This window comes from Acinetobacter sp. SWBY1, assembly GCF_002946595.1.
Classification (GTDB): Bacteria; Pseudomonadota; Gammaproteobacteria; order Pseudomonadales; family Moraxellaceae; genus Acinetobacter; species Acinetobacter towneri.
In genome coordinates, this window is sequence record NZ_CP026616.1 from 2,478,600 (window position 1) to 2,535,891 (window position 57,292).

Annotated in this window: 58 protein-coding genes and 1 pseudogene (2 of these 59 only partly in view); 33 read left to right on the forward strand and 26 right to left on the reverse strand. The window is 42.3% G+C overall.

Annotated features, from left to right (window positions below; genetic code table 11):
- Window positions 1-185 carry the 3' portion of a DUF2789 family protein gene (locus tag C3Y93_RS11880; protein ID WP_004976087.1) on the forward strand. It extends 61 nt beyond the left edge of the window, so the window shows 185 of its 246 coding nt (coding positions 62-246); the start codon falls outside the window, past its left edge; the stop codon is at window positions 183-185.
- A gap of 93 nt (window positions 186-278) precedes the next feature.
- On the opposite strand, the gene C3Y93_RS11885 is transcribed toward C3Y93_RS11880, so the two are convergent.
- Window positions 279-1,139 (reverse strand): LysR family transcriptional regulator, encoded by an 861-nt coding sequence (locus tag C3Y93_RS11885; RefSeq protein WP_004976089.1) that lies wholly within the window; start codon window positions 1,137-1,139, stop codon window positions 279-281.
- 235 nt (window positions 1,140-1,374) lie between these two features.
- Window positions 1,375-1,611, reverse strand: coding sequence for a DUF2061 domain-containing protein (locus tag C3Y93_RS11890; protein ID WP_104853015.1), 237 nt, complete (start codon window positions 1,609-1,611; stop codon window positions 1,375-1,377).
- Window positions 1,612-1,936: 325 nt separating this feature from the next.
- Here C3Y93_RS11890 and leuC point away from each other — a divergent pair, with 325 nt between their 5' ends.
- The 4 genes from leuC to leuB all read left to right on the forward strand — a co-directional run bounded on the left by leuC (window position 1,937) and on the right by leuB (window position 5,919).
- Window positions 1,937-3,385, forward strand: a complete 1,449-nt coding sequence (gene leuC, locus C3Y93_RS11895) for a 3-isopropylmalate dehydratase large subunit (protein ID WP_104853016.1) — start codon at window positions 1,937-1,939, stop codon at window positions 3,383-3,385.
- 97 nt (window positions 3,386-3,482) lie between these two features.
- Window positions 3,483-4,133, forward strand: coding sequence for a 3-isopropylmalate dehydratase small subunit (leuD, locus tag C3Y93_RS11900; protein ID WP_104853017.1), 651 nt, complete (start codon window positions 3,483-3,485; stop codon window positions 4,131-4,133).
- Window positions 4,134-4,235: 102 nt separating this feature from the next.
- Window positions 4,236-4,799: a hypothetical protein gene (locus C3Y93_RS11905; RefSeq protein WP_104853018.1), complete on the forward strand. Its 564-nt coding sequence runs from the start codon at window positions 4,236-4,238 to the stop codon at window positions 4,797-4,799.
- Window positions 4,800-4,839: 40 nt separating this feature from the next.
- Complete coding sequence (gene leuB / locus C3Y93_RS11910; RefSeq protein WP_104853019.1) at window positions 4,840-5,919, forward strand: 3-isopropylmalate dehydrogenase; 1,080 nt, start codon at window positions 4,840-4,842, stop codon at window positions 5,917-5,919.
- A gap of 129 nt (window positions 5,920-6,048) precedes the next feature.
- Here leuB and C3Y93_RS11915 read toward each other — a convergent pair whose 3' ends face one another.
- The gene (locus tag C3Y93_RS11915) at window positions 6,049-6,459 is read right to left on the reverse strand and encodes a hypothetical protein (protein WP_104853020.1); all 411 of its coding nucleotides are present in this window, start codon (window positions 6,457-6,459) and stop codon (window positions 6,049-6,051) included.
- Between the two features lie 158 nt (window positions 6,460-6,617).
- Window positions 6,618-6,839 (reverse strand): translation initiation factor IF-1, encoded by a 222-nt coding sequence (infA, locus tag C3Y93_RS11920; RefSeq protein WP_001284370.1) that lies wholly within the window; start codon window positions 6,837-6,839, stop codon window positions 6,618-6,620.
- 230 nt (window positions 6,840-7,069) lie between these two features.
- Between infA and C3Y93_RS11925 the strand changes: the two genes are divergently transcribed.
- On the forward strand, window positions 7,070-8,077 hold the full coding sequence (locus C3Y93_RS11925; RefSeq protein WP_004976104.1) for an AraC family transcriptional regulator: 1,008 nt from the start codon (window positions 7,070-7,072) through the stop codon (window positions 8,075-8,077).
- 130 nt (window positions 8,078-8,207) lie between these two features.
- Here C3Y93_RS11925 and truA read toward each other — a convergent pair whose 3' ends face one another.
- From truA to asd, 5 genes are all read right to left on the reverse strand, one after another.
- Entirely contained in the window at window positions 8,208-9,005 is a 798-nt protein-coding gene (gene truA, locus C3Y93_RS11930) for a tRNA pseudouridine(38-40) synthase TruA (protein WP_004976106.1), read from the reverse strand.
- Between the two features lie 12 nt (window positions 9,006-9,017).
- Complete coding sequence (locus tag C3Y93_RS11935) at window positions 9,018-9,998, reverse strand: asparaginase (protein ID WP_104853291.1); 981 nt, start codon at window positions 9,996-9,998, stop codon at window positions 9,018-9,020.
- 46 nt (window positions 9,999-10,044) lie between these two features.
- Window positions 10,045-11,346: a fimbrial protein FimV gene (locus C3Y93_RS11940; protein ID WP_104853021.1), complete on the reverse strand. Its 1,302-nt coding sequence runs from the start codon at window positions 11,344-11,346 to the stop codon at window positions 10,045-10,047.
- Window positions 11,347-11,412: 66 nt separating this feature from the next.
- Window positions 11,413-12,831 carry a FimV family protein gene (locus C3Y93_RS11945; protein WP_228153767.1) on the reverse strand — a complete coding sequence of 473 codons (1,419 nt, stop codon included), beginning with the start codon at window positions 12,829-12,831 and terminating at the stop codon, window positions 11,413-11,415.
- A 169-nt stretch (window positions 12,832-13,000) separates the two neighbouring features.
- A complete protein-coding gene (gene asd / locus C3Y93_RS11950; RefSeq protein ID WP_104853023.1) occupies window positions 13,001-14,119 on the reverse strand; it encodes an aspartate-semialdehyde dehydrogenase in 1,119 nt (372 codons plus the stop codon).
- 189 nt (window positions 14,120-14,308) lie between these two features.
- Between asd and C3Y93_RS11955 the strand changes: the two genes are divergently transcribed.
- The gene (locus tag C3Y93_RS11955) at window positions 14,309-15,436 is read left to right on the forward strand and encodes an endonuclease/exonuclease/phosphatase family protein (protein ID WP_104853024.1); all 1,128 of its coding nucleotides are present in this window, start codon (window positions 14,309-14,311) and stop codon (window positions 15,434-15,436) included.
- Between the two features lie 337 nt (window positions 15,437-15,773).
- On the opposite strand, the gene C3Y93_RS11960 is transcribed toward C3Y93_RS11955, so the two are convergent.
- From C3Y93_RS11960 to C3Y93_RS11970, 3 genes are all read right to left on the reverse strand, one after another.
- Window positions 15,774-16,886, reverse strand: a complete 1,113-nt coding sequence (locus C3Y93_RS11960) for a glycosyltransferase family 4 protein (protein ID WP_004976117.1) — start codon at window positions 16,884-16,886, stop codon at window positions 15,774-15,776.
- Window positions 16,887-16,910: 24 nt separating this feature from the next.
- The gene (locus tag C3Y93_RS11965; RefSeq protein ID WP_104853025.1) at window positions 16,911-17,846 is read right to left on the reverse strand and encodes a lauroyl acyltransferase; all 936 of its coding nucleotides are present in this window, start codon (window positions 17,844-17,846) and stop codon (window positions 16,911-16,913) included.
- 141 nt (window positions 17,847-17,987) lie between these two features.
- Window positions 17,988-19,895, reverse strand: a complete 1,908-nt coding sequence (locus C3Y93_RS11970; RefSeq protein ID WP_104853026.1) for an ATP-binding cassette domain-containing protein — start codon at window positions 19,893-19,895, stop codon at window positions 17,988-17,990.
- 35 nt (window positions 19,896-19,930) lie between these two features.
- Between C3Y93_RS11970 and C3Y93_RS11975 the strand changes: the two genes are divergently transcribed.
- The 10 genes from C3Y93_RS11975 to C3Y93_RS12020 all read left to right on the forward strand — a co-directional run bounded on the left by C3Y93_RS11975 (window position 19,931) and on the right by C3Y93_RS12020 (window position 29,974).
- A complete protein-coding gene (locus tag C3Y93_RS11975; RefSeq protein WP_004976120.1) occupies window positions 19,931-20,173 on the forward strand; it encodes a SlyX family protein in 243 nt (80 codons plus the stop codon).
- A 127-nt stretch (window positions 20,174-20,300) separates the two neighbouring features.
- Window positions 20,301-21,266, forward strand: a complete 966-nt coding sequence (locus C3Y93_RS11980) for a hypothetical protein (protein ID WP_104853027.1) — start codon at window positions 20,301-20,303, stop codon at window positions 21,264-21,266.
- 16 nt (window positions 21,267-21,282) lie between these two features.
- Entirely contained in the window at window positions 21,283-22,290 is a 1,008-nt protein-coding gene (locus C3Y93_RS11985; protein ID WP_096901707.1) for a PIN domain-containing protein, read from the forward strand.
- 101 nt (window positions 22,291-22,391) lie between these two features.
- Window positions 22,392-22,841 carry an ammonium transporter gene (locus tag C3Y93_RS11990; protein WP_004976129.1) on the forward strand — a complete coding sequence of 150 codons (450 nt, stop codon included), beginning with the start codon at window positions 22,392-22,394 and terminating at the stop codon, window positions 22,839-22,841.
- A 34-nt stretch (window positions 22,842-22,875) separates the two neighbouring features.
- Complete coding sequence (topA, locus tag C3Y93_RS11995) at window positions 22,876-25,515, forward strand: type I DNA topoisomerase (protein ID WP_104853028.1); 2,640 nt, start codon at window positions 22,876-22,878, stop codon at window positions 25,513-25,515.
- Between the two features lie 172 nt (window positions 25,516-25,687).
- Window positions 25,688-26,443 carry a hypothetical protein gene (locus C3Y93_RS12000; protein WP_104853029.1) on the forward strand — a complete coding sequence of 252 codons (756 nt, stop codon included), beginning with the start codon at window positions 25,688-25,690 and terminating at the stop codon, window positions 26,441-26,443.
- A gap of 147 nt (window positions 26,444-26,590) precedes the next feature.
- Entirely contained in the window at window positions 26,591-28,579 is a 1,989-nt protein-coding gene (locus C3Y93_RS12005) for an ATP-dependent helicase (RefSeq protein ID WP_104853030.1), read from the forward strand.
- 79 nt (window positions 28,580-28,658) lie between these two features.
- Window positions 28,659-28,913, forward strand: coding sequence for an RNA recognition motif domain-containing protein (locus tag C3Y93_RS12010; RefSeq protein ID WP_004976139.1), 255 nt, complete (start codon window positions 28,659-28,661; stop codon window positions 28,911-28,913).
- Window positions 28,914-29,088: 175 nt separating this feature from the next.
- Window positions 29,089-29,592 (forward strand): DUF6586 family protein, encoded by a 504-nt coding sequence (locus tag C3Y93_RS12015; RefSeq protein ID WP_104853031.1) that lies wholly within the window; start codon window positions 29,089-29,091, stop codon window positions 29,590-29,592.
- Window positions 29,593-29,695: 103 nt separating this feature from the next.
- Window positions 29,696-29,974, forward strand: a complete 279-nt coding sequence (locus C3Y93_RS12020) for a hypothetical protein (RefSeq protein WP_104853032.1) — start codon at window positions 29,696-29,698, stop codon at window positions 29,972-29,974.
- Between the two features lie 190 nt (window positions 29,975-30,164).
- Here C3Y93_RS12020 and C3Y93_RS12025 read toward each other — a convergent pair whose 3' ends face one another.
- From C3Y93_RS12025 to C3Y93_RS12040, 4 genes are all read right to left on the reverse strand, one after another.
- Window positions 30,165-31,880 (reverse strand): cation:proton antiporter, encoded by a 1,716-nt coding sequence (locus C3Y93_RS12025; protein WP_104853033.1) that lies wholly within the window; start codon window positions 31,878-31,880, stop codon window positions 30,165-30,167.
- Window positions 31,881-32,038: 158 nt separating this feature from the next.
- A complete protein-coding gene (rpmG, locus tag C3Y93_RS12030; RefSeq protein WP_004976146.1) occupies window positions 32,039-32,194 on the reverse strand; it encodes a 50S ribosomal protein L33 in 156 nt (51 codons plus the stop codon).
- Between the two features lie 16 nt (window positions 32,195-32,210).
- Window positions 32,211-32,447 carry a 50S ribosomal protein L28 gene (rpmB, locus tag C3Y93_RS12035; RefSeq protein WP_004976147.1) on the reverse strand — a complete coding sequence of 79 codons (237 nt, stop codon included), beginning with the start codon at window positions 32,445-32,447 and terminating at the stop codon, window positions 32,211-32,213.
- 163 nt (window positions 32,448-32,610) lie between these two features.
- Complete coding sequence (locus tag C3Y93_RS12040) at window positions 32,611-34,059, reverse strand: coniferyl aldehyde dehydrogenase (protein ID WP_104853034.1); 1,449 nt, start codon at window positions 34,057-34,059, stop codon at window positions 32,611-32,613.
- 117 nt (window positions 34,060-34,176) lie between these two features.
- Between C3Y93_RS12040 and C3Y93_RS12045 the strand changes: the two genes are divergently transcribed.
- From C3Y93_RS12045 to C3Y93_RS12070, 6 genes and pseudogenes are all read left to right on the forward strand, one after another.
- A complete protein-coding gene (locus tag C3Y93_RS12045) occupies window positions 34,177-34,878 on the forward strand; it encodes a TetR/AcrR family transcriptional regulator (protein WP_004976150.1) in 702 nt (233 codons plus the stop codon).
- A 91-nt stretch (window positions 34,879-34,969) separates the two neighbouring features.
- Window positions 34,970-35,836, forward strand: a complete 867-nt coding sequence (gene purU / locus C3Y93_RS12050) for a formyltetrahydrofolate deformylase (RefSeq protein ID WP_004976151.1) — start codon at window positions 34,970-34,972, stop codon at window positions 35,834-35,836.
- A 261-nt stretch (window positions 35,837-36,097) separates the two neighbouring features.
- Entirely contained in the window at window positions 36,098-36,889 is a 792-nt protein-coding gene (locus tag C3Y93_RS12055; protein WP_104853035.1) for an energy transducer TonB family protein, read from the forward strand.
- Window positions 36,890-36,909: 20 nt separating this feature from the next.
- The gene (locus C3Y93_RS12060; RefSeq protein WP_096901723.1) at window positions 36,910-37,533 is read left to right on the forward strand and encodes a MotA/TolQ/ExbB proton channel family protein; all 624 of its coding nucleotides are present in this window, start codon (window positions 36,910-36,912) and stop codon (window positions 37,531-37,533) included.
- On the forward strand, window positions 37,533-37,937 hold the full coding sequence (locus C3Y93_RS12065; protein WP_104853036.1) for an ExbD/TolR family protein: 405 nt from the start codon (window positions 37,533-37,535) through the stop codon (window positions 37,935-37,937). Before C3Y93_RS12060 ends, C3Y93_RS12065 begins: the two co-directional genes overlap by 1 nt.
- Window positions 37,938-38,099: 162 nt before the next feature.
- Window positions 38,100-39,021, forward strand: a pseudogene (locus tag C3Y93_RS12070) (DMT family transporter).
- A gap of 163 nt (window positions 39,022-39,184) precedes the next feature.
- On the opposite strand, the gene C3Y93_RS12075 reads toward C3Y93_RS12070, so the two are convergent.
- A complete protein-coding gene (locus C3Y93_RS12075; RefSeq protein WP_104853037.1) occupies window positions 39,185-40,432 on the reverse strand; it encodes a YihY family inner membrane protein in 1,248 nt (415 codons plus the stop codon).
- 114 nt (window positions 40,433-40,546) lie between these two features.
- Between C3Y93_RS12075 and wrbA the strand changes: the two genes are divergently transcribed.
- Together wrbA and C3Y93_RS12085 are read left to right on the forward strand one after the other, a co-directional pair.
- A complete protein-coding gene (wrbA, locus tag C3Y93_RS12080; protein WP_104853038.1) occupies window positions 40,547-41,143 on the forward strand; it encodes an NAD(P)H:quinone oxidoreductase in 597 nt (198 codons plus the stop codon).
- A gap of 289 nt (window positions 41,144-41,432) precedes the next feature.
- Window positions 41,433-41,624 carry a hypothetical protein gene (locus tag C3Y93_RS12085; RefSeq protein WP_019836921.1) on the forward strand — a complete coding sequence of 64 codons (192 nt, stop codon included), beginning with the start codon at window positions 41,433-41,435 and terminating at the stop codon, window positions 41,622-41,624.
- Between the two features lie 66 nt (window positions 41,625-41,690).
- Here the strand turns inward: C3Y93_RS12085 and C3Y93_RS12090 are convergent, their stop codons facing one another.
- The 4 genes from C3Y93_RS12090 to C3Y93_RS12110 all read right to left on the reverse strand — a co-directional run bounded on the left by C3Y93_RS12090 (window position 41,691) and on the right by C3Y93_RS12110 (window position 44,589).
- Entirely contained in the window at window positions 41,691-42,089 is a 399-nt protein-coding gene (locus C3Y93_RS12090; RefSeq protein ID WP_104853039.1) for a hypothetical protein, read from the reverse strand.
- 262 nt (window positions 42,090-42,351) lie between these two features.
- Complete coding sequence (locus C3Y93_RS12100; protein WP_104853040.1) at window positions 42,352-42,927, reverse strand: xanthine phosphoribosyltransferase; 576 nt, start codon at window positions 42,925-42,927, stop codon at window positions 42,352-42,354.
- 128 nt (window positions 42,928-43,055) lie between these two features.
- Window positions 43,056-43,769 carry a DUF3108 domain-containing protein gene (locus C3Y93_RS12105; RefSeq protein ID WP_019836925.1) on the reverse strand — a complete coding sequence of 238 codons (714 nt, stop codon included), beginning with the start codon at window positions 43,767-43,769 and terminating at the stop codon, window positions 43,056-43,058.
- A 145-nt stretch (window positions 43,770-43,914) separates the two neighbouring features.
- Window positions 43,915-44,589 carry a hypothetical protein gene (locus tag C3Y93_RS12110; protein ID WP_104853292.1) on the reverse strand — a complete coding sequence of 225 codons (675 nt, stop codon included), beginning with the start codon at window positions 44,587-44,589 and terminating at the stop codon, window positions 43,915-43,917.
- 274 nt (window positions 44,590-44,863) lie between these two features.
- Here C3Y93_RS12110 and C3Y93_RS12115 point away from each other — a divergent pair, with 274 nt between their 5' ends.
- Window positions 44,864-45,721 (forward strand): energy transducer TonB, encoded by an 858-nt coding sequence (locus C3Y93_RS12115; protein ID WP_213064886.1) that lies wholly within the window; start codon window positions 44,864-44,866, stop codon window positions 45,719-45,721.
- Between the two features lie 212 nt (window positions 45,722-45,933).
- On the opposite strand, the gene ybeY is transcribed toward C3Y93_RS12115, so the two are convergent.
- Genes ybeY through miaB form a run of 3 tightly spaced genes read right to left on the reverse strand, consistent with a single transcriptional unit; the run spans window position 45,934 to window position 49,027 of the window.
- The gene (gene ybeY / locus C3Y93_RS12120; protein ID WP_104853042.1) at window positions 45,934-46,416 is read right to left on the reverse strand and encodes an rRNA maturation RNase YbeY; all 483 of its coding nucleotides are present in this window, start codon (window positions 46,414-46,416) and stop codon (window positions 45,934-45,936) included.
- Window positions 46,417-46,459: 43 nt separating this feature from the next.
- Complete coding sequence (locus C3Y93_RS12125; protein ID WP_004976193.1) at window positions 46,460-47,533, reverse strand: PhoH family protein; 1,074 nt, start codon at window positions 47,531-47,533, stop codon at window positions 46,460-46,462.
- A gap of 39 nt (window positions 47,534-47,572) precedes the next feature.
- Entirely contained in the window at window positions 47,573-49,027 is a 1,455-nt protein-coding gene (gene miaB, locus C3Y93_RS12130) for a tRNA (N6-isopentenyl adenosine(37)-C2)-methylthiotransferase MiaB (protein WP_004976194.1), read from the reverse strand.
- Between the two features lie 358 nt (window positions 49,028-49,385).
- On the opposite strand from miaB, the gene C3Y93_RS12135 reads away from it, so the two are divergent.
- The 6 genes from C3Y93_RS12135 to C3Y93_RS12160 all read left to right on the forward strand — a co-directional run bounded on the left by C3Y93_RS12135 (window position 49,386) and on the right by C3Y93_RS12160 (window position 55,556).
- Window positions 49,386-51,272 carry a lytic transglycosylase domain-containing protein gene (locus tag C3Y93_RS12135; protein WP_171287426.1) on the forward strand — a complete coding sequence of 629 codons (1,887 nt, stop codon included), beginning with the start codon at window positions 49,386-49,388 and terminating at the stop codon, window positions 51,270-51,272.
- 102 nt (window positions 51,273-51,374) lie between these two features.
- On the forward strand, window positions 51,375-52,022 hold the full coding sequence (locus C3Y93_RS12140; protein ID WP_104853044.1) for a ribonuclease T2 family protein: 648 nt from the start codon (window positions 51,375-51,377) through the stop codon (window positions 52,020-52,022).
- Between the two features lie 204 nt (window positions 52,023-52,226).
- On the forward strand, window positions 52,227-53,213 hold the full coding sequence (locus C3Y93_RS12145; protein WP_104853045.1) for a malate dehydrogenase: 987 nt from the start codon (window positions 52,227-52,229) through the stop codon (window positions 53,211-53,213).
- 240 nt (window positions 53,214-53,453) lie between these two features.
- Complete coding sequence (locus C3Y93_RS12150) at window positions 53,454-54,665, forward strand: YeeE/YedE family protein (RefSeq protein WP_104853046.1); 1,212 nt, start codon at window positions 53,454-53,456, stop codon at window positions 54,663-54,665.
- Window positions 54,666-54,870: 205 nt separating this feature from the next.
- Complete coding sequence (locus tag C3Y93_RS12155) at window positions 54,871-55,119, forward strand: DUF2789 family protein (RefSeq protein WP_096901745.1); 249 nt, start codon at window positions 54,871-54,873, stop codon at window positions 55,117-55,119.
- Window positions 55,120-55,298: 179 nt separating this feature from the next.
- On the forward strand, window positions 55,299-55,556 hold the full coding sequence (locus C3Y93_RS12160; protein WP_026438086.1) for a DUF2789 family protein: 258 nt from the start codon (window positions 55,299-55,301) through the stop codon (window positions 55,554-55,556).
- Between the two features lie 62 nt (window positions 55,557-55,618).
- Here the strand turns inward: C3Y93_RS12160 and C3Y93_RS12165 are convergent, their stop codons facing one another.
- Together C3Y93_RS12165 and C3Y93_RS12170 are read right to left on the reverse strand one after the other, a co-directional pair.
- A complete protein-coding gene (locus C3Y93_RS12165; protein WP_019836939.1) occupies window positions 55,619-56,146 on the reverse strand; it encodes a hypothetical protein in 528 nt (175 codons plus the stop codon).
- Between the two features lie 86 nt (window positions 56,147-56,232).
- Window positions 56,233-56,835 (reverse strand): 2OG-Fe(II) oxygenase, encoded by a 603-nt coding sequence (locus tag C3Y93_RS12170; protein WP_104853047.1) that lies wholly within the window; start codon window positions 56,833-56,835, stop codon window positions 56,233-56,235.
- Window positions 56,836-56,951: 116 nt separating this feature from the next.
- Between C3Y93_RS12170 and C3Y93_RS12175 the strand changes: the two genes are divergently transcribed.
- Window positions 56,952-57,292, forward strand: the start of a protein-coding gene (locus C3Y93_RS12175) for a 23S rRNA (adenine(2030)-N(6))-methyltransferase RlmJ (RefSeq protein ID WP_026438537.1). The gene runs 517 nt beyond the window's last position; the window shows 341 of its 858 coding nt (coding positions 1-341); it begins with the start codon at window positions 56,952-56,954; its stop codon lies off the right edge, out of view.

Consider the following 57,292-nt stretch of genomic DNA (forward strand, 5'->3'; position numbering starts at 1 on the left):
AAGCTGCGATTCAGCAATTTATTGAAACGCATCAATTGAATGCAGAAACAACAATTGCCGAGGCAGAATTTTGGACGGAAGCACAGCGTCAGTTTATCGTCGAAAAAATGAAATCGGATGGTTCATGGGCAATTGTGGTAGACCAATTGAATGAATCTTTGCATGAAGATTCGGTGAGTCGTTAAGACTTCACTTGTGTCCAAGTTGAGCCAATAAAAAAACACCCTCAGTACAATCGTGTTTGAGGGTGTTTTCATTCAAAAGAAACGATTAATCTTTTAGTGTTTCATCATCTCAATCAATTCTAAAACAGCGCGTGATTGCGTTCGTCCCGGATGCCATACCATGCCTAATTGACGGTTCATTTCTAAGTCAATATCTAACTGTTGTAAGTCTTGATTGACCAAAGTTTTAGGTAAAACAGACCATCCCAAACCAATTGACACCAACATCCGAATAGATTCTAGCGGATTATTGCTCATGGTGACTTTAGGTTTAACACCTTGCTTTTCAAACTCTGCCAAAGTGATTTGACTGGTATAGGTTTGCGCGGCAGGCAACAAACTAGGGTAGGCGAGTAAATCGGTCAATTGCAGGTTTTTCTGATGTGCAAGCGGATGAAAAGATGCGACCACAAACACCAATGGATCATTCCAAATGGTGACATAAGACAGACGTTCATCTAATTTGGGCGGTAAGGTCAGAAAAGCCAGTTCTAAATCGCCTGCCAAAACTTGTTCATGTGCCTGTTCTGAGTCGACAAAATGCACATCTAACGTGACGTTGGGAAATTCCTGTACATATTCACGTAAATGATTGGGTAAATGGTGCAAACCAATATGGTGACTGGTGCCAATTTTCAGTTTGCCTTGAACCTGTCCTTGCTCATGACTGAGGGTGTGGTGAATATCGCCCAGTTCATTCAGCCAGTTTTTGACTTTGGGCAATAGTGAGTGTGCTGCATGTGTAGCCTGTACGCCACGTCCTGCCGATTCAAACAGTTTTACACCAAAATAATCTTCCAAACTGTGAATGCGTTTAGTCACTGCAGGCTGGGTAATAAACAGTTGATCTGCGGCCAAAGAAATAGAACCCGTTTCCATGACTTTTACAAAAGCTTCGAAGGCTGCAAGATTCATCTGAACTACCTATAAGTATTTTTTATCACTGTGTTTATTATTTAGAAAAAATTAGAATTAATCAAAACAAATTCTACATATTTTGAAACTGTAGGCAGAAACATCCTCAAGGGAGCGGATTGAAAAGGGCATAAAAAAAGATCATCGTCGCTTGCGCTACGATGATCTAAGAGGAAGAAATAGAACAGCAGTATTCACTTGAGAAGAGGGTAACTAGAGCATAACGATATGTTAACTACGCGATAATGTTGGACTCTTCAGCTTGTGTTTTCTTTTCCCAAATACGTTCGTGAATAAAATAAGCCACCGCTTGAACTGTTGGTTCGACCAAACTTAAGGTAATGGCCATCCAAATATTACCCGTGACCACATAACCAACCACCATTGCCACGGTGATGTGCATAATGTAGTAGCTCAAGGTCTTTTTGAACATGCGTTGATTGTTAGCAACAAATTTTTGAATATGACTCATGTGAATACTCCTGTGCTGCTTTGACATTTCTCTGTGTGATAGCTAAAGGATAATTATTCTTATTTAATTTGTAAAAACGAATATTTTTGTGTTTTTGATTGGGAAATTAGATTTTAGTCTTGATTATTTTTTAGATGAAACGATGTTGATTGAACTTAACCTGAAAACAAAACAGGTTAAACCAATAAAAAATATTTTGCTTGGATGTAAATATTAATTCCCAAAAGTTTTTAAATTAATAAAAATGATAAATTAGATTTATACAAATTCGCGGTTATAATCGAAAGAATGAAAAAATTACCCAGTCCAGTGGAGTAGATCTGACATGGCAGGCGAAAACCAACAATCACAAAATCCAACAGCAAAAACTTTGTATGACAAATTGTGGGATGATCACTTGGTCACCCAACGTGATGATGGCTCAGCTTTATTGTATATCGACCGTCATTTATTACATGAAGTGACTTCTCCACAAGCGTTTGAGGGCTTACAACTTGCAGGTCGTCAACCGTGGCGTTTAAGTGCCAACGTGGCAACGCCTGACCATAACGTACCAACGTCTAAGAAAGAACGTGCAGACGGTATTGCAGGTATTGAAGATGATACCTCACGTATTCAGGTACAAACTTTAGATGACAACTGTAAAACCTTTAACGTGGTGCAGTTTGACATCAACGACATCCGTCAGGGGATTGCGCACGTGGTTGGGCCTGAGCAGGGCTTAACTTTGCCAGGTATGACCGTAGTGTGTGGTGACTCACATACAGCGACTCACGGTGCATTTGGGTGTTTAGCGCATGGTATTGGGACGTCTGAAGTTGAACACGTATTAGCAACCCAATGCTTAGTTCAAAAGAAAATGAAAAACATGCTAGTGCGTGTAGATGGCAAATTAGGTCAAGGTGTTACACCGAAAGATGTCGTTTTAGCGATCATTGGTAAAATTGGTACTGCAGGCGGTACAGGTCACGCGATTGAGTTTGGTGGTCAAGTATTCCGTGATATGTCGATTGAAGGACGTATGACAGTATGTAATATGGCGATTGAAGCAGGCGCGCGCGTAGGTATGGTCGCTGTGGATGACAAAACCATTGAATACGTGAAAGGTCGTAACTATGCACCAAAAGGCGAGCAATGGGATGCAGCAGTTGCTTACTGGAATACTTTACACTCAGATGAAGGCGCGCACTTTGACACCGTAGTGGTATTACAAGGCGAAGAAATTGAGCCGCAAGTGTCTTGGGGAACTTCACCTGAAATGGTGATTCCAGTGTCACAAGCCGTACCAACTTTAGAACAGGCGAAAGATGACGTACAGCGCAATGACTGGACGCGTGCTTATCAATATATGGGCTTAACTGCAGGTCAGTCTTTGGCAGATATTCAATTAGACCGCGTATTTATTGGCTCATGCACCAACTCGCGTATTGAAGATATTCGTGCAGCCGCTGAAGTGATTAAAGGTCGTAAAGTTGCAGCAAGCATTAAACAGGCGATGGTGGTTCCGGGTTCTGGTTTAGTTAAGCAACAAGCGGAACAAGAAGGCTTAGACAAAGTGTTTGTAGAAGCAGGCTTTGAATGGCGTGAACCAGGTTGTTCAATGTGCTTGGCAATGAACGCAGACAAATTGCAACCGGGTGAACACTGTGCATCGACTTCAAACCGTAACTTTGAAGGTCGTCAAGGTAACGGTGGTCGTACCCATTTGGTGAGTCCAGCAATGGCAGCTGCGGCAGCAATCGCAGGTCATTTTGTAGACGTACGTTCATTCTAAGTTATGCCCTCATCCCAGCCTTCTCTCAGAGAGATGGCGTTCCCTCTCGCTATAGCAGAGGGTAAGGGAGAGGTTACGGATTCAGTGAGAATTAAACATGAAAAAATATACCGTTGAACAAGGTATCGTTGCACCATTAGACCGTGCCAATGTCGATACAGACTTAATCATTCCAAAACAGTTTTTGAAATCTATCAAACGCACAGGTTTTGGCGATAACTTATTTGATGAATTGCGTTATTTAGATGAAGGTTATCCGGGGCAGGACAATTCAAAACGTCCGATTAATACTGAGTTTGTATTGAATCAGCCATGTTATCAGGGTGCTTCAATCTTAATTTCACGTGCCAACTTTGGTTGTGGTTCAAGCCGTGAGCATGCGCCTTGGGCGTTGAATGAATATGGTTTCCGTACCGTTATTGCGCCAAGTTTTGCCGACATTTTCTTCAATAACTGCTTTAAAAACGGCATGTTGCCTGTGATCTTGTCTGAAGAGCAGGTCGAGCAATTATTTAAAGAATGTGCGGCGACTGAAGGCTATCAATTAACCATCGACTTAGACGCGCAAGAAGTACGCACACCAAGCGGTACGGCATTTAAATTTGAAGTAGATCCATTCCGTAAGCACTGTTTATTGAATGGTTTGGATGATATTGGCTTAACATTACAAGCAGCCGATGACATTCGTGCTTATGAAGAGAAAACTAAGCAGACGCGTCCATGGGTTTTTGCCGAAATTCAGGCATAAATTCGCTGAAATTTGTCATAGCATCGCTGCCTAACTCTTGCTAACATCGGCACATAATAATTTTTATATTTTGTATCTAACAGGTGAGGTTGGGCGCGAACAATGACTAAAATTTTCGGTCGGCTTGCTGTCATTGGATTATGTATCACCACACTAAGCGCATGCCAAACGTGGAATACAGCACGCATTAAACAGGTGAAAGAAACTGAACAAAGCAAATCCAATGCACTGATTTACTGTGCGGGTACAGATGATTGTGAGTTTGAGCGTTTAAATACGGTCACAATTGTCGATGCAGAAAAACATCGTGTTACACGTGCTGCCATTCAGGAGGGTTTAGTGCGTTTACAGGAATCATCCTTAAATAAATCCAATGCCTTGTATTTGTCTGTGCCTCCTGCGCAGCATGAGTTGGTGATACGTTTTTATCCGATTTCTAAAGATCGTGCAGAAAAATTGCATGTCATTCATAAGTTTAATGCCAAGCAAAAATACACCTTTAGAATGTATCGAGACCGCATTCGTACTAAAGGTAGCTTGTTAAATGTATCTGCACCCGATCCACTCTGCGTGGAACTGATGCAAAACAACAAACCCATTCGTCGTTTTTGCAAACCCTACAATGTCCTGAATGGCTTGGGCGAGTTTGTGGAACAAAAAATTTAGTCTCTACAGTCGTTGACTGTTATTAACAATGGAAATTTTCATGTCAAAACATATTTTGATTTTAGCTGGTGACGGCATTGGTCCAGAAATTGTGAAAGCTGCTGAACAAGTGCTGACACGTATCAATGAAAAATTCAATTTGGGTTTGACTTGGGAACAAGGTTTATTGGGTGGTTCTGCAATTGATGCACATGGCGAACCGTACCCTGCAGTAACATCTGAACAGGCTAAAAAAGCCGATGCAATTTTATTAGGCGCTGTCGGTGGTCCAAAGTGGGACAACATTGAGCGCTCAATCCGTCCAGAGCGTGGTTTGTTAAAATTGCGTTCAGAACTCAATTTATTTGCGAACTTACGTCCTGCAATTTTGTATCCACAATTGGCAGATGCTTCAAGCTTAAAACCTGAAATCGTATCAGGCTTAGATATCTTAATCGTGCGTGAATTGACGGGTGGTATCTATTTCGGTCAGCCACGTGGTATTCGTGAATTAGAAAACGGTGAAAAACAAGGTTTTAACACCGACGTATATGCTGAGTCAGAAATCAAACGCATTGCAAAAGTAGCGTTTGAAATGGCGAAATTGCGTGGTGGTAAAGTATGTTCGGTAGATAAAGCCAACGTACTGGAAGTGACTGAATTGTGGAAGCAAACTGTGACTCAGTTACATGCAGAACAGTACCCAGAAATCAACTTGTCGCACATGTATGTCGATAACGCAGCGATGCAATTGGTACGCGCGCCAAAACAATTTGACGTATTGGTGACAGGTAACTTGTTTGGTGACATCTTGTCTGATGAAGCGGCGATGTTGACAGGTTCTATTGGTATGTTGCCATCTGCATCTTTAGACGAAAACGGTAAGGGTATGTATGAGCCTTGTCATGGTTCAGCGCCAGATATCGCAGGTCAGAACTTGGCAAACCCATTGGCAACCATTCTTTCTGTGGCAATGATGCTACGTTACACCTTCCGTGAAGAAGCGGCAGCTAAAGCCATTGAAGATGCGGTAGGCATTGTATTGGACCAAAACTTGCGTACTGCCGACATTATGTCTGAAGGCATGAACAAAGTCGGTACAGTAGAAATGGGTCAGGCTGTGGTTGCGGCATTGAACTAATTTCAACACCTCAGATACTTAAGCTAAATCGTATATCTAAATGCGATTGGCTTAAAGCAAACGCAGTCTACGGGCTGCGTTTTTTTGTGCAAAAAATTTAGTGCTGCTGTTTAATAGCGTGGTGTCTATTTAACAGTGTCGCCCACTATAAGACACAGATGTCGCAATGTTGTGTTCTAAGTGAAAAATAATATAGCAGGACAGCGCCACATCATAACTTTCATGACTGGGGATGCCCATGTTTAGCGGAACTGCGCCAATTCCTGTTGTTGGATGCTGTGCCATTGGAATAGGAATCCGTACGGGGCGAATGACCTGATAACGTAAGGCTCGCTTGGTTTGTTCGACTGTACCCACTTGTTGATAGTCTATTTGGCTTAACTGCAAGTGTGACAAAATATAAGTGCTAGATTGACCAACAAATTGTTGTAAATAGACGTCACGGCTTATGACTGATTGAGATGGATGGCTACTACAGGCAACTAAAGTAATGCCTAGAAACGAAGTAATAACCAAAGCAACGCAGGATCGAAATAACATGCTTTTTCTCCCTTGCTCAAAAGTTTATTGTAGAAGGCAATGCAAGAAAAGAATGTGGTGATTCGATAAGCGGCGGGGACGAATTAAAGGCTAAACAGAATTTTTTTAAGTGAACGTAAAAAAGCCACTCCGAAAGTGGCTTTAGCTTACTCTAAAACTTAGCGTGCGCGGTAAGTGATGCGACCCTTGGTTAAGTCGTAAGGTGTCATTTCAACTTTCACACTGTCGCCTGTTAAAATACGAATATAGTGTTTACGCATTTTACCAGAAATGTGAGCAATCACTTCATGACCGTTTTCTAAACGTACACGAAACATAGTATTAGGAAGCGTTTCGGTGACAACGCCTTCGAACTCGATGAGTTCCTCTTTATTGGCCATAGCCTACCTGAGTATCAAATTGGAAAGGCGCAAATTATAGGCAATTTTTCTGAAAAAAACAAGATGCTTTACCCTATACACAGCGCATCTGTTAGTAAAATAAGCGAATCATCGGTTTATACTTTTTCTGTAAAAATGGGCTTGGGTAGGTTGTCAGTTCGGTCAATCGCAGTTAATCTAATTTCAATCTTTTTAAGTATAAATGAAGTACATACAAGGAAGGTTTTTGCGTGGGTCAGCTAACTGATGCATCGGTTGTATTGCGTTTAGGCTACCAAGCGATTCGTCGTGCGGGGTTGCCAACCGAAGATATTTTAACAAAAGCAGGTGTGGCCTTAAATCAGGTCGAAGCCAATGAGCGTACGCCTTTAAATGCACAATATGCGTTTTGGGTTGCGGCTGAGGAAGTCAGTAAAGACCCTGATATTGGTTTACATCTGGGGGAACATTTGCCACTTTATCGCGGGCAGGTGATTGAACATTTGTTTATTTCTTCAGAAAACTTTGGTGAAGGCCTAAAACGCGCTTTGGCTTATCAACGCCTGATTAGTGATGCTTTTGATGCCAAATTGGTGGTGGAAGATGGACGCTGCTATTTAACCAATGGCGTGCAGCCGTGGTCGGAAAATATCGTCAATCGTCATTTTTCTGAATGTGCCATGTCGGGTGTTTTACGCTTCTTTAAATTTATTACTGAAGGTCGTTTTCAGCCTATTTATATCGACTTTAACTTCAGTGATGGCGCTGCAGATGATGAATATTTTCGGGTCTTTGAATGTCCTGTGAGTTTGGGGCAGAAAGAAACGCGTTTGTATTTTGATCCGAGTATTTTGGATTATCCACTATGGCAGGCAGAACCTGAGTTATTGCAATTACACGAACAGTTGGCATTGGAAAAGCTGCAGGAGCTGGCGCGTTATGACTTGGTTGGTGAAGTACGCCGTGCCATTGGTTCAACTTTAGAAAGCGGTGAAACGACATTGGAAACAGTAGCGGCGCAATTGAATATCACGCCACGCCGTTTGCGTACCCAATTGAGCGAAGCCAATACCAGTTTTCAGCAAATTCTGTCCGATTATCGATGTCGTTTGGCTAAACGATTATTATCGAATACCAATGAAAGCGTGGAGCGGATTGTGTACTTAACGGGTTTTTCAGAGCCAAGTACGTTCTATCGTGCCTTTAAACGCTGGACCAATGAAACTCCAGTGGAATATAGAAAGCGCAAGCAGCGTTAAGTTTGAAAATTTAAAACCTTTCCTAAACAGAATCCCCCTAAATCCCCCTTTTTCAAAGGGGGGACTTTCGTTTTTAACGCCTCGAAATGGAGCTCCTCTCTTTGGAAAAGGGAGGTCGGAAGGGATTAAATTATTCCGGCATATTTAACCAATGTGGCCCTAAGGGAACTTTCGGTAAATCAAACTGTTCAGGATAGTGTGCCTGAATAAAATACAAGCCATCGGGTGGGGCGGTAATTCCTGCTGCTTTACGGTCTTGAGCTGCAAAAATTTGGTCAATATGCGCAATGTCATATAAACCTTGTCCAATCTCCAATAGACAACCCATGATATTGCGAACCATGTGATGCAAAAAACCATCGGCTTGAATATCTAACACTAAATAATTGCCGTGACGAATTAAGCGGCAATGGCTGACATGACGGACAGGCTGATTGGACTGACACGCTGCGGCACGAAAGCTTTCAAAATTATGTGTCCCTTCAAATTTCTGCGCAGCCGCAATCATTTTATCGACATCTAAGGGATAATAAGCGTGAGTGACTTGTTTGTGCAGCAAGGCAGGGCGTTGTGGATTGTTATACACGACATAGCGATAACGCCGTGCCTGAGCCTTAAAACGAGCATGGAAGTCCATATCCATCGTTTTAATCCATTGAATTGCAATGTCTTTGGGTAGTTGGCTGTTGGCACCCATCAACCAACCGCGTTCAGGGCGAATGGCATGCGTATCAAAATGTGCCACCATATTGGTTGCATGCACGCCTGCATCGGTACGTCCTGCACCATGTAAAATAATGGGTTCATCGGCAATTTTGCTCAGAACTTTTTCAATGGTTTCCTGCACACTAGGTACGCCTGCTTGCTGGGTCTGCCAACCCCGATACCGAATGCCACAAAACTCAATTCCGATTGCAAAACGCTGCATAATCACCTCAAATCACACTGAAGACTGCCAATGCGCATACCACTGTGCAAGGCTGTCGTATTGTAAATACATTTTTAAGGCTTTGGCATAAAGATCTGCGTGACTTTGGCAATCACTGATTAAAATTTTGCTGTCCTGTAACCACTGGCTGATCGCATAGCGTTGTTGCATGCCACCAAAAGTGACTTGTGTGGTGAGAATGACGGCACATTGTTGAGCTTGCAAGGCCTGAATTAACTCAATCACTTCGGTATTGACTGCCATATTGCCTGTGCCATAACTCTGTAAAATCAGGCAGTGTGGGGGATGTTGCTGTAAGGCTTTTAAATTATCGACCAAAGCGGAAATGGCAATTGGCTGTAACATCCAGTTCAGGCAGTTAAAGTGCTGGGCTTTTTCAATATGTTGAGTGCTAATGTTGAATGCTGGCTCATTCTGCGATTTGTTCTCCGTGTAAACCAAAGCAGACTGACCTGTAAATGCATTTAACTCGGTGGTGTGTTGTTTCAGTGCCGTTGCGGCATGAATCAGTTGCTGATGGAAGGCCAGATATACTCCCTGAGTCACTTGATGAATCTGTTGTAAAGCAAAATTTAGGTTGTCCAAGGCATCACTAAATTCACGGGTATCTGTGCCTTGTGCATTGAGTAAGGGATATTGGCTACCCGTGAGAATGACATGGGTACTTTGCGCTAAAAAACGTGCCAAGACTGCGCTGGCATAGCTGAGGGTGTCGGTGCCATGTAAAATAACGAAATGTTGAAAATCATCGTGTTGTAATTTTTGAATATATTGAATGAGCTGTAACCAGTCTGCTGCTGTGCAGGCACTACTGTCTTTAATGACAGGGGCAACAAAACATTCAATCTCTAAATTTAGGGGCAAGACCTGTGCCAAGCGTGGCAGGAATTGCTCGGCAGGCATTGGGCTTAGTGGTTCACCGACACAGCCAAAAGTGCCGCCCATATAGATTAACGCAATTTTTTTCATCATAAAAAAAGCAGTCAAGAATGACTGCTTTATCTTAATCTGATTTGAATTAAGAAGCGATTTGATTCAGTAACTGATCGGCACGTTGGCGTTGTTCAGCAGAGTAATTTGCATCTTGTTCGCCAAGTAAAGCTTTCGCAGCATCATAAGCGCCCAACTCTACATATTGGCTCGCTAAGTCTAAGTTCAACTGAATTTCATCCACTTGATATAAGTCTGGGAATGATTTCACCAATGGATCATTCAGATCAACATCTGTACTGACAACGGTTGCAGCAGGTTCATGTGCAATACTTGGTGCAGCAATGATTTCTGGTTCAGTTGTAGGTTGAAGATTGGTTTCCGCAGCAGGCGTACTGTCAAATGTGAAATTAAAATCAGGCGTTGCAGGTTCAGCTTTTGCTTCAACTGCAGGTGCACTTTCTGGTGTAGAAAAATTGAAGTCTAGACTTGGGGCTTCGACTGCAGCAGCTTCACTTATTGTTGATTCTGGGGCTGCTGTTTCTGGTGCTACTGTGGTTTCAGCTGGGCTTGGTGTTAAATCAAACGTGAAGTCGAGCGGTTTAACTTTCTCTGCAGGGCTTGCACTTGGTTCAGCTGTAATCGCAGGCGCTTCAGTTTTTACTTCTGTTGGTGCAGAATCGAGTGAGAAATTAAAATCCAGTGCCGTAGGTTCTGCTTTGACTTCAGGTTCGGCAGCAGGGCTGAAATTTAAGGATGAGGTGTCAAATTTCAAAGCTGCTTCAGGTTCTGCAGTTTTATTTGAAGTCAGTTCGTGCTGTAACTGGTCAAAAGAAGCCGTTTGATTTGGCGTACTCACAGGTGCAGTAAAATCTAAGCTGCTTGGAGCTGCAGTCGGCGCTTCATTTGCTGATTTTTCAGCAATATCTTCATGTGCATGACTGGCTTTTTTTGCTTCAGCTTGTGACAGAATATCGTCAAGCTCTAAAGAGCGTAAATGATTCAGCAATTGATCAATTGCAAATTCATCTTTTTGTTGTAAATGAATATCAAGCAATAACAAATACAAACCATGCAATGAGTTATCATGTTTTAATGCTTGGTTAATTTGCGCTTCCGCAGCAAAGAAATTGCGCTCCTTAATCAGATTTTCAATATTTGTCTGAATTTTAACAGGTACAGGGGTAGAGTGTTGTGGAGTTGGAACAACCTCTTCAACCACCACCGATTTCTGGGCAACTTTTTTGGTAGTTGTGGTTTTCTTGCCACTGGTTTTGGCTGGCGCTGCTGTTTTCTTGTTGCTTGGTTCGGCTTCTTTACTTGCTTCACGCTTTTTCAAGAAAATTGCGATCACCAGTAATAAAATAAACGGAATCACATAAATCAGCATGTTTATACCCCTTGAGGATGTGGTCCCTGTTTGACCTTATCCCAAAAAAATCATTGTGTGTAACATTTAGTGTTTTGGCTTATTTGCGGCTTGTTGTTTTTGCAATTGTTGTTGCAGTTCGGCAAGGCGCGCGTTGAGTAATTGAATTCTGTGATCCTTCTGACGTAATGCCAATTCTAATTCTGTTACGTTTCTCTGTAATTTAACGGTTTTCTCGCGGGATGTCATAACTTTTAATGACAAGTCACCCGAAGTTTGTGTGGATTGTGTGTTCTTCTTGGCAGAACCGTGGGTGGAGTCCTGTTGATTCTCTGCCACGAGGCTCATTTCTGCTTGATTTAAACGATATTTGGCTTTGCCTGATTGTGGTGTACTGGCCGTTTCTGGTTTTGGAATTGCGGCTTTTTTCTCTGTTTTAGAGTTCGCTTGTGCATGTAAATTTAAGGTCGCACCACGACGCAAACGATTGGCATCGCCTTGAATAAAAGCATGCTCATTATTGGCTTTAATTTGCTGCATCACTTCAGCAACAGGGCGGTTATTTTCACCCGCAATGCGTGAGGCAATTGCCCATAATGATTCATTCGATTGCACCACGTGTTGGGTATTGACTGCAGGCATGGCTGTGGCAGGGCTTGGTTTAGCCTGTGCAGCCGCTGTTTGTGCAGGCTTTTTCACGGCAGCAGCAGGCTGAGTTTGTGCCAGTTGCTTCGTGCGTTGCTGTTCAGCAAATTTTTGTACCAATGGATCAGCCGATTGTTGTGCAGTGACTGACGTAGTCGCTGTAGATGCTGTCGGTGTTGGGTTGTTATTTGTTTTTGCTGGCGCTGCTTTTGGAGCAGCAACAGTCGTATTTTCACTCGCTGCGCTACGGCTTGGCGCAGTTTGAATCACTGTTACTGCTTGATGGTTTAACGCAGGCGGTGTATTGCGTTTAATGGTTAGCGGTGCTTCAAAAGCCTGTTGTTCAATTGCTTTGGGTGTTTCAACCTGATAGGCCGTACTTACAGGTAAATTTAAAGCAATATCTTGCTCATTGACAATCATAACAGGCATTAAAGCTTGTTCATTGCTACGTTGCATAGCGGCCAATGGCGCAGGTGCACTGCGTTTTAATGGGGTGCGAATATGTTGCAGGCGGGTTGCATTGCCTTCTTTAATTTTGACCACAATATTCAACTCAGACTCGGTTAACGGTCGAGATGAGGTAATGGTGATAACCCCTGTACCATTGCTGTTACGACGTGTAAAAAAGTTAAGATGACCAGGCGGACGGTGACTCGCACCAATCGACATCAGATCTTCTGCCGTAGCTAAACTGACATCAATCGCTTCATTCACATTCGATTGACGAAAGTTGATTTCGGCATAGAGCAATTCCCCAGTTGTTGACTGAATTTGAATCGGGTCAACATTCATTGCATACATTTGCTGTGAAGCCAAAATAGATAAAATGGCGATCTTTAATTTGTTATATACAGTCATCTTAATTGTTAGCTCGGTCATTTATCGCAAGGCGAAAAGGATAGAGTAGCGAGTTGTATGTCGATTGTAAAATATTAACACGTTGATTACATAAAAAAGCCAGTCAAATTTGACTGGCTTGTTGAGTTTGATCACAGAATCCAAAATGATTCAGTGCTCAAGACGAGGCTTAAGCATTTTTGTAATCAATTAAGATGCGTAACATACGACGTAATGGCTCTGCTGCGCCCCAAAGTAATTGGTCACCTACAGTGAATGCACCAAGGTATTCTTTACCCATGTTCATTTTGCGTAAACGACCAACAGGTACTGTTAAAGTCCCTGTAACTGCAACTGGGGTAAGATCGGTCATTGATGCTTCGCGTGTATTTGGTACCACTTTTGCCCATTGGCTTGATTGACGAATCATATCTTCAATTTCGTTCAGTGGAACGTCTTTTTTCAGCTTCAATGTGATTGCCTGAGAGTGACAACGCATTGCGCCAATACGCACACAGTGACCATCAATTGGAACGATCTGCTGATTGCCTAAAATCTTGTTGGTTTCAACCTGACCTTTCCATTCTTCTTTTGACTGACCGCTTTCAAGCTGTTTGTCGATATATGGAATGAGAGAACCCGCTAAAGGCACACCAAAGTTTGCCGATGGGAAACCTTCGCCACGTTGTAATTCGGCAATTTTAGAGTCGATGTCTAAAATTGGTGAACGTGGGTCATCCAACAAGTCTTTGGTGTTGTTATACAAGTAGCCCATGCCTGTGATCAGCTCACGCATGTTTTGCGCACCTGCACCAGAAGCTGCTTGATAGGTCATTGAAGTTGCCCATTCCACCAAATTGTTTTGGAATAATGAACCCAAGCCCATCAACATGAGTGAAACAGTACAGTTACCGCCCACAAATGTTTTGGTGCCATTCACCAAGCCATCTTTAATGACATTCATGTTGACTGGATCAAGTACGATAATCGCTTCATCATCCATACGCAGGGTAGATGCAGCATCAATCCAGTAACCATTCCAACCTTCAGCTTTAAGCTTCGGGAAAACGGCAGAAGTGTAATCACCACCTTGACAGGTAATAATGACATCCATTTGCTTCAGACTTTCAATATCTGTTGCATCCATAAGTGCTGGGGCAGTCTTACCACCAAACGCTGGTGCTTCACCGCCAGCATTACTGGTAGAGAAATAGAATGGCTCAAAATGAGCAAAATCATTTTCTTGAACCATACGTTGCATAAGGACGGAACCCACCATCCCGCGCCAACCGACCAGACCTACTTTCATGTCACTTTGCCTCGGTGCGTTAAAAAACAATAAAGGAATATAAGTCTATCAAAAGGGGACGCAACTGCAAGCATTACATGAACAAAACATGAGTATTATTGAGTGAAATCTCTTGTTTGTGTTACATACAAAATTGATAACTTTGGTTTTCATGTAAAAACGACAAAAAATACAAAAGAGTAAAGCAAGATGATTTGGGTAGAAGGGCTTGCAATATTAGTCATTTGGTTAAGTTTTTGGTCACTGATTCCGCGTGATGAATGGTGGATTCGGGGCGCAGATTTTCCACGTTTACAGATCTTGGTTTTGGGCATCATTGCCTTTGTTTTGCTACTGATTTGGGAGCAGACGTGGGATGTGTCTAGCCAAGTGATTTTAATTGGGCTGATTGCAGCTTTGGCTTATCAGTTAAAAATGGTCTTGCCCTACACCTTGCTGTGGAAAAAACAGGTCAAACAAGTTCGTCCAGAACAGCTAAATCCTGAAAAACAAATTTCATTAATCGTGTCCAATGTTCTGACACCAAATCAAAAATATCATCTTTTAATTGAACATATTCAAGCCTTAAAACCAGATTTGGTGTTGACCCTAGAATCTGATTTGGCTTGGCAGAAAGCCTTGTCTGTGATTGAAGCCGATTATCCTTATCGGGTCGCTGCACCTTTAGATAATTTATATGGCATGCATTTGTATAGCCGTTTGCCATTAAAAGACAGTGAGATCAAATTTATTCTCAGCGATGAAATTCCATCCATTCATACCAGTGTGATTTTGCCTTCGGGGCAGCCTGTACAGTTGTATTGTTTGCATCCTAAACCACCAAGTCCTACCGAAGCCAAAGATTCAGTTTTAAGAGATGCCGAATTGTTGATTGTAGGCGATCAAATCAAAGATTTAGATGAAAGCTGTATCGTAATGGGTGATTTAAACGATGTGGCGTGGTCGCGGACTACGCGCTTGTTTCAAAGAATCAGTGGCTTGCTCGACCCGCGCGTAGGGCGGCACTATATCAATACCTTTCATGCCGATTATCCTTTACTGCGTTGGTCATTAGACCATGTATTTCATAGTACAGATTTTGCATTGGTAGATATGCAGCGTTTAGCACATATTGGTTCAGATCATTTTCCTGTGTATGTGGTATTGCAAACTGGGCGGGTGTTTGATCGAATTCAGGAAGAACTGCCGCAAACCGATGCCGATGAGCAGGAAGCACAACAGGCGATTCAGGATGGGATTGAAAAAGCAGAGCAAGAAGAAAAACTGGTGACCGATGAAATTGCACAACCGTATAAAGCACAGGATAAATCGGTTTAGAAATTAAACGAAAAGTGTACGAAATGGCTTACACGGATTTAGGCACATGACGCATGGTTTATTCTGACTGATCTGGTTAAGATTAATTCATCAGCACAAGGACTCGGGAACGGAATATCCCATTAAGGAAGACGACGCTGAGGGATAAACATCAAGGATATGATGTAGGTAAGGAACGCCATACAATAAAATAACAATAAGTTTTGAAAGCACAACCTCATGAGCCCGAGTTTTACAGGATGTAGAACTCGGGCGATGATTTTTTAGGGCTTATTTTTTCATTCTCATTGTTTTTAAACAAATTAAATTTCAATCAGCTCGATTCAGTTTTAAGGCTTTAGGTGTGTTTTGACTGCAAAACTTGCTGATATAAATCTAAGGTTTGATGACACATATCTGCCAAGCTGAACAATTCAACAGGGGTGACACTTTGCGGTATTTCCAGATGCAATTGCACTGCATTGAATAAAGCCACTTGGTCATCTGCTGCGATGAGCCCTTGCGGATACAGTTGTGACAAAATTTCAGCCACACCACCACGGTTCCAGCCAATCACAGGTGTTCCTACAGATAAAGCCTCAAGTGCAGTGCGTCCAAAGGTTTCCGCCTGATTAGAAAGTGAAAGTACAATATCGCTAAACGCAAGCCACTCGCGAATGTCAGAACGGTGTCCAACAAAGGTTATCGCTTCGGTCAGATGTTTATCCCGAATATTGCGTTCCAGTTCCTGTAAATAAGCTGCTTTTTTAACATCTGCACCGCCTACAACAACAGCATGAATCTGTGGATACTGGGTTTTTAATTTCGCAATTAGATCAATCAATGTTTCATGACCTTTTAAGCGGGTGATACGTCCCGGCAAACAAATTAAAAACTTATGTTCAAGTTCTGGGAAATCTTGATAGGTTTGTTGCATCCATTGTGCCGAAGGTTGATACCCGTGCGGAAATGCAGCAGGGTCAATTCCACGATAAATACGGACAATATCTTCAGGTGGACAGTTTTGATAATGATCACGAATGTATTTGACTACACTGTCAGAAACTGCGATCACTTTTTCCGCTTGGGTCATAATTTGGCTGTAACGGTTAACTGAATAAAAACCATGTACAGTTGAAATTAAGTGTGGACGTTTTTCGGCTGGAATACCTTTTAGGGAAAAATGAGTTAGCCATGCAGGTACGCGGGAACGTACATGCACAATATCAGGTTGATGTTGCATAATCAGTTGGCGTAAAGGACGGATTTGCCACAAGCTTGATAATGATTTTTTGTGGATGGCTAACTTTAAATGAGTGGAACCTTCAGCTTCGAGTTGGTTAACCATCCGTCCGCCATTCGACACCACCAATGACGTATGTCCTTGAGCGACCAAGGCTCGGGCGATTTCGAGCGTACCGCGTTCTACACCGCCACTGTTTAATTCGGGTAATAACTGCATGACTTTCATGAATCTTTCCTTCTGCCGTACAGATTAGTAAATACTGTCATAACCTTCGGGGCGGCTCTTAAACCGACGATGAAACCACATATATTGGGTAGGAGCGATCCGTAATTGCTGCTCAATAATGAAATTGGTGCGCGTTGCATCTGCAACTTCATCTGCGCTTGGGAAATCCAGCAGTTCAGGTTCAATCAAGACTTTATATTGAGGGTTGGAAAGCTCACCTGTACGGTAAAAATATAACGGAATTGCTGCGGCTTTGGTCATTTTAAGTAAACGACGATGCGCTGTAACTGTCGCAGCAGGCACGCCAAAAAATGGCGCCATAACACCTTGTTTTAAACCAAAGTCCTGATCTGGGCTATACCAAATGGCACGACCATTTTTTAAGTGGCGGATTAAACCACGCATGTCATCGTGGTCAATTTGATGACCGTAAATGGTGGCGCGACAACGGTAAATCAGCATGTCCAGTAAGGGATTGTTTTGTGGACGATAGACCACATCGGGGTCAAAATATTGTGCACAGACATAGCCACCTGCATCTAGCAGAGTAGAATGTGTGCCTAACAATAAAACCCCGCGACCATCTGCTTGGGCTTGCTGAATATGTTCCAAACCTTCAACCTGAGTGCGTCCTTTAAACCACTGTGGACAGTACCATGCATTTAAGGTTTCAAATACGCCCAGCATTTGATCAACAAAGACTTGGCGAGCATTTTCATGTACTTCAGCCTCGCTCCATTCAGGAAAACACACTTCCAAATTGCGTAACGTAGTTACGCGACGTGACTTCATGCTGTTAAAGGCAAGATTGCCTAAAAGCTGCGCCAAACGATACTGAATCGCCCACGGCAAAATGGCTAAAATCATCAGGCAGACAATGCCAATCCAGATGCCCCAATATTTTGGCAACAGGAAAGACCATTGAAATTCGCCTGGTTGATATTCAGTGTGTTGACTCATAATGACCGTGTAAAGTGTTGTATCGTTGCAGTTTAGCACGAACCGATTTTAAAATTTAAAAGCATCCGTCCAATGGGAAAGATGCTTAAAACGGTTTTGCGAAGTCTTTCAGGACAAGCGTAGACGAAGTGTCAATAGACCCTAGTTACCATTCGCCAAGTTTTCCAGTTCGTCCCAACGCTCCAGTTTTTCCAGCAGTTCTTCATCAATTTCAGCCAAACGCTGTGAGGCTTTGGTGGCTGCATTGGCATCTGTTACAAACCAAGAACCATCCGCCAGTTTTTCAGCCAATTCGGTTTGTTCCTGTTCCAGTGCTTCAATTTCACCTGGCAACTGCTCTAAAGCACGTTGATCTTTGTAGCTCAATTTTACTTTTTTAGCCGTTGGTGCTGCTGCAGCCGCTTCGGCTTTGGCAACGGCTTTTTTAACATCACTTTTTTGATCAACCACAGTTTGGTCTGGGCGTTGCTGCAAATAGTCCTGATAGCCGCCAATATATTCATCAATATTGCCTTTGCCATCAAATACCCAAGTTGAAGTCACCACGTTGTCCATAAAGGCACGGTCGTGTGAAATCAGCAATAAGGTGCCTTTATAGTCGCTGAGCATTTCCTCAAGCAATTCTAAAGTGACCATATCCAAGTCGTTGGTCGGCTCATCCATCACTATCAGGTTAGATGGTTTGAGTAATAATTTTGCCAGTAAAATACGGTTGCGTTCACCGCCAGACAAGGCTTTAACAGGCGTGCGCGCACGTTCTGGTGAGAATAAAAAGTCTTGTAAATAACTATAGATATGACGACGTTGTCCGTTCACATCAACAAAATCTGAACCTTCAGACACGTTATCTTTGACCGACTTTTCCAAATCCAAGACGTTACGCAATTGGTCAAAATAGGCAATTTCCAGTTGTGTTCCTGTTTTGACAGAGTCGCCATGCTCAATTTCACCTAAAATGGCTTTAATCAGCGTGGTTTTACCGACACCGTTATCACCAACTAAACCAATACGGTCGCCACGTAATACCAATGTTGAAAAGTCTTTGATAATTGGAGCTTGATTGCCAAAGGCCACTTGTAAATGTTCAATATCAAAGACCAGTTTACCTGAGCGATTGGCTTCCTGCGCTGCCATATTGACTTTGCCTTGTTGGAAGCGACGTGCTTTGGATTCTTCACGTAAGGCTTTTAAAGCACGCACACGTCCTTCGTTGCGGGTACGACGTGCTTTAATGCCTTGACGAATCCATGCTTCTTCTTCGGCCAGTTTTTTATCAAACAGCGCATTTTGTTTTTCTTCAGCTTCAAGTTGCTGCGCTTTTAAATCTAAATAACGCGAATAGTTTCCTTCGTAGCTGCGTAATACACCACGATCTAACTCGACAATGCGGGTGGCGATACTATCGACAAAAGCACGGTCATGCGAAATAAACAGTAGAGTTAAATTATTTTGATCGAGTAAAAATTTTTCTAGCCATTCAATACTTTCCACATCTAAGTGGTTGGTCGGCTCATCTAGCAACAATACGTCAGGTTGGGTGAGCAGGGCACGTGCCAACAACACACGACGTTTACGTCCCCCGGATAAATCGACCAAGTCGGCATTTGGATCAAGTCCCATTTTACTTAAAATGGCATTGACCTTATTTTCTAGCGCCCAGCCATCAAGCTGATCTAGCTTGTGTTGCAAGTTCCCCATACGGTCACAGGCATCCATATCGCCCAATACACAGGCATCACTGGCTTCGTGATAGGCTTTTAATACTGCAGCAGCTTCGCCTGCACCATCAGCAACAATATCGGCGACTTTGCCTGAATCCATGGGCACATCTTGCGCCAACATGGCAATGGTGATGCCATTTTGAATAGACACTTCACCTGCATCGGGCAGTAAACTTCCTTCAATCAGTTTAAGTAGAGTAGACTTACCTTCTCCATTACGGCCAATCAAACACACTCGTTCGCCACGTTCTAGGTTAAAATTCGCGCCGTCGAGCAAGGCAGGTCCACCAAATGCGAGTTGGACATCCCTTAAAGTAATATAGGCCATAGTGTTTCCTAAAAAATCTCAAATGAGGATTTGAAATGACTAAACAAAGTATAGATGATCAGGCGTCATTTTCCGCACCCATTGAAGATTTGCAAGTGCGAATTGCATTTTTGGACGATTTAGTTGAGCAATTGAATGAACAAGTGGTTCATCAAAGTCTGGAAATTGCTGATTTAAAGAAACAAATGCAGTTGTTATATCAGCGGGTAGAGTCGGCAGATTTGTCGGATGGGATTGCACCATTTGACCCGATGACCAATCGCCCACCACACTATTAATCAATCGTACTTAATCAACGGTATTGGTTTCCGTGCTGATTTTAATTTGACCTTTGCTGTACTTCCCGCTGTAATGCTCGGCTGCTGTGCCTGAATCTTTTAAACCCTATTGTGTCCGCTAAAGTTTATGTCCTTTAAAGTTGTGTTACTTGACCTTGAAAACAACCAGCCTACCGCGACTTTGTTGCGAGAAATTATTGAGCATCATCCGAGTGTGTATCTGTTTAATTGTGCAGGAAAATTTGAATATAACTTGCAGGATTTAACTGAGTTGGCTGGCTGGATCAGTACCGGTCAGCTTATGATTTTAGACAGCCCGCGCGCAGAGTTTAAAGAGTTTGAATATGCAGTGGTAGTTGGGCAACTGATGGCACTGCTAGAGCCAGAAACACAAGTTGAAGTGATTTCTGCGGCTGACAGTATTCAGATTTTAATGGAAATGTTGCAAGCATCTGAAATTGCCTGTCACCTGATTCATATTCAGCCTGAAATGCAGTCTGGGAAAAGCAAAAATCGTTTACCAAGCCCAATGGCAATTCGCAACAAACCTGAATTGCTGTTGGTAAAAAAGTATTGTGATGCGTTGGCAAAAATGTCAGGCAAGCCAACTAACGTAGAGGCTTTAAAAAACTCGATTGCCAATATTTTGCAACTTGAGGCAGACAAAGTGCAGCATGTGGTTGGTATGTTGATGAACCTGAAAATTGTAAAGCGGGTGGATGAGCAAATTAGCTTTCGTAAAAAAGTACTGAAGCAGTGGGTTCAACTTGACTTGGATGCTGTGGAAGAATCTACGCAAGAGGCGACAGTCACTTCTACAATCGTGGCGCAAACTGAAGCCGCAGAGGTACATCCTCAGCACAGTTTATTTAAAAACTTTAGCCAAATTGACCCTGTGCAATGGGAAGTTGCCAAAAAGTTACGTGAGCTAAAGGGTGAAAAACCGAAAGATATTTATGAGTTGCGTGATTTACTAGAGCGGTTATTTCCAAAGTCTGATATTCGTTTATTGCTCAAAGAACTGATTGAAAAAGGCTATATTTATTGGAATGGACATGAAGTTCTATATAGTCATGAGATGTTCTTGAGTTAAAAGATTGTGAGAGTGTATGAAAAAAGTCTTGTTGTTGGATATTGAAAATTTACATAAATCAGAAAAAGAACTTCTAAAATATTTATCTGAATATCAATTCGTGTATTTGGTATATGCAAAATCACCTATAAATTTAAGCTTAGATGGTTTGCAGATGCTTTCTGATTTTGTGAGCAAGAAAAAGCTTGTTCTTATTAAAATGCCTAAGATTGGCCCAGATGCTGCAGATTTTGGATTAGCTTTCTTAGCTGGTCAGTTATCTATTCAAATGGATAAATCAAATGTTGAATTTGATGTAATGTCTAATGACAAGAAAATTGAATATATTGTTGATTTATTGACAGTAATGGGTTTTAAGTCTCAACAGTTAAAAAGGGATCTCTTATCTTCACCTAGCAAAGAGTTCAAATTAATAAATCAAGAAACTGATTTAAGTTCTGATGAACTGAAACCTTTACTGTTTGCAATCCAATTACTTTTAAAAAATCAACCCAAACAATTTAATTCATTAAACAATGCTCTAAAGTCTTGGTTAAAAGGATATACAAGCAATACCAGAAAGATTATTGAGCAGTTAAAAGATTATCAATTGATCCAAATTAAAGATCAGACTGTAAGTTATGAGCTATCTCGGATGAAAGATGCTCTTAAATTTAGAGAAAAAGGTGAGGTACAGGCTTTGAGTAAAGCTTTACCGTCAGTTGATGAAATTCAGATTAAGCCGCACTTGCAAAGAGTGAAACAGTATTGTGATTATCTAAGTAAAATTAGCAATAATAAACCTGCAAAATTAAATAGTTTACTGAATTCGATTCAATCTGTATTAAAGTTAAACGCTCAGCAATTGGCTCAAGACTTTATCAATATTTTAATAAAGCAAAATATTGTTAAGCAAGAAAGTACTAAACTAATATATAACGATTCCTTGATTGAGGCTTGGGCAAGTCTAGACAAAACTTGTTTGAATACAACAATAATTCAGACAAGTTTGATGGAACAACCTAATACGGAAGTTTTGTCATAAACAGTATAAGCTTCTGATAAAGCCAGTTGATTTTAGTCGGTGGTACTTGCGTTTTATATTGTGCTTATGCAACTCTAATATAAGAATAGAAAGGTTGTACTATGGAAAATACTGGAATTTGGGTTGCCGTTGCCATCATTATATTTGTGATGGGCTCTATTTTTGGTCTGCGTGTCAGCCCAAGAGAAAAAGCTTTAGGATTGATGCGTGAAAAAGCCCGAAAAATGGGACTACACCCTCGTTTGGTGGTTGCGCCTGACTGGACAAAAATCCCGAAAGCCACGGAATCACGTGCCAGTATGGTGGCGTATTACAGTGTACTCATTGCCGATGCACGTTTACCGTTAATGCGTGCTTTAGTGACAGACCAAAAGCTAGAACTGTTGCATGGCGATGAGAAATTCCAAGGCTTACCCATTGCATTAAAGGGCATTTATGCTATTGATATGCAGGCAAACTGTGTAGGAATCTATTGGGATGAAGAAGCCGATCTTCGCGCAACTCAATTAGATGAGATGAAAGCCTTTTTACATAGCTTGGCTGAACGTTAATTTTTAAACCATTAAATAGGAAATACGGTTACTTATGGCGAACGCTCCTCGGTCCACATCCAAAAGCACTGCAGCCAAATCTGAAGCTGGTCACAAACGTGCCTTAGTGATTGTGGAGTCGCCTGCAAAAGCGAAAACAATCAATAAATATCTTGGTTCGGACTACATTGTGAAGTCTTCGGTCGGTCACGTGCGTGATTTGCCAACCAGTGGTGGCGCAAAAACCACAGAAAAGAAAACCACCACCCGAACCAAACTGACCGAGGCTCAGAAAGCTGAAAAAGCTCAACAAGCATTAGTCAACCGTATGGGGGTTGATCCTGAACATGACTGGAAAGCACACTATGAAGTGCTGCCAGGCAAAGAAAATGTAGTCGCTGAATTAAAAAAACTGGCATCGCAGGTCGATGAAGTCTATCTCGCAACGGACTTGGACCGTGAAGGGGAAGCGATTGCGTGGCACTTAAAAGAAGTCATTGGTGGAGATGACTCACGTTATCAACGTGTCGTGTTTAACGAAATTACCAAAAATGCGATTCAAGAAGCCTTTAAGCATCCTGCGCGTTTAGATACCAACAAAGTCAATGCCCAACAGGCACGTCGTTTCTTAGATCGCGTGGTGGGTTTTATGATTTCGCCACTGCTCTGGGAAAAAATTGCCCGTGGTTTATCGGCAGGACGAGTGCAGTCAGTTGCGGTGAAGCTGGTTGTGGAGCGCGAGCGTGAAATTCGCGCCTTTGTACCCGAAGAATATTGGCAAGTCTTTGCAGATACTAAATCTGAAAAAGATGACATTCGTCTAGAAGCGGTTAAGCAAGCGGGTAAAACCCTCAAGTTACGCAACAAAGCTGAAACCGATGCTTTACTGAACTTGATTAAAGATGCGCAATACACCGTATCTGCACGTGAAGATAAGCCGACCAAAGTCAACCCAAGTGCGCCGTATATCACGTCAACGCTGCAACAGGCTGCGAGTACCCGTCTTGGTTTTTCAGTCAAGAAAACCATGATGCTAGCACAGCGTTTGTATGAGGCAGGTTTTATCACCTATATGCGTACAGACTCGACCTTCCTGAGTGATGACGCGGTCAATATGGTGCGTACGCATATTGAAGCGGAGTTTGGTCAAAAATATCTGCCTGCTAAACCAAATCGTTATGGCAATAAAGCAGGCGCACAAGAAGCGCACGAAGCGATTCGTCCATCTAATGTTGCGCTTAAAGGCGACAGTTTGGTGGGTGTAGAGCGCGATGCACAGCGTTTATATGATCTGATTTGGCGTCAGTTCGTCGCTTGCCAAATGACACCAGCCGAATATTTATCATCGACCATTTTAGTGGATGCCAATGGTGTTGAGTTAAAAGCCAAAGGTCGTACGCTGGTTTTTGATGGTTTTACTAAAGTGCGTGGGCAAAACAAATCGGATGATGATGTGTTACTGCCTGCAGTTAAAGTCGGTGAAATTCTTAAATTAGTAAAGCTTGATCCATCGCAACACTTTACCAAACCACCTGCGCGTTTTACCGAAGCCTCTTTGGTGAAAGAGCTTGAGAAAAAAGGTATTGGACGTCCATCGACCTATGCTGCGATTATTTCAACTATTCAAGACCGTGGTTATGTCAAACTGGAAAACCGTCGTCTTTATGCCGAAAAAATGGGTGAGATTGTTACAGACCGCCTGGATGAAAGTTTTAATAATCTGATGAACTACGACTTTACAGCAGACTTGGAAGGTCAGCTAGATAAGGTTGCAGATGGTGAACGTGACTGGAAAGACTTACTCAACAGTTTTTATGGCGACTTCAAACAGCGTTTGACCAATGCACAGGGCGAACAAGGCATGCGCCGTAATCTCCCTGTAGAAGTTGATGCCGTGCATTGTAAAGAATGTTCACGTCCAATGCAGATTCGTACAGGTACAACAGGGGTTTTCTTGGGATGTTCAGGCTATAACTTGCCACCAAAAGAACGTTGCAAGGGAACTTTGAACCTGACTCCTGTCGAGTCGCTTGCCGCATTGTCGGATGATGATGCCGCTGAAACTGCAGATTTGATGTCTAAAAAACGCTGCCCAATTTGCGAAACGGCTATGGATAGTTACGTGATTGATGGTGGTCGTAAACTGCATATTTGCGGGAATAACCCAGACTGTGCAGGTTTTGAGCTAGAAGAAGGCGAGTTCAAAATTAAAGGCTATGATGGCCCAACCATTCCGTGTGACAAGTGCGATGGCGAAATGCAGCTGAAAACAGGTCGTTTTGGCCCTTATTTTGCCTGCACCAGTTGCGAAAACACACGTAAAGTACTCAAGAATGGTCAGCCTGCGCCACCGCGTGTTGATCCAATTAAAATGGAACATTTACGCTCGACCAAACATGATGACTTTTTTGTACTGCGTGATGGTGCGGCAGGTTTATTCTTGGCAGCCAGCAAGTTCCCGAAAGTGCGTGAAACTCGTGCCCCGAAAGTGGCAGAGTTGCGTACGGTAGCAGAACAGCTTGATCCAAAATATCAATTTATTCTGCAAGCACCTGATGCAGACCCAGAGGGTAATCCAACATTAGTGAAATTCAGCCGTAAGAATCAAGCGCAATATATTGGTTCGGAAACGCCTGAAGGCAAACAAACCAAATGGTCATTGGTTTACCAAGATGGTAAATGGGTTGAGGCTTAATTATCCAAATTACAAAATGCTGGCTTCGGTCAGCATTTTTTTAAATCATATAATTTGAAATGTGAAAAATAAAAAACAGAGAGGTTTTGTGAATCTTAATCCGATGTGGGGGTCGAGTTTAAAGATAATAAGATTAAACTCGGTAAAGTGATTGCCTAAAGATATTTAAAGTATGTGGAAAAAAATCCGAATTTTATGCTTATTGCTGGTTTTGCTGGTCGTCGCAGTCAATGCTTGGCGTGATCAGAACCAAGACTGGAATAAGCCCATCATCGTATTGTTACATCCAATCAATGCCGATGGACGATCAAATACCCAAAACTATATCAATACATTAAATATCAATAATTTAAATTCTGCTCAAGACTATCTAAAACAAGCTTCTTTGCAGTACCGTGGGCAACCGATTGCGCTTTATTTCAAACAGGGGCGAGAATTAAAGCAGTTGCCACCAAAAGTGCCTGAGCAAGCATCGCTACTGAGCACCGTACTTTGGAGTTTAAAGTTCCGTTTTTACGCTTGGCAGCAACGACAAAGCAGTGATGGTGCTGCAACAGTGACACTGTACCTGAATTATTATGATCCGAGTCAAACTCAAATTTTGAAGCATTCCACCGCTTTGCAAAAAGGCAAAATTGGCTCGGTGAATTTATTTGCTTCTGCTGCGCACAGTCAGCGTAATACGTTGGTGATGGTGCATGAATTACTGCATACCTTTGGTGCCACAGATAAATATGATTTAAGCACAGGTCAGCCGATTTATCCGATTGGTTATGCAGACCCAAATCAGCAACCATTGTATCCACAACGACAGGCTGAACTGATGGCGGGTTATGTGCCACTTTCGCAAAGCAAAAGTAAAATGCCTGAATCGTTACAACAGACACGTATTAACGAAATCACTGCCATAGAATTGGGCTGGAAATAATGTGGATAAGCATGTACTTATCCACATCTCTACAATAGAGCTTGTGTAAAAGTATGTGTTTAGGCATGAACCGAGCCATTTATATTCATGGGTTTATTCCTAAACCGATCTGTTAAACTATTCATCCACCCAGTACGATGAGTCACTATGAGTTTAGCCAGCCTAATTGATGAATTGAATCCCCAGCAAAAACAAGCAGCCACGACAGCATATCAACATAGTCTGGTCTTGGCTGGCGCAGGCTGTGGCAAAACCAAAACCATTGTGGCACGTGCAGCGTACTTGATTGATCAAGGTATTCCAGCCAATCAAATTCAAATTTTGACCTTTACCCGCCGTGCGGCGAGTGAAATTGTCGCACGGGTGGAGTTGGCACTGGGCGAGCAAGCCAAAGGCTTACGTGCTTCGACCTTTCATACTTTTTGTATGTACTTGTTACGACGTATTCCTAAAGCTTTTGGCTTGGAACAATTTTCTATTATTGATCGTGATGATCAGTTGATGATGTTTCGCCTCATTCGCGGAAAAGATGATAAGAAAAATCCAAGTCAGTTGCCTAAGCCTCAAGAATTATGTGATTTGTATTCTTTTGCGCGGAATACCCGTCAAAAACTGAGTGTGGCTTTAGAAAAGCAACAGCCTGAATATTTGGCATTAAAAGATCAAATTGCTGAAATTATGCAGGAATACGAAAGCCGTAAACGTGCACGTGGCTTTCTCGATTATGACGATATTTTGGCTGTGGTGGCATCGGCATTGGCGCAGTCGGAAGGTCTGGTCGATTATGTCGCGTCAATTTGTCAGCATCTTCTGGTCGATGAAATGCAGGACACCAATCCTTTGCAATGGGCTTTGCTTGAGCCTTTAAAAGATCGGGTCAGTTTGTTTTGTGTGGGCGATGATGCACAATCGATTTATGGTTTCCGTGGTGCAGATTTTGAAAATATTCATCATTTCACAGAGCGCGTATCCAATGCTCAAATTTTCAAATTAGAGCAAAATTACCGTTCTACGCAGGAAATTTTAGACCTGTCCAATTGGTTGTTAGATCAAAGTGAGATTCGCTATAACAAACGGTTGCAGGCGCATCGTGGTGATGGCATCAAACCCAAAATGCATATTTTCCCGAATGAATTTGATGAAGCCAAATGGATTGCGATTGATATTAAAGAGCGACATTTCTTGCAAGGCGCGCCGTGGTCAGATCACATGGTCTTGGTGCGTTCAAGTTTTGCAGCGCGACATATTGAAGCTGCCTGTATTGCGGCAAGTGTGCCGTATCGTTTTATTGGCGGCATGAAGCTCTTGGAAACTGCGCATGTAAAAGACTTGCTTAGTTTATTGCGCGTTATTGCCAATCCTTTAGATGATATTGCGTGGATGCGTTTTCTCACTTTATGGAATGGCGTGGGCGATGTCGGTGCGAGTAAGTTGGCGCAGCAATTGTTGCTTGAACCGACAATGGATCAGGTGATTGAAAAGCTGGAAAAATTTGGACGCTTGCCAGAAAAAACGTTATTGATCATGAAGCAAATGGATGTCTTACGACATGAAGTTGCAGCTTGCGTCGGTTTAGGCATTGAAGCTATTCAGGAACAATTGGCTGATAACTATAAAAAAGACTGGAATCGTCGTCAGGGTGATTTTCAGTTGGTGCAACAACTGGCGGGTAAGCATGCGCAGTTAAGTGAGTTTTTAGAAGAATATGTGCTCGATCCTGTGTCTATTTCTGAAATTGAACGCCAGTCTGATACCGATGTGGTCACTTTAATCACCATTCACTCTGCCAAAGGTACGGAGCAAAAAGTCTGTTATGTGGCGAATGTGACTGCAGGGCAGTACCCGCATGCACGGGCGCAGGGCAGTTTTGATGATATTGAAGAAGAACGTCGAGTGCTGTACGTGGCTTTGACCCGTGCCCAAAATGAACTGATTTTAACCAAGCAAAATTTTAATTTATGGGCGCGTGATACGGTAGATGAACAAGGGCGCAAACTGGACAGTTATTTTTTGAATGATCTGACACGGCAGTTGTGTGCGATGGAAACTCATCACCGTACCCGTCAGCAAACTGTGAAAAGTGCCTTGGTGGAACGCCAAGCGATTAATTTAGATTTTGGCATTGATCTCGATTAAACTATGCCACAAGGTTTCCTGCAAAAAGTAGAGTAGGCGAGTGCTTTTTGATGTTTTTTGCCTATTTTAAGGTTGTAAGATGAAAATTTTAGTTCGTAGTTTAGAGCGTACAGTGACTGAAGAAGAATTGTTAAAACTTTTTCAGGAATATGGCACTGTAGAATCTTGTAATTTGGTGTTGGATGCTGCAACAGGAAAATCTAAAGGTTTTGCATTTGTAGAAATGCCACATGCACGTGAGGCAGTAAAAGCCATTAAAGCGCTGAATACTTTGCGTCTGCATGGTCATGGAATACGTGTCAAAGCAGCAGAAGATAAACCTGCATCAAAATAGTTCAAAGGGAGCAAAAAATGCTCCTTTTTTATGCGTGATTTTTAGTAAAAATACGAGATTGGCACTGCATTGGTGCGCGATTTTATCGCAGTAAAAATAGTGTATTTTTTATTGGGTGTTGCAGGAAAATCGGTTTAATCTAAGCTTCTTAGAACGCTAAATTGAGGAAATGCTCATGTCCCGTGTTGCTCGTTTTCATGCAGATCGTACCAATCAGAAATTATATTTCGCCCGTCTTTCATGTCAGCAGGCCGAGCAAACCGAGCATGTTCAGCAAGCGCAGGCACATCGTGAAGCTGCGGTGTTTCATTTAAATGGCGCGGTGCTGGCTTTTTTGCAGGAATTGGTGCGGTATTATCGTTTAAATGACAGTAATCCAACCCTTAAATCAATTGAAGAATTGATGGCAGCCAAAGGGCAGATTTCCCCTGAAGTGGCAATTTTGCAGCAACTGAGCAAATCGGGTTTTATTGCAGAGTTAAAGCGCGCTTATCGTTTATGTCAGTACACGCCCGAGCCAAGTGCACCAGGACCTGAACAGGAAACGTCATCTAATTTAATTATTAAAGTCACACAATCTCCGCAAGCATGGCTACCAGATACGAAAATTTTGCGCGAATGGCATCGTGATTTAACCCAGTTGATTGATGGTTTTCGCAATGAAATGGTGGAATTTTAAGCCGACCAAACGCCCTTGAAAAAAATTTGATCAGCCCGATATAAATATTCTGAACGATGCAAAGAGCAAGCGCCTTTGCCACCATGTCCAGCATGGAGGATATATGTCTATAGAGCAATTGAAAGAATTATTTGGTAATCAGGAAGCAATTTTAGAGTTGGTTCAGCTTGAAGGTGGTGTGTTGGCATTGCGTAATGCAGGCTCTGAGAAAGAGCCATTGGTCAAAATCGAGTTCAATGACGACGTCAAAGCCATATTGGGCGATCAGACGGCGGTTGTTGCACAGCACATGATTCAAGCGGCATTATTTGGCTTATTGGAAAAACAAGTCAATGAATGGCATGCCGAAATTGTGGATGAACAGCCGCAATTTATGAGTTAATCCGAAAAGGTCTTTCGGTGATGAGCTATCTTTAATGAATAGATTGTCTATCTGCTTTGGTTAAAATCATGGACAGTATTAGATAGTTTTTCATCAACACAGTGAAAGCCAATCTATACGTCAACAAAAAAGCGCAGCTTAAACGGTGCGCTTTTTGTGATTTTGGCTATGGGTTTTAGATGAATGATGCTCAATGCGTTGGTGGCTGATGATGGGCAATTTCAATTTGATTTAAAATATAATTGCTCATATTTTTCGCCATTTCTTCTTTGGCAAAATACACTTCACCAATGTTGTCTTTACGAATTACTTCCGCTTCGGCTTTGCTTTCTGCACACACCAAAACCTGAATTTCAGGGTTTAGGGTTTTGGCAATATCCACAATTTTATGAATATCCAAAATGTCCATAGGCGAGAGAACGAGCAGTCGTGCATGTTGAATATGTGCCTGAATCAGTACACCTGCTTCAGTGGCAACCCCGCTGACCGCAGCAATACCTTTTTCACGTAGGTCTTCGACAATTTCACGGTTTTCTTCTGCAATCACGACCTTAATATTTTCAGCCATTAAATTTTGGGTAATGCGACGTCCGACTTCACCATGTCCAACAATCACCACCTGATCACGTAAATAATCTTGAGAAACTTCATCGGGCAGCATGGCTAAAGGGTCATTACTGCGTTCGAGCAAACGCGCCAAATAAGAGCGTTCCCGAATCCAGTTTTGCACAGGTTCAATCGCAGAAAAAACAAAGGAATTGAGGGTAATTGAAATGAGTGCGCCTGCTAAAATCAGGTTTTGTCCTTCTAGTGACAGCAGTTGTAAAGATACGCCTAGCGTTGCCAAAATGAAGGAAAACTCACCAATTTGTGCCAAGCTCGCGCCTACGGTCAAAGCTGTGTTGAGTGGATAGCGGAAGAACAAGACCAATGCCATGGCTGCAATGGTTTTGCCCACCATGATAATGCCGACGACCGCTAAAACATGCAGTGGTTCTTCGATCAGAATACGCGGGTCAAACAGCATGCCCACAGCAACGAAAAACAGAATGGAGAAAATTTCACGTAAGGGCAAAGTTTCTTCTTCGGCACGATGACTGAAATCGGATTCTTTGACCACCATCCCCGCAAAGAACGCCCCGAGTGCCATCGACACGCCAAAGATTTTATAAGCACCAAAGGCAATTGATACCGCAGCAGCGACCACAGTCAGGGTAAACAGTTCCCTTGAGCCTAAGCGTGCCACAATTTGCATAATGAAGGGCACAAGGCGTTTGCCAACAATGAGCATAAAGGCAATAAAGCCTGAAACTTTCAGTAAAGTCAGCCCGAGTGTTAGCCAAATATTTTCATCACTGGCATTGTCGATAGCTTGTCCACCCAGTAATACAGCTGTGGCAGGCAAAAGCACCAATGCTAAGACCATCACTAAGTCTTCAACTAACAACCAGCCTACGGCAATTTTACCGTTCACGGAGTCGAGCAGGCCACGATCACCCAATGCTTTTAAGAGCACAACGGTACTGGCACAAGACAGACTCAAACCAAAAATTAAGGCAGAACCAAAACTCCAACCCCACATCATCGACACGCCTACACCGAGCAGGGTCGCCACGGCGATCTGCAATACTGCACCAGGCAAAGCAATGCGTCGTACCTGCATTAAATCATTTAGCGAGAAATGCATGCCAACACCGAACATAAGGAACATGACCCCAAGTTCTGCCAATTGGTTGGCAAGATGAATATCTGCCACAATGCCCGGTGTGTTGGGACTAATGATGACACCTGCAATCAGATAGCCCATAAGCGGTGGAAGGCGTAAGCGCGCAGCGATATAGCCAAATACCAGTGCCAAGCTAAAACCAACGGCAAGTAAGATGATGAGTTCTACATCATGAGGCACGAGAAACTCCTAAGCCATGGTGAAGGTGCGGTCAAAAGACTGAAATAAGACAAGCACAAATAGTGCCAAAAAAGAAAACGAGGAAATTTTAACAAGTGAGGCAAAAAAAGTGCAAAAAAAAACGACCTGAATAAGGTCGTTTTTTAAAAAAGCTAAAATTATTTGATTTTAGCTTCTTTGAAAACTACGTGTTGACGGATTTTTGGATCAAATTTTTTGATTTCCATTTTTTCCGGCATAGTACGTTTGTTTTTAGTAGTGGTATAGAAATAACCTGTACCAGCTGTAGAAACTAAGCGAATCTTATCACGCATTGTCCTGACTCCTTACTTAGATCTTTTGACCTTGAGCACGTAGGTCAGCAACAACCTTTTCAATGCCCAATTTGTCGATAATACGCATACCTTTAGTGGTTAAACGAAGACGTACGAAACGTTTTTCGCTTTCTAACCAGAAACGGTGGTTGTGCAGGTTCGGCTCGAACCGGCGCTTAGTTTTGTTGTTGGCGTGTGAGACGTTGTTACCAACGACTGGACGCTTGCCGGTAACTTGGCAAACCTTAGACATGGTGTAACTCCATTGATTTAGCCAACAGCAAATCTGTATGGCCAGTCAAAAATAAACGGATGAATTCATTCAAGGGGCGTTTTATATCAAAAATACGCTTAAAAGACAAGCGATTTTCTTCAAAAACAGCATGAGCGTGTTTGATAGCTCATGCCTTGATCAGTTAACGAAGAAGCGTCTTCGAAATCAATCGATGAATCGGCTTATCAAATGGGGGGAGAATGAACTTCAAGCTGTAAAGCTTCGGATTAGACATTACCGACCGTTCATGTGACAAGCTGAAAAAACCTTCTGGACCGTGATATTTCCCCATGCCCGATGCACCAACACCACCAAATGGTAAGTCATCTTGTGCAACGTGGGTCAATACAGTATTGAGTCCGAAATGCCCTGAATGGGTTCGCTGTGCGACATAGTCGGCACGCGCCTGATCAAAGTCGAAATAGTATAAAGCAAGAGGACGCGGTCGGCTATTAATAAACTCGATTACATCATCAATTTGTTCATATTCTAAGATTGGCAGGACTGGCCCAAAGATCTCATTTTGCATAATTTGCATGTCTGGACTGACATTGGTCAGTACCGTTGGTGCCATTTTACGGGTTGCAGCCACATTTTCACTTTGCGGATTAATTTCAATAATATTTGCACCTCGCTCACGTGCATCTTCTAAATAGCCCTGTAAGCGACGATATTGTTTGTCATTAATAATAGAAGTGTAGTCTTGGTTATCACGAATATGCGGATACATTTCGGTCACAAATTGCTCGAAATGCTCCATAAATTCGGCAGTTTTGCCTTTAGGCAAGAACATATAGTCGGGTGCAACACAGGTTTGTCCTGCATTCCAGAGTTTACCGACTGCAATACGCTGCGCTACATCGACCATATCGCTAGATGGATGTACCAAAACAGGGGATTTGCCACCCAGTTCTAAAATGACAGGCACAAGGTTTTGTGACGCGGCAGCCATTACAGTTTTGCCGACTTCGGTAGAGCCTGTGAAAATAATTTTGTCAAAAGGCAAATGACAGAACGCATCGGAAATAATGCCGCCACCATTGATTACCGCTACTAATTCTTGCGGAAACGCCTCACTCATAGCGTTTTCCAGTACTTTACCAAAATGCGCAGAAGCACTGGAAATTTTGATCATGGCATGGTTGCCTGCAGCCAAAGCACAGATCAGTGGGCCTAAAGATAACAGCAGCGGATAGTTCCAAGGTGCAATAATGCCAATTACCCCTAAAGGTTGATACTGTACCCATGCTTTTGCAGGTTGGTGGATAATACCAACCTGACGTTTAGATGGCTTCATCCAGTCGGTCAGGTTTTTGCTGTAATATTTGATATGTTCCAAGCAGGTAAGTACTTCGCCAATTTGGGTTTCGGCAATGGCACGGTTGCCATAGTCACGATTAATGGCTTCGGCAAATTGATCCTGATATTTCACAATCACACGTTTTAAGCGGGCTAAGCGTTCAATGCGTTCTTTGGCACTTGGGACAGGATGACGCTGATAGGCATATTTCTGCAATGCCAAAATATCATCCAGACGTTGTAAATCGGGTGAATGTGGGGTCATTGAAGTTGTTTTTGTTTGACTGTTCATGGCATGTTACCATTCAATAAAAGCAATATAAGTTAATTTTTAGAGTATTTACTCTAATCAGTCAAGTGACTTTATGTTTTCATGCCCCCCAAATTTTAAAGAATGGTTGTTTTTAGGATGTCTCAAACCAAAACGTTGAAAACCAAAGAACGTATTTTGCAATTGAGTTTGCAATTGTTTAACGAGCGTGGTGAGCGTTCGGTAACAACCAATCATATTGCGGCAGAACTGGGCATGAGCCCAGGAAACTTGTATTACCACTTCCGCAATAAGAACGAAATTATTAAAGAGCTGATGGAACAATATCAGCAAGAAACTTTAGAAATGCTGGCTTTGCCTGAAAATCGTGGCTTAGATGCCAATGACAAAATTCGTTATTTTCAGGTTCTCAGTAGTCAGCTGTGGGCTTATCGTTTTTTGCATCGTGATGTCTATCATTTGGTCGAAACCAATGAAGATTTCCGCAAAATGTATCCACGTTTTGCAGGACAGGTCATGCAGCAGGGACAAAAAATTTATCAGGCCTTTGTGGATGCGGGTCTGATGCAAATGACTGAGTCAGAAATTGAAGCCTTGATTATCAATATTTGGATTGTGCTGACCAACTGGACGAACTTCTTATATATGTCGGGTCACATTACCGATTCAAACCATTTGGAAGAAAAATGGATTTGGCAGGCTTTACGTCAAATGCTGTTCCTTGAAGGGGCATATTTACGGGGTGAAAGTCGTGCAACCTATGAGCGTTTACTAGAAACACTAGGCACATCTGAACTGTTTGAGAGTTTATCATCCAGTAAAAATACTCAAGCCGACTAAGAGACTGAGAATGGCTATTTAGAATGTCTGAGAAACGCGCTAGAATACTCGGCTTGTTTTTCAATTTAACCAAGTAGTGACTAAAAACAACATGAATATGACGACTGCGAATACTGCACGTTTACTGATTACCTGTGAAGATAAGCCAGGTATTGTGCAGGCTGTATCGAGCTTTTTGTATCATCAAGGAGCCAACATTACCGCGCTTGATCAATACGCAACAGAAGCTCAGGGCGGGCGTTATTTCATGCGGGTTGAGTTTGAACTGGATCACTTGCAAAGCCGTAAAGAAAGCTTATTGCAAACCTTTGCTTCTAACGTGGCAGAGCGTTATGAAATGCAATGGCGTTTGGCTTTGGTCAGCGATGTGAAAAAAGTCGGCATTTTGGTGTCTAAAGTTGATCATGCTTTGCTCGAACTATTATGGCGTCATTCACGTGGTGGTTTACCATGTGAAATTACCAAAGTGGTGTCGAACCATGACACCTTGCGTGAAGCGGTAGAAAACTTTGGTATTCCGTTTGAAGTAGTGCCTGTTAATAAAGAAAATAAACGTGAAGCTTACGCTAAAATTGATGAATTGATGCAAGGCAATGATTTGTTGGTATTGGCGCGTTATATGCAAATTTTGGATGAAGAGTTTGTCTCTAAGTGGGAAATGAAAGTGATCAATATTCACCATTCATTCCTGCCTGCTTTCGTGGGCGCAAATCCATATAAACAAGCTTATGAAAAAGGCGTAAAACTGATTGGTGCAACTGCACACTATGTAACAGCAGACCTAGATCAAGGTCCGATCATTGAGCAAGATGTAGAGCGTGTAAACCACGACTTTACGGTAGATCAACTGCGTGAATTGGGTCAGGATGTGGAACGTAATGTACTGGCACGTGCAGTTAAATGGCATTTGGAAGACCGTATTATTGTAGATGGCAACAAAACTGTTGTATTTCAATAGGGTAAAAGCTATCTAAAAATCGAATTAAAACATGCCGACATGGCATGTTTTTTTATGCTAAAATTGTAATGTTATAACATTTATTTAAACTGTTTTTAAAATAGCAAATTTATTGGATGATTCACGTTTGTTATTAAAAAATAGTTGCAAATGAAAACACTTCTCATTTATTATTGCGTTACTTTAATTGTGCTAACCGATCAGTTTGATCGTTCGGAACTGTGATGGTTTGGCAATTGCTTTTGAAGGTCGCTGACTTTAATGAACCAATCTCCCAACGCTATGCTACAAATGCCCAATGCCATGAAAAAGAAAGTTGTGACGGCTTTAGCTGTGGTTGCATTAGGTCATGTCGGTGTGTTGTGGGCATTGGGGCAAATGCAAACTCCGACCTTAAAGCCCATAGAAAAAGAACCTTTAAAAGTACGCTTTGTAAAAATTCAAGAACAGCCTAAACCGTTGCCACCGCAACCTAAGGCTGAACCACAGCCTGAAAAACCCAAGCCTCAGCCTGTAAAAGAAGTGCCTGTGGTAGAAAAACCGTTGCCACCGCCACCGAAAAAAGTAGAAAAAGTACAGCAAGTTAAAAAAGCAGAAGCCCCTAAACCCGTGGCGAAGCCCGTAGAAAAACCAGTCGAACGTGTGGTGCAACCTGCACCTGTAGCAACGGTGACTGAAACTAAAGTGGTACAGCCTGCACCGAAACCGACAGTTGCACCTGTTGCGCCAGCACCTGCTCCTGTCGCACCTTCTGCTCCAAAAACAGTGTCGATTGGCGGCTCAGGCGTGCAATGGAGTCGTTCTCCAAAACCTTCTTATACCAATCGTGATTTACAGGGAGAAACCCGTAACGTGGTGGTTCGGATTGAAGCCAATGAAAAAGGCGTGATCACCGATGCTCAAATTACGCGTTCTAGTGGTGTACCTGCTTTAGATCAAAAGATTTTACGCGCAGTGCGTAGTGCAAAATTCAAACCGTACAAAGAAAATGGCGTGGCTTATCCAATTCGTGCTGAGCAGCCTTTTGAATTGACATTGAACCCTAACGGCTAACCTTCAACAGGAGTTCGAGTATGAACTTTTCCGTCTATTGGCAACACGCAGATGCAGTCAGCAAAACGCTGTATTTCGTGTTATTGGCGATGTCGATTGCGACATGGACCATCTTCGCATTACGTTTGATAGGCACGCGCCAATTGAAGCAACAAGCTTATGCTCAACTGTCACAGGCTTTAAATCAGCTTAAAGCAAAACTGGTGCCCTTAAATTTTGAGCAGCGTAAAGCGGTTGCTGAGCAAGCCTTATTGCGTCAAATTTCGGTAGAAAAAGCATCGGCAGAAAAAGGCGTATCGGTACTGGGTACAATTGCGTCATTAGCACCGTTTGTGGGTTTGTTTGGTACAGTTTGGGGTATTTTCCATGCACTCGTTGCGGTTGGAAAAAGCGGTCAGGCGGGATTGGCTCAAGTGGCAACGCCTGTTGGTGAAGCGTTGATTATGACGGGCTTCGGTTTGGCGGTGGCGATTCCTGCCGTGATTGCTTATAACATTTGTTCGCGTGTGAACCGTACCTTATCTACAAATTTGCAAGATCATGCACATAGTTTGTTGATTGACACCATGTTGCAACAAGATTCTTCTGTTCAAAGAACTGAAGTGAATGCAACACAACAAAGTTTAGTGGGAGGTCAGGTTTAATGGCTTTTCAATTGGGTGAAGACAACGATTCAGGCATGAATGAGATGAACCTTATTCCCCTGATCGACATTATGTTGGTATTGATGATCATCTTTTTGGTGACAGCGACCGTTGCCAACCCATCTATACCATTAACCTTACCGCAAACCAGCGCAGAAATTGTTGATTTACCGCCTGAGCAAATTCAGGTCAGTATCAATGCCAATGGTGAAGTGGCGTGGGATGATCAAATCATTAGTTTAGATGAGTTGCAAACCCGCTTTAACAACGCTAGTCAGCAAGCACAGCAACCAACAGTGGTATTAAGAGCCGATAAAGAATCGCGTTATGATACTGTAGCGCAAGTGATGTCACGTGCGAGTGAAGCTGGACTCAGTGATATTGCTTTCGCAACAGAAGATTAACTTAATATTTAAAATCAGCGATCTTTTTAGGTCGCTTTTTTTATGCAAAGTCGCGCATAATGCCAACACGCCTCAAGTACAGCAATCTTGACCATCTAAAAGATTTAGATTGAGTCCGCGGCTTACTTTCAACTCTATTTTTATCTCAGATCAGGTTCAGCCATGAGTTCACGCCAAGCACTTGATGCAAAAGCCAGCAGTATGATGCTGATTTTGTGTGTGTTTTGGGGCTGCAACAAGTGGTGCTAAAAGTTGCTGCAGCAGATATTGCACCCTTGATGCAATTGGCACTACGTTCAGGTCTATCAGCTGTGATGGTGTTGCCTTTGTTGTTACTTGCAAGAAATACACAATGGGCTTCGACTGAATATCTGCCTGTAGGCGTATTGGTGGGTATTTTATTTGCTGCAGAATTTTTTATGTTAGGGCAGGCGATTCAATATACATCTGCGTCGCATGTGGTGGTTTTACTGTATACCGCGCCTATTTTTGTGGCTTTAGCACTGCACTGGAAACTCCCTGCAGAGCGTTTATCTTGCTTGCAATGGGGCGGGATTCTGTTGTCTTTTGCTGGCATAGCAGTGACTTTTTTATGGCGTGATACTGCGCAACAAGAGAGCCACCAAAACTTTAGCCACATGCTTTTTGGCGATTTACTTGCGCTGAGTGCAGGCATACTTTGGGCAGCTACAATGGTGGCGGTACGTCTAAGTCGTTTATCAGAAGCACCTGCAACACAAACCTTGTTTTACCAATTAATGGGTGGTTTTTTGATTTTACTGCCGATGGCTTGGTGGATGGGGCAGGCCGAAATTGACTGGACAGCCTTAACCATAGGCAGTTTGATTTTTATGCAGTATTGATTTCGTTTATGAGCTATCTCGCCTGGTTTTGGCTGCTGAAACAATATTTGGCATCCAGTTTAGGTGTGTTTTCATTTTTAACGCCATTATTTGGCGTATTGTTTGGTGTGTGGTTGTTGAATGAAAGCTTGAGCCAAAGCTTTATGATTGGGGCTGTTTTGGTCATGCTTGGTATGTTGATGGTGAATGCTCAAGGTTGGGTTAAAACAAAACGCAGATAAAGCAAAGCAATAAGCTTTGTGGCTTCCGCTTGAGTTTGCTTGGGTTGTAGTTTATCGACTTTATCTGCAATTAAACACAAACCATCTTCAAGCGACTGAGGGGATTGCACACCTAAACTTGAAGAGGGTTTGTGCCAAAAATTGAAATGTTCTAGATGAGCAATTACTTCGTTTCAAAAATCTTAGAAAGCGGAATCGACAACTTGGCAGCTAAATAGTCATCGGTTTCATTGAGTATGGGGCCGAGTTTTTGCATCCATTCATCATGAGTATAAACATTGGTCAAGTCCTGACGACGTGGCAACGAATACGGTAACTGTGAATAAAAGCTCCAAAAATCTACCTGAGATAGATTACGCACCAACACAAATTCATCATTTTCTGTACGTTTAATCAAGTTTTGTTGTTCTAGCATTCGCACATAAGACGGCCAGCGCCCAATTTCATTACGTCCCAATACATCTAAGGCTTCAGCTTCAGTGACACTTTCTCCGCGCATTTGTTTTTTGTAAAACAATTCCAGCAAGTCCAGTAACATGAGCAACGGGTGGCATTTTTTCTCGCGTCTGGCTTCAAAAGCGGTCAGGGCAAAACTAATTTCAACACCCAAAAGCACAATATTCCAAGACAGAAAAATCCACAGTAAGAAAATAGGTACGGCAGCAAATGCACCATAAATAATTTCATAACTGGTGAAGTTGGACATAATAAAACCAAACAGGTTTTTCAAACATTCAAATACAACAGCACTGAATATTCCTGCAATTAATGCTGCTTTAATGGGTACGCTGCGGTTGGGAATGGTCCAGTTCAGAATAAAAAAACCCAAAATGGTCAGTGCAAATGAAATCAGCCATAAAATAAATGCACCATTGAGTTCATAACCTGCAAAGTTATTACTCAGCACATTCATAGAAGCCAAAGTTGAGGAAATGACAAAAGCACTGCCCAGTAAAATAGGACCTAATGAAATGATGGTCCAATAACGCATAAAACCTACAATGCCGCCACGGGTTTCCTTCACCCGCCATATTCGGTTAAACACAGTTTCAATACTGGTCAGCATCATCACCGTGGTCACAAATAAAAACAAAATACCAATGACCGTTAAATTACTGGATTTTTCGGTAAAGGCATTTAGGGCTTTATCAAAGGCGATGGTGGTTTTAGGTAAAAAATTGCTGTAAATCAATTGTTGTAATTGTTGCCGTGCGGGTTCGAGTGCCTTAATGGATGAGATGATTACCAAAAATACAGTGAGCATAGGTACAACGGCAAACAGGGTAGTGTAGGTTAAAGAGCCTGCTTGTTCACGGCAGCGATCTGCTTCAAAGCGACGCAGCACAAATAAGACAAATTGAAACCATTGTTTGTCATAAAAAGGCAGTTTCTTTAAATATTCAACGATCATACAGTGGCTGTCTCAACTTTTTTAATCATCTTTATCTGTTTTCATGGTTAAGCTTAACCAAAAAAGCAGCAAAATACCGTATAGTTTTCATTTTTAGTCTGATTTCTTAGCATGATGCAAGCATATATTCTAGTTTTGTACTTTAGTAAATATGGTTCTACCAAAGAAATGGCACATTTAATTGCCAACGGGGTAGAAGCCAGTGGCATGCCCGTTAAAATTAGAACTGTGCCCAATATCTCTACCGTGGTGCAACAAGCCGAGCCAAGTATTCCTGCCGAAGGAGATATTTATTGCACTTTAGACGACTTAGCAAATTGTGCAGGTTTAGCTTTGGGTTCGCCTACACGCTTTGGCAATATGGCATCAGAAATGAAATATTTCTGGGATCAAACCACCAGTCTCTGGCTGAATGGCGCATTGCATAATAAACCTGCCTGTGTTTTTACCTCTTCGGGTTCGATGCATGGGGGACAGGAAAGTACCTTATTGACCATGTTGCCGCCATTGTTTCACCACGGGATGATGATTATGGGACTGCATAATGCGCATCCTGCTTTATCGAATACCAAAACTGGTGGTACACCGTATGGTGCAACGCATGTGAGCGGCCCACGCCACGATCAGGCGTTGAGTCAGGATGAAAAAACCCTCTGTGAAGCGCAAGGACAACGCCTAGGTGAAATGGTAAAAAAATTACAGGGCATGTGAGATTCTTTTTTTGATCAAAATGAAGCGTAAAATGTGGATATCGTTTTACGCTTTTATCTTTTTTTTTCTTAAATTCGATTGGCTTATGTAGCATTGAGCCTGCTAAAAATAAGTTCACTTTTCACTTAAAATCACTATTTGCAGTGATATTCAGTTTTTTTCTTTTCACGTCTAATAACCGCTTTAAAAGCAGAGTTTTCTGTCACGGTTCACGCAGCATTTTTTGTGCAGACAGATGTATTGAGCACAACGGACTGCTGTAAAAATGAGAGATTGAGGAAAAGTGAAAATGAATAAGTGGGTGCTGATTGGGTTAAGTCTATTGAGTTTAGGATATTCATGGTCGAGTGTTGCAGCGACTGAAATTGTGCATACTCTGAGCTTTCCAGAAGAACAACGTATTGAAAAACAAGCTGCGGAAGCACAGTATTTAGCGGCAGAAAAGCCTGTGATGACTTCTGCAAGCAGTACTGCAAAATAAAAAAAGATGTAATCAAAAAAAGTGCTGCCATGTGCAGCACTTTTTTTGAAATTGATTTAGGGCTATTTAGAGTTGCTTGGCTGTTTGAATTTTTTCTTTAAAGCGGTGTTTGCACTTGAGGCATTGAAAATCCAGAAAAATATTCTGATCGACAATTACACCTGCTTTTTTACCAAAGCGATGCCCAAGAAAACCGCCTGTGATTCCCACACTAATTGCCCCGACAAACGTGCCAATCGTGCCGCCCATAATTACGCCCAATGGTCCTGCGGCAGTACCGATTGCCGCACCAATAGAAGCTCCTGAAGCTGCGCCGCCTACTGTACCTGCTGCCGTACCTGCAGAGCCTAATAACACGCCACCAATTTTTTGTAAGTTTTGTTCATGGTTGCGTTTTTCAACTTGAGTTGAACCACATTTCGGACAGGTGATACTGTGTTGCATCAACGGATTGTCTTGTGTCATGACTGTAAATTGCCTTATGCTCATGCCGCATGCATCAATGCACGCAGACGATCTAAAAAGTGCTGTCTAGAGCTGCAATCAGAAAAACTAGACTGCTGAATCACTGTTATTTCAAGTGCAGCATGGCGTAGCATCACAGTTTTGTAAATAAAATATATGTAAATGAGTTGTTTAAGTTTAAAAAAAGCATAAAAAAAAGAGCGCCTAAGCACTCTTTGATCATCGGGTTTAAATGATGAACCAACATCAGTTTTCATCGACCTTAATCGCGTACAAATTCAACTGTACCGTTTGCCAAAGACTTTACTCGTGCCAATGATTCAACGCGATAGCCTTTTTCAAGCAATAATTCACGACCCGGCTGGAATGACTTTTCAATCACAATCCCAATACCCACGACTTCTGCATTGGCTTGATGGATTAAATCTGCTAAACCGAGTGCAGCTTGACCATTTGCCAAAAAGTCATCAATTACCAAGACTTTGTCGCTAGCGCTAATATGTTTGTTTGAAATGGCAATCGTACTCTCAGTTTGCTTGGTAAATGAAAATACTTTAGAGCGGTATAAATCATCTTTTAAGGTTAACGATTGATATTTACGTGCAAAAATGACAGGTACGCCAAGTTCTAAACCTGCCATCACAGCTGGTGCGATGCCAGAAGCTTCGATAGTAATAATTTTGGTGATGCCTGAATCTTTAAACAAACGCGCAAATTCTTGACCAATTTGCTGCATCATCACTGGGTCAATTTGATGGTTTAAGAAAGAATCGACTTTTAGAACCGCTTCGGATAGAACGATACCTTCGGCTAAAATTTTCTGTTCAACTGCATGCACGGGAGAATCCTCAAGGGCAGGTGCTTTTTAAAGCAAAAGCGTATTTTAAAAAGCACCTGAAAAAATGCAAGAAGAATTTACCAAAGGGTGAATAGCTGCCATGCTGTGCTCAGCCACTATATTCTAAATTAGCTGGTTGGACCTTTATAGCCTGTGAGCAATAAGCCATAAGACTTGTCTTTGTCTTGGTGGGTGACTTTTACAGGCAAGTAGTCAAGTTTAGGTGCCAACCAGAAAATCGTATCACGGTTCGGTTTGTTGTGTTTTAGCACCACTTTAATCGTGTCAAAAGTACCGTAATTGGTTTTGATCTTTTCGGCACCTTGTTTAATAAAGCGACGTGATTCAACCTCGCTATGGTCGGCAATATAGTAGCTCGATTTTAAACCGCCACTTTTTAAATCTTCACGGATTTGCAGCTCTGCATTCAACTCATCCAACACGCCCGCTTTCCACGCAAAAGAACGTGTATCGCCGTCCTTTTTGGTGTTAATAGTTTTCGCCGAAGGATTGAAATTAATACTCATGGTATTGTTATGAACCAAAATCTTACTGCTGCGGCTGAAGCTAGATGAGCCAATTTTGCCATCATTAAAACTAAAACGACTAGTTTCTGTGGCAGAAGCGATTACGCCAGCTTTAGCAGCAAACACATAACTCCATTGGTTACCTGTTTTGCTTAAAGTTCGTGTTGCAGAACCTAAGTTCTTACCATTGTAGTTAAATTGATAACTGGCTTGGAAAGGACTCATGGCAAATGTTTGGCTAGAGAAACCAGCCATGAACAGTGCTGTAGACACACTGGCTGCCATACCCATTTTTTTTAATACATGATTTGCCATTGCTGAGATATTTCCTCTGTAAATAGGGAGATGCAATTTACTTGCTTACTGCCATTATAGGTGTTGAATATGAAGAGAATATTAGGAAATATGCGGTAAGTGTCGTTTTCCTGTACGAATTCTCTTGCAAAGTTTTAGTCTCGCTTTATTTTTGTTTCAGCGGTGTGACTTGGGTATCTGCAAGAGAGTCTTCCACATTATCTAGTTTTTCTTCGGACATTTTGCGGAACAATGCGGTCAAATTGACGTTGCCAGTCAGGACCAATTCCGCTTCGCGTAATACCGCATGATTCACATGAACTTTACTGAGTGTATCAATGATAGAGCGGTTTTGACCTAACCAGCGATTTAAGTCTAAATGCAGTAAATCATCTTTGACTTTAATAACTTTGAGTTTTTCCAAAATCATGCCCAAAGGGTCATCATTGCGTATTTTTTGATAGTAAAATAAAGCACACTTAACTGCGATTTTATGTAAAAAGCTTGGATAACTCGCCTCAATGACCTGCGTGTCACTAATTTGTTCAAACACGATGAGCTGAGTATCTTTATTCAATTCCATCAGCACCAATTTTAAATCGACAGATAGAGTAATATTCAAACCGTTATAATCTAGAGTTGCGTAAAGACGTAACCAATCGTCGTGTAAGTCTGCATGCAGATCTTGCAACATTTTCACATTATCAGTCACAAAGCGTTGAAAAGTCGCATTTAAAAAGACCTGAGATAATGGAATTTCACGTTCATCCTCAATAAATCCTTCAGCTTTTTGGTACACTTGACGGATACGTTGAGAGATATTGGTGATCAGGGTTTGCATACGGCTGTCCAAGTCGGTCATTTATTCTTTACAGATACAAATATTTTGTCGAATTGTATTAAAAATACAGGCATAGAAGCTTGCAGTTTAGCAAAATAAGTTGCACCATTTTTAAGATTTAAGGCTCAGTAGTCAGTTTTTGATGAACTTTGCAGTTTTGCATTAAAGCAAAAACTGAGCAAAATTATAATGCTCTTTAGTTTATACCGCATTTGGCGGCTTGGGGAATCAGACTTTTTGTCGGATTAATGTGATGCTAAAAAAAATTCAATTGATGCCTTCTACGCAAGATTGGTGGAAAGATCCTATTTTTGCTGCAGCGTTGTTGGTGGCTGCTGTACTGCACGCATTAATTTTGGCCGTGCAGTTTGCTGCACCACAACAAAGCGATGCTGCGGTCAAGGAAATTGCAGTATCGGTACGCATGAGCGATGCAAAAGTTGAAGATGCAGATTTCTTAGCTCAAGCCGACCAGCAAGGTTCAGGTACATTCCGTGAACAACATCGCATCTCGAGTGACATGCCTGCGCCCATGACCGAACAAAGTGCAGGGGAGCAGGAATTGGAAAGTTTAGAGCGTATGCAGCAACAGCGCGAATTAGACTTTGAAGAAAAAGTGTTGATGACCACGCTCAGTTGGCAGAAACAGGCGGCAGAAAATCAACGCAAAAAAGCTATGCAGGAGTTGAATAGTCAATTTCAAGCTAAGGCGGCCATGGTTGCCAGTATTGAAGCGCAATATTTACAGCGCCAACAAAATTTTAGCCGTCAGCAAAAAATTAAAACCATCGATGGGATTCAGGCCAAGCAAGACAACACCGCTGGTTATATGGAAAAATTCCGTCAAAAAGTCGAATTTTATGGTAACCGTTATTATCCAGAACAAGCCAAAGCACAGAATTTGGCAGGCGAAGTACGTTTAATGGTGATTTTGAACAACAATGGTGGGATTCGTGCCATTCGTTTAATTGAAAGTTCAGGACATGCCATGCTAGATGAAGCAGCCAAAGCTTCGGTGCGTAAAGCCGCACCTTTTGGTGCATTTGATGCCAAAATGAAAGATATTTCTGAATTGCGGATTGTACGGACGTGGCGTTTTGACCCTGCTGAAGCTGAGTTTGAGGTGCGCTAGTTTTTCCCTCTCTCTGGCTCTCTCTCAAAGGGAGAGAGGACTTTGTGGACAAGTAACAAGAATCTACTCTCTGCTTTACGCAGCAATGTTCTTCTGGTATTTAGCAATCATGGGACTCTAATGAATGTTCTCCCTCCCATTGGGAGGGAGTAGTTTTAAACAAAAAAGCGAGCCTTAGCCCGCTATTTTTATGATTTTCTAAAACTTAAAATTCAATCTCTTTCCATGTATGGATTATCCAAACCCAACTTGGCAAGAATCTCAACTTCTAAAGCTTCCATTTCTTCGGCATCCTCATCTGAGGTTTCATGATCATAGCCCATAAGGTGCAGCGTGCCATGTACTAGCATGTGAGTGAAATGCGCTAATGGTGTTTTGGCTTGTTCTGCAGCTTCCTGTAAAACCACAGGAATACAAATTACCAAATCCCCAATAGGGAAGCTCGGCAAAACTTGTGCCATTTCATCGGGTAAATCGCTTGGGAAAGACAAGACGTTGGTAGATTTGTCTTTTTTGCGATATTCCAGATTGAGCTTGTGACTTTCGGCATGATCGACACAGGCAATTCCAATTTCACAATCACTTTGGGTGTCTATATGTCTTAAAGTGGTTTTGACTACTTTTTTCAGATAGGCACGTTTTAACACCAGCTCAGGCGCTTGAATGTCCTGTTGCAGGCTGAGACTTAATTTCAAAATGAATCCTTAATACTTCAGTAGGTTGCAGAGCGCACAGCGATTAGTGCTGTGCATCTGCTGCGGCATCATTTTCCGCAATTAATGCTTCCTGGCGCGCTTTACGTTCTGCACGCGCTTCGGCACTTAAACGCTGTTGCTCACTGTCCCAGCCTTCATAGGCTTCAACAATTTTCTGAACCAGCTGGTGACGCACGACATCACGAGAATGGAAACGAGTAATATGAATTTCAGGGATTTTATCAATCACACGTAAGGCATGTGCCAGACCAGACTGCTGACCACGTGGTAAATCCACCTGAGTCACATCACCGGTAATCACTGCACGTGAACCAAACCCTAAACGGGTCAGGAACATCTTCATCTGTTCAGGCGTGGTGTTCTGGGCTTCATCCAAAATCACAAAAGAGTGGTTGAGGGTACGACCACGCATATACGCCAGTGGTGCAACTTCAATCACTTGACGTTCAATCAGCTTAGCAACTTTTTCAAAGCCGAGCATTTCATACAGGGCATCATAAAGGGGACGCAAATACGGGTCAATTTTCTGGGTTAAATCACCCGGTAAGAAGCCCAGTTTTTCACCCGCTTCAACCGCAGGGCGCACCAATAGAATCCGTTGGATTTCATTACGTTCCAACATATCTACGGCAGCGGCAACAGCCAAATAGGTTTTACCCGTACCTGCAGGGCCAATACCAAATGAAATATCACTTTGCAAAATACGTTGCACATAACGCTTTTGGTTGGCACCGCGTGGATTAATTCGCCCTTTGCGGGTTTGCAACCAAACAGCATCCAATCCAGTATGCTCTTGCCCATCATCTGACTGTAATTCACGGTCAGTCTGACTGCCCTGAATCATCATGTGGAGCGTGTCTGCACTAATTTGTGCAGAGCTTTCCGCTTCTTCATGCAGGCGTTGCAAGAGCGTTTCGGCTCGCTCCACTGCATCAATTTCCCCATCTATAAAAAAGGCGTCACCACGATGAGAAATTTGGACGTCTAGACGTTGTTCGATTTGTTTCAAATGTCCGTTATAAGCACCGAGCATGCTTTTTAGACGTTCCATTGAAATGCCAGGAAAAGTTACTGTACGTCGAATCGCTGCAGTCAAGAGAATTCCTTAATCTGTTATTGGACTTTAGCTCCTACATTACGCCACGTCAGGCTCAAGATTCAAGAGTTCACCGTAAACTAAATTCAAAGTTTTAATCTCGGTAATCTCAATCTCCGCAAAGCGTCCGACCCAAGCTGGGTCACCAATAAATGTTACTAAACGTGTATTGTCTGCTGTGCCGACCAAAATGTTTGGATCTTTGTCAGAAACATTTTCAATCAGGACACGTTGCACCGTACCCAGCATGGCATCGGTCTTATCAATACTTGATTGTTTGATCCATTGTTGAACTTTGGCTAAACGTTCTTTTTTCACATCTTCAGGTGTGGTGTCTTCAAGTTCAGATGCAGGCGTACCTGGACGTTTTGAATAGATGAAACTGTACGAGTGGTCAAAATCCATATCTTGAATAAACTGATAAGTTTCTTCAAAGTTTTGATCGGTTTCACCAGGGAAGCCAATAATAAAATCGCTAGATAAATGCATATCTGGGCGCACTTTACGTAATTTGGCAATCTTGTCGATATACACATCAATGGTGTGGTTACGTTTCATGGCTTGTAGCACATCGTTCGAGCCACTTTGTACAGGCAAGTGTAAATGCGACACCATTTGCGGTAAATCACGGTAGCATTGAATTAAATCATCATTAAATTCAAGTGGGTGCGACGTGGTGTAACGAATACGACCAATGCCAGGCACTTCGGCAACCAAACGCAGTAAATCGGCAAAAGTACAAATTTTACCGTCAAAAGTTTCACCGCGATAGCCATTTACGTTTTGACCGAGCAAGCTAATTTCACGCACGCCTTTTTCGGCCAAAGTCGCAATTTCAGCTAAGACATCATCTAAAGGACGTGAAACTTCTTCACCGCGCGTGTAAGGCACTACGCAGAAAGAACAGTATTTTGAACAGCCTTCCATAATCGACACAAAAGCTTTAAACCCTTCAACACGCGGTTCAGGTAAAAAGTCGAATTTTTCGATGTCTGGGAAAGAAATATCCACCAGTTTGATTTTTTCTTTCTTTGGTTTTTCGACCTGATCGTGGTGTTGATCAAGCATTTGTGGCAAACGGTGCAAGGTTTGTGGACCAAAAATCATATCCACATATGGGGCACGCTTTTGAATGTTGTCGCCTTCCTGAGAAGCGACGCAACCGCCTACGCCAATCACCAAATCAGGATTTTTTTCTTTCAGCTTACGCCAGCGACCTAATTCAGAAAACACCTTTTCCTGCGCTTTTTCACGAATCGAACAGGTGTTCATGAGCAGAATATCGGCATCAGCAGGGTTGCTGGTCAGTACATAGCCGTGAGAATCGCCTAAAAGATCTGCCATACGGTGACTGTCATACTCATTCATCTGACACCCTTGCGTTTCGATATACAGTTTTTTGACTGAACCGTCGGCTGGGGTGTGCTGTGGCTGGGTAACAGTGTTTTCTGAGGCAGCTTGGGCACCATTGGGGATGAAGGTTTGAACCGTCATGTAGGCTCCTAAGAGATAGTTCACTAAATCGTTTATAAAAATAAACGTCATTAGACAAAAGAAAGGCGCATATTTTAGCAGGAATTCACGCTAAACTGACAGCCTTAAATCAGCACAACAGCTGATTGAAATATGAAGAAATTTGTTTGAACATGAGTTGTAAGATTAATAGTGTCTAATCAGAAGGTTACATAACAGAACACAACTGCGGTTCTAGACTAATTAAACTAAACCTAAAGATGAGATGCGGACCTCGAGGCGGAAGTAAATGACCGAAAGCAAGCGAATGCTGCAAATGATGAAACAAAATAATAATTTAGCTAAAAAGCTTGCTTTGAGCCTTGTTTCGTTTGCAGTCATGGCAAGTACGCATGCGGCAAATGAACAGTTCAATGATGCGTTACGTGCCGCCAATTCAGGTGATGTCGATTTATTGCAGCAGTATCAATACGCCATGCAAAATGATGTTTTGGGCTACTATCCTGAATACTGGGCATTGAACACCAATTTGGGCATGCAACCTGCCAGTGCAATTGTTCAGTTTGCACAGCGCCATCCACAATCAGCGATGGCAGAAAAACTCGCAGCCGATTACATCGAAGAAAAAGTTAAACAGGCCGATTTTAGCAGTGCACAACCTGTGCTTGCCTATGTGAGTAATGCCGATCAGGCCGAAAGCTGTGCCATGGCACAAGTTCGTACCCGTTCGGGTGATCCTCTGGTGGTCGCGGAATTTAAAGATGTATGGCTGAATACCAGTACACAACCTGAATCTTGTACAGGTTTGGGGCGGATGATGCTGTCGAGTCCGTTAATGACTCAGCAAGATAAGCAGCAACGCTTATGGGCACAATTGCGTGCAGGGCAGTCAGGACTCGCTTTAGCGACTGCGCAAAGTTTAGGTATGAATATCAGTTTGGCACAATTGAACAGCATTCAAGCCAATCCACTGAATTATTTGTGGTCTGCGCCTAAAGCAAGCAACGAAGACCATGCCTATCTTATTTATGCGATCGGACGTTTAGCCGATAGCGATTTAGACTCGGCACTTTCTTCACTAAAACGTAGTGTAGAAGGTACGCCAGAAGAGGTACAAAAAGCCTTGTATCGTGCAGTGGGATATATTGGCGGCACTACAGTCATGAAAAACAATTTTAAACGTGAAGTGTTAAGTGCCTTAGACGCCAGTTATGGCTTACCTTTTAGTCCCGAAGAAGCAGAAATTTATGCCCGTCAGGCGATTCGTTTTGGCGCATGGGAAAGTGTGATTCGTGCTGTAGACAGCATGAGCGTGACTCAAAAACAGGAAGATCGTTGGCAATATTGGTTGGCGCGTGCTTCAGAACAACGCAATGATGCAGCATCAAAACGTAGTGCACAAAATATTTATAAAAAACTGGCACAGGGTGATGATTATCACAACTTGTTGGCGAAAGATCGTCTTGGGCAAACTTACAACACAATTCCTGCGAATACACAACCAAGTACTCATGACTTACAGCGTTTGAATCAGGATATTCACTTTAACCGTGCCTTTGCCTTGCGTGAAATTAATGCACCTGCCAATTATGTTAACCGTGAATGGAACTGGGCGGTACGTCAGGCGTATTTAAGACAGGATGATGGTTTGATTTTAGCAGCGGCTAAGCGTGCGACCGATATGGGTTGGTATGATCGTGCCATTTATGCAGCAGATCGTACTGTGAATAAGCACAACTATAGTTATCGTTATGCCATGCCATATCGTAATTATGTGGTAAGCCACAGTCAAAATGCAGGTATTGACCCCGCTTGGGCTTATGGATTGATGCGTCAGGAAAGCCGTTTTAATACCACTGCGCGTTCACATGTCGGCGCAGGTGGATTGATGCAAATCATGCCCGATACGGCACGTCTGGTTGCACGACAAATGGGTGAAACTTATAATCCTGCCGCGCTGAGTGATATGAATACCAATATTCGTTATGGCACATTTTATTTGTCGACGATTCACAGACAATTAAGCAATAGTCCAGTGCTTGCTACAGCGGGATATAACGCAGGGCCGAACCGTGCACGTCGTTGGCAGCCCGAGTTTCAAGCGATTGCTGCAGACCAATATACCGAGAGTATTCCATTGTTAGAAACACGTGACTATGTCAAGCATGTCATGACCAATGCCACACATTATGGTGTGTTGTTGGGGCAGGGTGGACAATCGATGAGTAGTCGTATGCAACATATTCCATCGCGGAATACACCTTAAGGCAAATATATAAGTGATACAGCTTGATGATCGTGTTGGTAGTTAGATCTGTAGATTATTGGGCGCGTAAATAGCAAGGGGGCTCAAGCATTGAAAGTGTGGATGAGTGTAACTTCACAGCCAATTCAAGTGACATTGCTCAGCTTGAGCGGTGCAGCTTTGGTTTTATGTACGCAAAATGCATTTTCTGCTACTGTACAAGGTTATGTGATGTCTGTGCAAATGACGCCTGCCGTGTGTTTAATTGATTCGAGTAAAAGCAAAAAGCGTAAATGTTTAGAAGGCTACTCACTGAATATTGAAGGCTTATATCCTGAAGTTGCTGCGCGTGAGTGCAGCACTCAGTCATCGGCGAAGTTGCCGCCTTTACAAGCTAAAGTGGTGGCGCGAGTCATGCCTGATGAAGCTGCACGGATACAATTGTGGCAAGGTATTGGCGGCTGTGTGCCCATGAATGCCAGTCAGTATTTTCGCATGATTATTAATAATGCAGATCGGATGAACGTGCCTTCGGTATTGACAGGCCAAGACACGCAGACGGTGCAATTGTCACAACTACGGAGTTTGTTTCTCAAGTCCAATTCAGGTATGTCATCAAAAAGCGTGCATTTTCAGTGCTCTAACCATCAAGGTAAAAGTTATTTAACTGAAATCAAAATTTGTTATAACACCGCAGGACGCTATAAGCAGTGCGGTGCAGCGATTGAATCAAATTGCCCGAATCAGTTTGTCATTAAAGGTTCTTACTAGTTTGCTAGGTGACTGTAATTTCTGAATTTTAACCTTTTTGAGAAATTTTATTCATATTTTCTATCAGACTTTTGTGGAATTTGATGCGCTTTTGCATGCATCCGCTGAATGATTGGAGTACAATCTTTCGCGTTTATGATTATTAAGATTAGATAGAACAGCTATTTAATCGCATTGACTATCCTCTCAATTGGAGATAATTACATGAAGCAACCTGTTCGCGTTGCCGTTACTGGCGCTGCTGGTCAAATTGGTTACAGCCTATTATTCCGTATCGCTAGCGGTGAAATGTTGGGTAAAGACCAACCAGTTATCCTTCAATTATTAGAAGTTCCTTTTGAGAAAGCTCAAGCTGCGCTTAAAGGCGTAATGATGGAACTTGACGACTGTGCTTTCCCATTATTGGCTGGCATGATCGGTACTGATGATCCTAAAGTGGCATTTAAAGATGCTGACTACGCGTTATTGGTTGGTTCTCGTCCACGTGGTCCTGGTATGGAGCGTGCTGACCTTCTTAAAGTAAACGGTGAAATCTTTATTGGTCAAGGTCAAGCACTTAACGAAGTTGCTAGCCGTGATGTTAAAGTTCTAGTTGTTGGTAACCCAGCGAACACGAATGCTTACATCGCAATGAAATCTGCTCCAGATCTTCCAGCGAAAAACTTCACAGCAATGTTACGTCTTGACCACAACCGCGCGTTAACTCAACTTGCTCAAAAAGCTGGCGTTGCTGTTTCTGACATCAAAACAATGACAGTTTGGGGTAACCACTCTCCAACAATGTATGCTGACTACCGTTTTGCAACTGCAAATGGAGAAAGCTTAAAAGACAAAATCAACGATGCTGAATGGAACAAAGACGTATTCCTTCCTACAGTTGGTAAGCGTGGCGCTGCGATCATCGAAGCACGTGGTTTATCTTCTGCTGCATCTGCTGCAAACGCTGCAATTGACCACATGCGTGATTGGGCGCTTGGCACAAACGGCGAATGGGTAACTATGGGTATTCCTTCTGACGGTTCTTACGGTATTCCTGAAGGCGTAATGTTCGGTTTCCCTGTAACTTGCGAAAATGGCGAATACAAAATCGTTCAAGGTCTTGAAATCGACGAGTTCAGCCGTGAGCGTATCAACTTCACGTTAAACGAACTTGAAGAAGAACGCGCAGCAATTGCTGACATGCTTAAATAATTTAATCTTCTAGATTAAATTAAAAACTCGATTAAGAGTTAGGCCAGTCAATTTTATTGACTGGCCTTTTTATTTTTTATGCTCATATTTCTTATAAAAATAAGATCAGTAAATCAAATTAACTTATATTTGTTATCAGATGTAAGAATGAATTATCTGCGATAAAATAAGCAGTCAGCCCTACAGCGTAGGGGAAATTGCGTAGAATACGCGGGTTTCCTTTTTCAAATTCTCTCTTCCATGTCTGTTATTGTTGCTGCTTCCCAAAGATCGAATGTTTCGGTTTGGGGGGCTTTTATCTTATTAATTGTGGCTACCTTGGGTGCCTATCAAATTGTTGGTCTGAATCAAGCGCTGTTATTTTTGATTGGCGGTGCTTTGGGGATGACGTTGTATCACGCCTCTTTTGGTTTTACTTCTAGCTGGCGCGTATTTATTAAAGAAGGGCGCGGGCGTGGGTTACGTGCCCAAATGATTATGTTGGGTTTGGCGGTATTGCTATTTTTTCCTGCCTTAGGCGCAGGTGAATTATTTGGAAATCCTGTCAAAGGTAATGTAAATCCTGTTTCCATGTCAGTCATGATTGGTGCCTTTATTTTTGGTATTGGTATGCAATTGGGTGGCGGTTGTGCTTCAGGTGCTTTGTACACCGTTGGCGGTGGTAGTGCCCGCATGTTGGTGACCTTATTCTTCTTTTGCTTAGGTTCGTTGATTGCAACATCACATTTGGATTGGTGGTTTAACCTGCCACATTTAGCACCCATATCTATTGTGGAAAGCTTTGGGGTGATTCCTGCGCTGCTGTTGAGTTTCATTATTTTTGCGTTAATTGCAGCCGTGACAGTATGGGTTGAAAAGAAACGCCATGGCAGTTTAGAGGCAGAGCCACAAAGTCAGCAGCACGGCTGGAAGCGTTTCTTGAAAGGCCCTTGGCCGTTGATTTGGGGCGGCATTATTTTAACCCTGCTTAACTTTGCTACCTTGGCCTTGGCAGGTCGTCCGTGGGGTGTAACCTCTGCGCTTGCAGTTTGGGCAGCAAAAGTGGCGACCTTTGCAGGAATGGATGTGAGTGCTTGGGATTACTGGCAACAACCTGGTAATGCTAAAGCTCTGGCCAATTCACTTTGGCATGACATTACCTCGATGATGAATTTTGGCATTATGTTGGGTGCATTGCTTGCTGCAAGTTTGGCTGGAAAATTTGCCCCGAACTTTAATATTCCACGCCGTTCACTGGTTGCGGCTGTTATAGGTGGCTTATTACTTGGTTATGGTGCACGTTTGGCCTACGGTTGTAACATTGGCGCATACTTTAGCGGAATTGCTTCGGGCAGTGTGCATGGTTGGTTATGGCTAGTATTTGCATTTATGGGGAATGCCATTGGTGTGAAATTGCGCCCAATCTTCTTTCCAAATGAAAAGCCACAGCCTGAAAAACTAACAGGTTGCTAACTTTTAATTTAAGTAGATGAAAGCCAGTCGGTTTACATTGACTGGCTTTTTTGTTGCCTGTCATCGTGTTAAGAATATTGAGTGGGATGCTTTAGGTATATCGCATCGTACAAAAAATAACATGCTGCAACTCGGCTGCTGCTGAATTGCGGCTCGAAGCAGGTTAAGGTCATTAAAAGTACAAGACGAATCAAAGGAGGATGCCATGTTTGACCAACAACCGACTTTAGAACTGTTATTTCAACAATTGGGTCTAGATGCTGACGATGCAGCAATTGATCAATTTATTCGTGAGCATCAATTACCTGCAGAAACCAAATTACACTGTGCCGAGTTTTGGACGGAAGGGCAGCGCCAATTTTTGCAAAGCCATTGGAAAAAAGATGATGATTGGGCCATTGTGATTGAAACCTTAAATGAGCAATTACATAGTGATCAACATCCGAGTGTTTAATCGGTATTTAAGTTAAAAGTTTTTAAGTTAAATCAAATACTTTTCATCTAAAAAGCGCCAGTAAACTGCGTGCTCACAAAAAGATACAACAAACCCAGTCGGAAGACTGGGTTTTTTATACAAAGTGTTATAAGTTGGTTGAATAAGGAATTACAACGAAACTAATAAAAGGGGGCAAGGTGCTCATGCAAAATACTCCATCATTAGCCATGTTATTCAGCCAACTCGGTTTAGCCAGCAGCCCTGCAGCCATTGAACTGTATGTACGTACGCATCAATTACCTGCACATATTAATTTACATGAAGCGCCGTTTTGGAATAAATCACAACGTGAATTTTTAATCAGTCATTTGGTACAAGACGATGATTGGGCCATTTGGATTGATGAACTCAATCAACAATTGCATTTAGATGCTTATCGTTTACAAGCTGTTTAGGTTTAAGTCATCGTCATATTTAATATGTTTTCATTAAAAACGCCTCAGAACGAGGCGTTTTTTTAATGCATTCTGCTTTTGAGAATTTGTTTAAACCAGACTTCGGTTTGATAGGCGTTAAAGGCAGGGTGAATTTGTAAGAGTTCCAAATCAAATTCGGCAGTTTTACTGTACTTGCCTAACCAGTGGCGACACAGTGCACTTTCATTTTTACTGGCGCTGGCATAAGCCAAGAAAAAGAAAATATCTCCATGTGCATAATGAGTCATGGCTTTTAAAATTTGTTGGGTAATTAAGGCGTATTTTGCATCGCGGGTCAGCTCAAAATACATCATATAGGCTTTGGCCAAATGCAAAGACAAATTGATATATAACGTCACTGGCATTTCTTCAAATTCAACCCGACCTTGTTCTAATAGCACAATGGCTTCTTGCAAAAAGTAAATCTGTTCTTGGCGTAACTCGCTCAAACTCACCAATTGTAAGCGTAAATCGGCACGTTCTAATGCCAATTCAGGCGTATTACCTTGTAAAAAAAGTTGGTCGGTTTCCCCAATACGTTGAATAAGCTGTTGAGTCGAGTTGCGCATGGGTGAATTCCTGATAGCAATATTTGCTCTACATCGGGGCAAATTTACAGTTTTAAAGCCAATAGTCTGAAAAATGCGGTCTGTTTTTACCAAAGTTGATTGCCGCTGCGTAGCCATGCGGTAATGGAAAGACGTTGCTGTGTCGCAGGCAAAACTTCGTGCAATAAATCACTTTGGAAAATTGCAATCCGATTTGGGCGTGGTTCTATAATTTGCCATGCTCCATGTTTGTCTTGTAAACGTAGTTGTCCACCCCAATCTGTCTGCCATTCAGGGTGTAAATAATAGACAGCAGAAATCACCCGATCATTTTTTTGTTGTGGGTTATCGCGGTGCAAGGCATAAAAAGAACCTGCTTGGTAGCTGGCAAAATGCGCTTCGACCTCACGAATCCCTAAATAAAATGCCTGATTGAATTGTTCGGCCAAAGTCAAAAGAGTTTGGGTATGTTGTTGTGCAATGCTTAAATTTTCGTGAATCCATAAAATATGATCACTGCGAATTTTGCTGACCACACCATTTTGAATGGCTGCTTCACGAAATTGATCTAAATTTTGACTACACTCTGCGAGAACTTGTTGTTGATATTCAGGTGAATAGGCATCATCCAACATGGCAAAACCATGCAAATCTAAATCTTCAAGAATTTGATCAATATTCCAAGATTTTGGAAGCAGTGTGGCGTCCATAAAATAGATACTCAGACAAAATGCAAGACAAGCTGATTATTTTAGAGGAATACAAGCTCCTGAATGAAACTTTTTTTCATGCTAAAATGTCGGTTGATTTTAGGAATGAACCAAACATGAATTATCGTCACCATTTCCATGCGGGCAACTTTGCCGATGTCATGAAGCATGTTTTATTGCTGCAAATTCTGACACGTTTAAATGCCAAAGATAAACCTTATCGCTATGTCGATACACATGGCGGTGCGGGTAAATATGACTTATCTTTAGCACCTGCACAAAAATCGGGCGAATTTTTAAATGGTATTCATCGTTTAGTGAAACTAGATGATTCAATCAAACGTCAGGCACCAGAAGGCGTACAGCAGTATTTAAAACTGGTTGAAGCAATGCGTGAAACGGATGGGCAAGGTGCATATCCCGGTTCGCCATGGTTTGCTTTACAAGGTATGCGTGA

Excerpts from the sequence above, each read along its gene's own strand:
- leuB (WP_104853019.1), top strand. The coding sequence starts at position 4,840 with ATGTCAAAACATATTTTGATTTTAGCTGGTGACGGCATTGGTCCAGAA.
- C3Y93_RS12145 (WP_104853045.1), top strand. The coding sequence starts at position 52,227 with ATGAAGCAACCTGTTCGCGTTGCCGTTACTGGCGCTGCTGGTCAAATT.
- C3Y93_RS12005 (WP_104853030.1), top strand. The coding sequence starts at position 26,591 with ATGAGTTTAGCCAGCCTAATTGATGAATTGAATCCCCAGCAAAAACAA.
- infA (WP_001284370.1), bottom strand. The coding sequence starts at position 6,839 with ATGGCCAATAAAGAGGAACTCATCGAGTTCGAAGGCGTTGTCACCGAA.
- C3Y93_RS12090 (WP_104853039.1), bottom strand. The coding sequence starts at position 42,089 with ATGACACAAGACAATCCGTTGATGCAACACAGTATCACCTGTCCGAAA.
- C3Y93_RS12170 (WP_104853047.1), bottom strand. The coding sequence starts at position 56,835 with ATGGACGCCACACTGCTTCCAAAATCTTGGAATATTGATCAAATTCTT.
- C3Y93_RS12135 (WP_171287426.1), top strand. The coding sequence starts at position 49,386 with ATGGCAAGTACGCATGCGGCAAATGAACAGTTCAATGATGCGTTACGT.
- rpmB (WP_004976147.1), bottom strand. The coding sequence starts at position 32,447 with ATGTCTAAGGTTTGCCAAGTTACCGGCAAGCGTCCAGTCGTTGGTAAC.
- asd (WP_104853023.1), bottom strand. The coding sequence starts at position 14,119 with ATGAAAGTAGGTCTGGTCGGTTGGCGCGGGATGGTGGGTTCCGTCCTT.
- C3Y93_RS11985 (WP_096901707.1), top strand. The coding sequence starts at position 21,283 with ATGAAAAAAGTCTTGTTGTTGGATATTGAAAATTTACATAAATCAGAA.
- C3Y93_RS12105 (WP_019836925.1), bottom strand. The coding sequence starts at position 43,769 with ATGGCAAATCATGTATTAAAAAAAATGGGTATGGCAGCCAGTGTGTCT.
- C3Y93_RS12155 (WP_096901745.1), top strand. The coding sequence starts at position 54,871 with ATGTTTGACCAACAACCGACTTTAGAACTGTTATTTCAACAATTGGGT.
- miaB (WP_004976194.1), bottom strand. The coding sequence starts at position 49,027 with ATGACGGTTCAAACCTTCATCCCCAATGGTGCCCAAGCTGCCTCAGAA.
- C3Y93_RS12150 (WP_104853046.1), top strand. The coding sequence starts at position 53,454 with ATGTCTGTTATTGTTGCTGCTTCCCAAAGATCGAATGTTTCGGTTTGG.
- C3Y93_RS11975 (WP_004976120.1), top strand. The coding sequence starts at position 19,931 with ATGACTAAACAAAGTATAGATGATCAGGCGTCATTTTCCGCACCCATT.
- purU (WP_004976151.1), top strand. The coding sequence starts at position 34,970 with ATGAATATGACGACTGCGAATACTGCACGTTTACTGATTACCTGTGAA.
- rpmG (WP_004976146.1), bottom strand. The coding sequence starts at position 32,194 with ATGCGTGATAAGATTCGCTTAGTTTCTACAGCTGGTACAGGTTATTTC.
- C3Y93_RS12110 (WP_104853292.1), bottom strand. The coding sequence starts at position 44,589 with ATGCAAACCCTGATCACCAATATCTCTCAACGTATCCGTCAAGTGTAC.
- C3Y93_RS12065 (WP_104853036.1), top strand. The coding sequence starts at position 37,533 with ATGGCTTTTCAATTGGGTGAAGACAACGATTCAGGCATGAATGAGATG.
- C3Y93_RS11890 (WP_104853015.1), bottom strand. The coding sequence starts at position 1,611 with ATGAGTCATATTCAAAAATTTGTTGCTAACAATCAACGCATGTTCAAA.
- wrbA (WP_104853038.1), top strand. The coding sequence starts at position 40,547 with ATGCAAGCATATATTCTAGTTTTGTACTTTAGTAAATATGGTTCTACC.
- C3Y93_RS12010 (WP_004976139.1), top strand. The coding sequence starts at position 28,659 with ATGAAAATTTTAGTTCGTAGTTTAGAGCGTACAGTGACTGAAGAAGAA.
- C3Y93_RS11965 (WP_104853025.1), bottom strand. The coding sequence starts at position 17,846 with ATGAGTCAACACACTGAATATCAACCAGGCGAATTTCAATGGTCTTTC.
- C3Y93_RS11990 (WP_004976129.1), top strand. The coding sequence starts at position 22,392 with ATGGAAAATACTGGAATTTGGGTTGCCGTTGCCATCATTATATTTGTG.
- C3Y93_RS11955 (WP_104853024.1), top strand. The coding sequence starts at position 14,309 with ATGATTTGGGTAGAAGGGCTTGCAATATTAGTCATTTGGTTAAGTTTT.
- C3Y93_RS12060 (WP_096901723.1), top strand. The coding sequence starts at position 36,910 with ATGAACTTTTCCGTCTATTGGCAACACGCAGATGCAGTCAGCAAAACG.
- leuD (WP_104853017.1), top strand. The coding sequence starts at position 3,483 with ATGAAAAAATATACCGTTGAACAAGGTATCGTTGCACCATTAGACCGT.
- C3Y93_RS11915 (WP_104853020.1), bottom strand. The coding sequence starts at position 6,459 with ATGTTATTTCGATCCTGCGTTGCTTTGGTTATTACTTCGTTTCTAGGC.
- C3Y93_RS12015 (WP_104853031.1), top strand. The coding sequence starts at position 29,089 with ATGTCCCGTGTTGCTCGTTTTCATGCAGATCGTACCAATCAGAAATTA.
- C3Y93_RS11940 (WP_104853021.1), bottom strand. The coding sequence starts at position 11,346 with ATGCTGATTTATGTGATTCCGTTTATTTTATTACTGGTGATCGCAATT.
- C3Y93_RS12085 (WP_019836921.1), top strand. The coding sequence starts at position 41,433 with ATGAATAAGTGGGTGCTGATTGGGTTAAGTCTATTGAGTTTAGGATAT.
- C3Y93_RS11905 (WP_104853018.1), top strand. The coding sequence starts at position 4,236 with ATGACTAAAATTTTCGGTCGGCTTGCTGTCATTGGATTATGTATCACC.
- C3Y93_RS12000 (WP_104853029.1), top strand. The coding sequence starts at position 25,688 with ATGTGGAAAAAAATCCGAATTTTATGCTTATTGCTGGTTTTGCTGGTC.
- C3Y93_RS12075 (WP_104853037.1), bottom strand. The coding sequence starts at position 40,432 with ATGATCGTTGAATATTTAAAGAAACTGCCTTTTTATGACAAACAATGG.
- leuC (WP_104853016.1), top strand. The coding sequence starts at position 1,937 with ATGGCAGGCGAAAACCAACAATCACAAAATCCAACAGCAAAAACTTTG.
- C3Y93_RS12040 (WP_104853034.1), bottom strand. The coding sequence starts at position 34,059 with ATGAACAGTCAAACAAAAACAACTTCAATGACCCCACATTCACCCGAT.
- C3Y93_RS11935 (WP_104853291.1), bottom strand. The coding sequence starts at position 9,998 with ATGATGAAAAAAATTGCGTTAATCTATATGGGCGGCACTTTTGGCTGT.
- C3Y93_RS12020 (WP_104853032.1), top strand. The coding sequence starts at position 29,696 with ATGTCTATAGAGCAATTGAAAGAATTATTTGGTAATCAGGAAGCAATT.
- C3Y93_RS11945 (WP_228153767.1), bottom strand. The coding sequence starts at position 12,831 with ATGACTGTATATAACAAATTAAAGATCGCCATTTTATCTATTTTGGCT.
- C3Y93_RS12140 (WP_104853044.1), top strand. The coding sequence starts at position 51,375 with ATGAGTGTAACTTCACAGCCAATTCAAGTGACATTGCTCAGCTTGAGC.
- topA (WP_104853028.1), top strand. The coding sequence starts at position 22,876 with ATGGCGAACGCTCCTCGGTCCACATCCAAAAGCACTGCAGCCAAATCT.
- C3Y93_RS12045 (WP_004976150.1), top strand. The coding sequence starts at position 34,177 with ATGTCTCAAACCAAAACGTTGAAAACCAAAGAACGTATTTTGCAATTG.
- C3Y93_RS12055 (WP_104853035.1), top strand. The coding sequence starts at position 36,098 with ATGAACCAATCTCCCAACGCTATGCTACAAATGCCCAATGCCATGAAA.
- truA (WP_004976106.1), bottom strand. The coding sequence starts at position 9,005 with ATGCAGCGTTTTGCAATCGGAATTGAGTTTTGTGGCATTCGGTATCGG.
- C3Y93_RS11970 (WP_104853026.1), bottom strand. The coding sequence starts at position 19,895 with ATGGCCTATATTACTTTAAGGGATGTCCAACTCGCATTTGGTGGACCT.
- C3Y93_RS11980 (WP_104853027.1), top strand. The coding sequence starts at position 20,301 with ATGTCCTTTAAAGTTGTGTTACTTGACCTTGAAAACAACCAGCCTACC.
- C3Y93_RS11960 (WP_004976117.1), bottom strand. The coding sequence starts at position 16,886 with ATGAAAGTCATGCAGTTATTACCCGAATTAAACAGTGGCGGTGTAGAA.
- C3Y93_RS11885 (WP_004976089.1), bottom strand. The coding sequence starts at position 1,139 with ATGAATCTTGCAGCCTTCGAAGCTTTTGTAAAAGTCATGGAAACGGGT.
- C3Y93_RS12165 (WP_019836939.1), bottom strand. The coding sequence starts at position 56,146 with ATGCGCAACTCGACTCAACAGCTTATTCAACGTATTGGGGAAACCGAC.
- C3Y93_RS12115 (WP_213064886.1), top strand. The coding sequence starts at position 44,864 with ATGCCTTCTACGCAAGATTGGTGGAAAGATCCTATTTTTGCTGCAGCG.